Raw genomic sequence first — 57,671 nt, forward strand, 5'->3', positions numbered from 1 at the left:
AGATCCCCGAACAGACGGCTACGATCAACGACGGAACGGGAACGATGTGGTCGTCCAAATACACGTACACCGAGTACGACGCGCTGCACCGCCGGACGGGGACTGTCTACAACACTGCTGGCGCTCCAGGGGTTGCAGCGACGGATAATGTCGCCTTCTTGTACGACTCAGACGGTCAGTCAAGCGCGCCGGGACTAATGCGGGTGACCATGGGAGCGGTTGAAGAGCGATACACCTACGACGACTTCGGTCGAGTCTCGTCGGTTACCGAGTCGATAACGCCATTCTCTGTGCCTAGGCCTTACACAACCAGCTACCAGTACAACGGCGGGAGCCAGCTCTCGAAGATGATCTACCCATCGGGGAAAGATGTCGACGTAAGCTACGACGATAAGGGCCGGTTTCGGGAGATGTACGGCATCGTAAGCGGCGTGACCTACAATCTGGCGGGACAAGTGTCCGGGTTGCAGATGACGCCGGGCGGCGCAGTGTCGCAGAGCTATGGTTACGATGCGCATCGATTGCAGTTGACCACGCAGACGGCGACGAAGGGAGCAACTTCGTTGATGAATCTGACTTACGGATATCAGGCATCTGCCGGCCAGATGGGAGCAGGCTCAACAGCGGGCAACGCGAGTCAATTGATGTCCATCAGCGGAACGATCAACTCAACCACCGAGAGCGCGGCTTACACCTATGACAATCTTGGAAGACTGGTGACGTCAAATCAGACCAGCAACGGAGCGAGCGCGCAGCGGAGATTCGCATACGACCGCTGGGGCAATCGCACGGGAGTGTGGGACGCGATTTCGGGAGGCAATCAGATTCAATCAATCACGCTTCAGCAAAGTGGCGGCGCTCCGACGAACCGCCTCGCAAGCATAACGAGCGGCTCGACTGTGAACTACACTTACGACGCTGCAGGGAATGTCACAAACGACGGCGTACACGGGTAGCCCCGCCATCCACGCTTACCTGTCGGTTCTCGCTGTCATACCCGCGAGCTATGCCTACGATCAGGATAATCGGAGATACAAGAAGACAGTTGGCTCGGCGGTGACGCATTACGTGTGGGAAGGCTCGCAGGTTGTAGCCGAGCACAACGGCAGCACTGGCGCGGTGTTGACGGATTACGTCTACTCGGGCAGCCGGATGATTGCGAAAGTAAGTAGCGGCAGCACCCAGTATTTCCTGAGCGATCGTTTGAGCACGCGGCTTGTGCTTGATTCGAATGGGAATGTGATCGGGCGTCAGGGGCACTTGCCGTTCGGCGAGGACTTCGGAGAGAACGGCACGCAAGAGAAGCATCATTTCGCGACGCACGAACGAGATGGCGAGACGGACAAGGACTATGCGTTGAACAGGCAGTATTCTCAGAGCGTCGGCAGGTTCGTACAACCCGATCCGCATGGGCCCAGTATGAAGAACCCCCTGGTGCTGGGAAGCTATGGGGATCCGCAGAGCCTCAACAAGTACAACTACGTAAGAAATGATCCGATCAATTCAATCGACCCGAAGGGTCTCGACATGTGTTTCGGGTATCACGTTTTTCTAATAACCAAGAGCGGCGCTGAAATACTTGACGTCACGTACCTGGGATTCATCCCGGTGTATTGCTGGAGCAGCGGCGGTGGCGGCGGATACAATAGCGGTGGGGGGAACCCGGCGCACGGGCCGCCACCGCAGGCGCCGAAATTAAAGAAGAGCAAGACTCCGGAGGAACTGGTTCTTCAATGGAAGCAAATAAGGGATGCGATCCTGTCAAACGGGGACTGTGCGCAGAAACTCGCGCCATATTTGCAAGACCTGAACCGAACAGTCGCACAGAAGAAAGGGGCTACCACTTGGTACATCAATGCTTACGATCCGACGGTCACTATGCCCAATGGGCAAACCGAGCAACAGTACTTTCAGAGCCACGATCCGGCGGGCGCAGTTACATTCACCCGTACTGACAACAGTTTAGCCAGAACATTTTTAGGGCCCGACTTCTTCTCTTCCAACGATGCACTGGGCCAGGCAGAGCTGTTCATGCACGAGTTGCTACACGTTGTCGTCGACTCCACAGAGGGATTAGAGGGAACAATGGGGACCAATGGAAAGAACGTAACTCAGTGGTTACATGATGGATGCAAGTAGTGCTTTGAAGAAGTGTCGCGGCAAGCAGATGAGGCTTTGTATGAGAGAGCGTCAAGTCTGGCTGGAGGTTCGTATGATGGTGCAGCGAGCGGCTTTTAATTGCGCGCCCACGCGGCCTTTTCCGATGGCCTGGGGAGAAAACCACATCCGGCGCGCGTCCGTGATCGGTCTTCTTTTGCTGATAGCGCTGCTTTCGGGAATGTCGAGCGCGATGTCAAGAAAGGACAGCGGCGATCAATCGCAACAAACGCTGGCGCTAACTCAACTGCCTTTCTGCGCGCTGGTGTTGCGGTCCTATAAGGTCAGTGATTCTTCCGATCATGTCTACGTACTGATGGCGCCAGCCCAAGTGACCGAAGAGAATCTCAGAGAGTTATTCCAGAGTCTCTCTGATGCATACTCGAAATCAACTCTACTGCAAGTGTCGGTTTACACGGACGTGCGACAACTCGACTTCCTTGCCACCGGTCTGGCTCAATCCGGGCCAGATGACCCTGTTCGCGCCAAGCCGAAATCGCCCTCGAGGGCGGCGGACTCGACCGATAAAGAACGAAACAAACCAGACGAATACCAATGGGCGTACTACGTGAGATGGAAGGACGGCGAGTTCTTCCGATTCAATCCCGACTTTCCGAAGAAGGGCACAAAGACAGTAACGCTGAGAGGAAAGCAATAAGCACCAGCGCGGCCCGCGTAAGCGGCGTTTGCGGACGCAATAGCGCCCTGGCAGAGGCGTATCTAAACAGAGGGGTATGAAAGATGGGGTCGTGCATTCGATCAATAGCATTGATCTGCGGAGAGGATCCTTTCTTAGTCGTTCTGAGTCAAAATCGGCCTGTGTTTGCTCAGGTGCGGAACCGCCTTACCTAGTCACAGATCAAGGTGTTTCCTTCCTGTCGCCACGAAGTTTGGTTTGCAGTGTCCTTTCTACTAGAACCAGCTTAGGCAAAGGAGGATCAGCTTTATGCATAAAGGGTTTCTGCTAGTTCTGATACTCTTGTTCGTGTCCTCTTGGGCGCCGATTGAATCGGCTTCCGGAACGCAGGTACATGGACTTTCAGCAGTACGAGGCTTGCCATTTTGCGCTTTCGTTTCTTTTTGACGTTGAGAATCCGACAAGCTTCTTTGTTGGAATACTCATGGATAAGGAAGATATGTCTGAGAGTAATCTCAAGTTACTCTTTCAGTCTATATCAAAAAAATACCCTCCTCAGTTGCTCTTCGAGAAACACGGTCGTCCTCTACCTCTTGAGGCGCGAGTATACACAGATCTCAGGATCCCGGGTGCACTCGCTAATAACGAAATGATTTCCGTCTCCGGCACACGGTCCACTTCATCGAGTGAAGAATCAAGAAATCCGACTCGTAGCAGAGCGTTTTATACGAGAACAGAAGCCGTGGAGCTATTCCGCTACAATCCAAACTATCCTGAACATGGAACAAAGACAGTCATTCTTAGAGGAAAGGAGTGAGGAAACCCTTCTGATCTGACTAGCGTGACTTACAGTGTTATGACAATCTTGGAAGACTGGTGACGTCAAATCAGACGAGTAGCGGAGCAAGTGCCGCGCGGCGTTTTGCTTACGACCGTTAGGGAAATCGCACGGGGATGTGGGACGCCGTATCAGGAGGCAATCAGTTACAGAACATCGTGATCGAAGGAGCCAACCACATCTGGAGTGTGAACAGCAGCACATCGGACCCGAACTACTACTATGATCCGGCAGGGAATCTGGTATGGGCCGAGGGACATAGCTACGCATACGACGCTGAGAATCGGCTTGTAAATGTGGATGGAGGAGCGACCGGGCAATACGCATATGACCCGTCGAATCGGCGCTACAAGAGGGTGACGGGCGGAGCTACGACGCATTACATCTGGCAAGGCTCGCAAGTGATCGCCGAACACAACGGCGCCACTGGAGCGGTGCTGGTCGACTACGTCTATTCCGGCGGCCGGATGATCGCGAAGGTAGCGAGCGGCACGACTCAATACTTCTTGAGCGACCGGTTGAGCACGAGGCTTGTGCTGGACGCTAGCGGCAACGTGATAGGGCGGCAGGCTCACTTGCCGTTTGGGGAGGACTTCGCAGAGAGCGGCACGCAGGAGAAGCATCACTTCACGAGCTATGAGCGCGATAGTGAGACCGTCTCGGACTATGCAGTGAATCGTCAATACTCGCAAACCACGGGGAGATTCAACCGAACAGATACGATACCGGCGAATGTCATGGATCCGCAGAGCTTCAACCGGTATGTCTATGCGCGTAACAATCCTATAAATATGATTGACCCGCTGGGGCTCCAGATTTGCGACATTACAAGGTCGAAATACTATTACGAAGACGATGAAGGGCTCTTGGTTATGGGAGTGATCGAGACATTGCACTGCGACGTTCTAGGCGATTCAGGTGGAAGCGATGCGGGCTCTCCACCTGTTGAAAATGGGCCGGGCGGTGGCGATGACCCAACTACGGCAGAATGGCATGCCCGGAGGATCAAAGAAGCTCTCGATTCGGCACTTACCAAACTTATCGATAGCATACCGTGTCAGGCTCTCCCTGGCACAGCCAAATGGGCGGCCATGCCCACGTTAACCCGACTCCAAAATGAAGGACGAATCACCGAGGGTGATGCGCATGGAGACATAGCCGAATACTTTTGTGGTCTCAAATGTATCCTCGGTCGTAACCCTGGGACAATTACGCTAGACACCGTACACTTCTTCGGAACCGCGATCGAAAACGAAGCGGCGCTTCACAATGTAACTATAGCGGAGGCTCAGGTAGAAACAATTCTTCACGAACTCGCTCGCGCAACGGGCGCCATGTCCGGCAACGAAGACGACTTCGATGAAAGGATATACAACACCTGCATTAAGCCATCTAGTCAATAAACGGAGGCAAACGTGTTGAAGGTCGGGCTAACTATATCCGCATTGTTTTGCGTGCTAAGTTGTCACGCCATAAGCGTGCATGAGAAGCGCGTGCCCTGGGAGGGTATGCCTCTCGTGCAAAGTTCAAATTTCATCGGTGCGGACACGGCCTGGTTGGTAATCGCGAACGGAGATCTCTTACAAACCACCGATGCCGGAAGAACTTGGAACACGAGACGCGATAGATCTATGGGAAGACTCAAGCGAGTGTCTTTCGTAGATCAGAATAGAGGATGGGCAGTCAATGAACCGGGCGAAGTCTGGACCAGTAGAGACCGCGGGCTTAGTTGGGAGCGAGTTTCTAGACTTGAATACGGAGAACGATGCGATGCCCTGACGTTCATCGATGAAACTCACGGCTGGGCTGTTGAACCTTTCTCCTTATGGAGCACTGAAGACGGCGGTGCGAGCTGGAGACGTTTCTTCCCTCTCGCAAATCCCAATAGTATTACAGAGCCGTTTCATAGACTCCAGTTCCTAAACCCTAAGATGGGATGGCTAGGCGGAGAAGGCGGCGCAATTTACCATACCAGCGACGGTGGGAGGACCTGGAATGCGCGAAGGGCGACCTCAAAGAGTGCAGATATTAGCGCGCTTTTCTTCCTCGATGAGCGAAGAGGGTGGCTTTCCCTCAGGCCCAATTGTACCTTACTTCGGACGGATGATGGGGGCGAAACCTGGTCAGAGCTTCCAGCTCCTTCTCAAGATTTGGAAATGCGCTCCATTCACTTTAAGAACAGGAATGATGGCTGGGGGGCAGGTTTCAGCAGAGAGGTAGATGCAACCAGGCTCGACAAGTCACTTGGCGTGTTGCTTCGAACTAATGACGGTGGACAAACTTGGTATGTCATCAATCCTGACCAGAAGGAGTTGTTTTACGACAAAGTGTACTTCACGGATGAACAACACGGGTGGTTGGTTGGGCAAAAAAGCGTTTGCTACACTAACGACGGTGGGGATATCTGGAACGTCGTTCTGAAGCTCTGAAGGATTTTGAAACCGAGCAAGGGTCCCTCATCGGTCGAGGGTCAGGCTTGGAAGTTGCGATTCGTCAACAGCTCGCTAGCGCACCGAGACACCGCCCTCTGTGCCAATGATAGTGAGACACGAACCGCTCTTTAGTTTTAGTGTATGGGGGCGGAGAAAGAATGTCTCATGTCAAAGCCCGGTTTTCAGCACATCAATGCCGCAGCCGGGAGCGGTTGAAAGAGCGAAGACGAGCGAAGCGAGCTGAGCTTCCCCGCTATCTGCTGGAAAGCCACACGGCGTCAGTTTGTGAAGCGAGATTCTGCTTGATTCTTTCGTAGCATCGCGCGAACTCACGACGCTCGTTTGAATCAAGCGCTCGCGTGCCTTCCGCTACCAGGTCCGACGTGATCACCCCATCAAGCTTCAACGCGTGCTTCAAACAAGCGATGCTCTTCTTGACCTCATTTCCTCCCTGCGAGAACCGGCACGCCGCGCTGAACTGCTCGAATGCCGATTTGTAAATAGACATCAATTGCTCATCGCCCGCGTAGCAGGCGCGCCAGGCTCGTTGCCACTCGCGCGGCATCGCATTGGCAGGACCTGACACGACTCCTATCGGCAGCTCGTTGTGAAGCAGGTACCGGTTCCAATACTCGCGCGCCCGGCCCAGCAATCCGTCTTCGACGTTGAATAGCTGAAACATCAGCATTGCGTTGCCGACATAAATCCCAAACTCGCCTTTGTCCTTGAAGTGCCCGGCGCCTTTGGTGTAGTTGCCAAGCACGCGCCGCGGCGCTGACACTTTCAAACCGAAGATGAACGGCAGCCGGCTGAGCCGCTTTACGTCGCGCGTGCGAATGTGCGGGATGCGCGGGTCGGCTGCGATGTCCGCATTGTCGTAGAGAAAGACCGGCAACCAGCGGCCCCGGTGGTCGAACAGATCACTCACGTCCTGCTGAAAGAACGAGACGACGTCGCCGAGATCTTTGATCGAGAGCGGCGCAATCACCGCGGCATCGGCTCCCGCCTCGAGCGCGCATTCGAGATTCGAAAGCGTCTCGCTTCGAGTCGCGGCCGTCACCCCGACCCACGCTTCCAGAGGTTGAAGCCCGCGCTTTGATATATCGCAATTGATGCGAGCGGCCTCGTCGGTCTCGATCCAAATGAGGCGTTGGCGTTCGATGTTTGAGATTCGATTCCACTCGCCGGTGGTGCCTACGCCGAACAGAATGTCAGAGCCGTGACCTTGCTGGGCGAGATAGCGAAACACGTTGCGTTGTTCTTCTTCAATCACGCAGCCGCCCGCGTCGAGAACGGTTATTGCCGGAATGCTGAGCCCGCAGCGGGGTTTGTAACTAAAACGATACGACCGGGAGGATATCCCCTCTTCGGCCGCCAGAGGTTCGGAGTATAGAGGACCAGATTCAATCATCCCTAAACTTGGAAGGCTGTCAGATTCGATCCAGCTCCGCCACTGTTCTTTCGTTCACCACATCGCCGGTGTTCAACGTGGACTTCGGCTCGAGCAACAACACGTGAACTTCTTCTTCCGCGATTGGAAGATGTTCGACGCCGCGCGGGACGATGACAAACTCGCCTTCTTCGACTCGAATCTCGCGGTCTCGAAACTTCATCAACAAGCTGCCTTTCACGACAAGAAACAGCTCGTCTTCGGCTTCGTGATGATGCCACACGAACTCGCCTTTGAGTTTGACTAGTTTCACAAAAGAATCGTTCAACTCGCCAACAATCTTCGGGCTCCAGTATTCCTGAAACGAGCCGAGCTTTTCGGTCAGGCTCACCTTCTCGATGGCTCTTCTATTTTGCATAGCGAATCAGAGCGTAGGCAGGCGCGATAGAAGTGTCAAGCAGAGAGACCTCACGTTGAAGCGAGGATGACTGTTGTGTATATTGAAACTTAATTCGCCTTTCTCGTGTCGGACGATTGAAGTCAATTGGGCAATCTCGTTTCTCCTGCTTGCGGGACCCGGCGCTTCGGTAGCACAGCCAGATCCGCAACAAGCTTCGCTGATCTTTGTCGCTGGATCTTCACCACACTCTTTATCGAGGAGCAACCGATGGAACAACCTGCCAGAATTAACAAGGATTTGATTCAAGCTCTGGAAACGATGGGCGACAAGCTGCGGATTCACTCCATCGTGGCGACTTCTGAAGCCGGTTCGGGACATCCGACAAGTTGTATGTCGGCGGCTGATCTTACGGCGGCGGTGTTCTTTTACGCGATGCGATACGAAGTCGCTAATCCGAAGAACCCGGTCAACGATCGCTTCGTGTTATCCAAAGGTCACGCGGCGCCGTTGCTGTACGCTGCGTGGGCCGAAGCGGGCGCGTTTCCGGTGGCGCGATTGAAAACGCTTCGGGAATTTACCAGCGAGCTTGAAGGTCATCCGACTCCTCGGCTGCCATGGGTTGAAGTTGCGACGGGTTCGCTTGGACAGGGCCTGTCGTGCGGAGTCGGGATGGCGTTGAACGGCAAGTATCTCGACAAAACCGGCAACAACATTTTTGTGTTGATGGGCGATGGCGAAGCCGCGGAAGGATCGGTCTGGGAAGCGGCCGAGATCGCGTCGTACTACAAGCTCGATAACTTGATCGGCATTGTGGACGTCAACGGATTGGGACAGAGCCAGCGCACGATGTACGGCCACGATACTGAAGTCTACCGGCGGCGCTTCGAAGCGTTTGGCTGGCATGCCGTTGCCGTCGACGGCCACAACGTTGCCGAGATAATCGCGGCGCTGGATGAAGCGATAGCCGTCACCGACAAGCCCTCGGTGATCGTCGCGGCAACCAAAAAAGGGAAGGGCGTTTCGTTCGCAGAAGACAAAGACGGATGGCACGGCAAGGCTTTTAAGAAGGGCGAGGAACTCGATCGCGCGCTGGCGGAGTTGCAGCCGAAAGTCGCGAACGCCGGTGAGCTGAAGATGAAGCCACCGGAGGGACGCAGCGCGCGAGACGGCGAGCAAGTAAGGGGCGAGCTTTCCGCGAGTGGGTACATCATCGGGCAACAAGTCGCGACGCGCGAAGCTTACGGCGAGGCGCTGGCGAGGCTTGGCGATCTGAATCCGCTGATCGTCGCGCTGGATGGCGACACCAAGAACTCGACTTATTCCGAAAAGTTTATGAAGGCGCACCCGGATCGCTTCTTCGAATCGTTCATCGCCGAGCAGAACATGGTGGGCGCAGCGGTGGGGCTCAGCTCGATGGGAAAGATACCATTTGCTTCGACGTTCGCGTGCTTTTTGACTCGAGTTTACGATCACATTCGAATGGCTGCGGTGTCGCAGGCGAACTTGAAATTGTGCGGCTCACACGCCGGCGTGGCGATTGGTGAAGACGGGCCCTCGCAGATGGCGCTCGAGGACCTGGCGATGATGCGAGCGATTGAGGGCTCGACGGTTTTGTATCCGTCGGACGCGATCTCGACTGAACATGCCGTGCGTCTCGCCGCTGAACATCGAGGGATAGTTTACATTCGAACGAGCAGACCGAAGACCCCGGTGATTTATTCAACGGATGAGCAGTTCGAGATCGGGCGAGCAAAAGTGATAAAGCAGAGCCCCGATGACCAGGTGACTATCGTCTCCAGCGGCGTGACTTTGTTTGAAGCACTGGCGGCGTACGATACGCTCAAAGCGGAAGGCATATCGGTTCGGGTAATCGATCTCTTCTCAGTGAAGCCAGTGGACGAAGAAACTCTCCGGGCCTCGGGCAAGGCTACGAACAATCTGATTATCACCGTCGAGGATCATTCAGCGTGGGGCGGGATGGGCGACGCTGTAGCGAGCGCGGTCTCGCCGTCGGGAATTCGAGTTTATCAACTCGCGGTGCGCGAAGTTCCACGCTCGGGCAAGCCTGAGGAACTACTCGCGGCTTATGGGATCGATCGCAGCGCTCTGCAGGCGATAGTCAAGTCGCTGGTTGGCGGCGCGAAAGATTCATAACCGAGAGATTTAGGTCCTGCAATCCCACCAACGCAGTTGGTGGTGCGTTCATACTCAGCCTACAAGCGACACTGCGTGGTGGAGTCCCAAATCCCACCAACGGAGTTGGTGGATTGTTCATATCCAACCTGGCCCGATCAGCCGGAAGTGAATCCGAGAGGAGAGTAGGCTGGGTATGAACGATCCACCAACTGCGTTGGTGGGATTCAAAAGGATGCGTGCCGTCTTGCTTGTAGGCTGAGTATGAACGATCCACCAACTGCGTTGGTGGGATTATCGGCACTGCCTTGGGAGAGGTTCTTCTTGGCTTTTTCGGCACTCTGCCAGGAATTGTATTTGCCTGCGTTTTGGAACTGAGATGCTTGCACCCGGCACAACTTTGCGCGACAGCTACACCATCGTGCGCTTGATAGCGCAGGGCGGTATGGGCGCGGTCTACCTCGCCAAACATCAACGGCTCGGCAGCACGGTTGCCGTGAAGGAAACATTCTTTAACGACCCTTCAATGCTCAAAGCCTTCGAGCGAGAAGCGCGATTGCTCGCTGGTCTACGACATGGTGCGTTGCCCAAAGTCATAGATCACTTCTCTGAAGGCGATGGGTGGTTCCTGGTGATGGAGTTCATCGGAGGCGACGACTTTGCCGAGATCCTGAAACAAAGAGGCGGCGCGTTTCCGATCAATCAAGTGATGGATTGGGGAGACCAGTTGCTCAGTGCCCTTGAGTACCTGCATAAACAAACGCCACCGGTAATTCATAGAGACATCAAGCCGCACAACTTGAAGCTCACGCAAGAAGGCCAGATCGTGCTGCTCGACTTCGGGCTGGCAAAGGGGCAGGTCGAAGGAATGTCGCGCATGACCGCAGGCCACAGCATCCAGGGCTACACACCCGCCTACGCGCCTCTCGAACAGATTCAAGGCGCGGGAACCGACGCTCGCAGTGATCTGTATTCGCTCGCGGCAACGCTCTATCACCTGATGACCGGCTTCACTCCGGCAGATGCGCTTAGCCGCGCGGCGGTCGTCGTGATCGGACAGCCTGATCCCTTGCGATCGGCACACGCCTTGAACCCGGAAGTGCCGCAGCGTGTCGCGGATGTCTTGATGCATGCCATGTCACAAAACCGTGACCAGCGCCAGGCCGGCGCGTCAGAGATGCGCCGGATGCTGCGAGACGCTGCGGGCAATGATCAGCCTACGGTGGTTACCCCGGTCGCGCCGCGGACTGGCGAAACCATAGCGATGGTTTCCGAACGCCAAAAAGACAGCGACTCACCGATCATCAACAGACCATCACCGGCTGCCGTCAATCTTTCAATACACAAAGAGCAACCGGACAATCTTGCCGCGCGAACGGAATGGGACACCGATCAACCGGAGCGAGCGACCTCCCCGCGCCCGGTTCCCACGACAGATCCGACGCCGCTCTTACAAGGTGCGCGAAAGTGGAATCGCCCGTGGTGGATGACGCTCGGCATCGTCGCGATGTTGATTATCGGCATAGTTTTTTTTCCTTTGTAAGCAACAGAAAATCAAACACGACCAGTGTCACTTCAAAGGTAGCCGACGCGGCGATGAAGTCTTTTGATTTCGACACGGTAACGGTGGATGCGAAAGGAACCATCACAGACCGGCGCAAAGGACAAGCGCGATACGTTGCCGAAGACCTCGGCGGCGGCGTGACACTTGATATGGTCGAGATACTTAGCGGCACGTTCACCACGAATGTCTGGTGCGGAAGGCTCAGGCGCTCGGTGAAACAGTCCGGCGTGGATTGCGAGAGCCGTTGACATCGTGAGTCGCAAGCGATCCAGACCATGCTTTGTTCAGATTCGGGTACTGTTCTAATGCGTGTTGCTCGCCTCTGCCCAAGGGATTATGATTAGCCGCGAATAAATCTAAAGCAACGAATATGTCTTGTTGATGAGTGCGATCCTGTTTGTTGCTGCTCAGCGTCATTGACGGAAGCGGAATGGGTGAAGATGCCAGAACCTGCGGACCCATTGGACGAGTTTAGGGAGCAATGCCGCCGCAACCTAAGACGGTCGCTAGATCAGCACATCAAATACGGCTTTTGTTACGTCTACAAACCTGTGTTGGATGACGCTGACTATCGAGTCTTCGACACAATGGAGGAGTATCGGCGGTGGTGTCACGAACACCTCCCGACTTACCTCGGCTATAAGCTCAATGAAGATGACAAGACCTTTGGAGTGAAGGATGCCTGAACGTCCTCCCTTTTATCCGGCGCAGGCACGAGAGCTTGCCGAAGCCTTCAACGCACACGAAGTAGACTACATGTTTATTGGAAAGAGTGGAGCCATTCTGCTCGGCTTTCCAGGTACGACTCAGGACGTGGATGTGTATCCAGCTCGATCGCAGGAGAATGGCCGGCGCATCATAGACGCTTTGACTCAACTTGGCTTCACTCTCGGCGATACTTTGAAGGCAGAGATCGTCAGCGGCAAGGACTTTGTTCAAATCAAAAGCGGCCCTTTTGACGTTGACCTCGTTTTTGCTCCCGATGGCATCGAGGATTACGCGACGGCAAAAGCTCGCATGCATCGAGAAGGCATTTTCCCGATTCTTAACCTTCGAGACATAATCGCTAGCAAGCGGGCTGCAAACCGAGCCAGGGACCTCGTTGATTTGCCTTTGCTCGAAGCGTTCCGCGAGGAATATGTGAAACTTCACCCGACTTCGACGAAAGACGATTAGCTTGTTTAGAGTTTGCGACGTTGGCGTCAGCGGAAAAGCGAGCAAAGCTGTATTGCTTGACAGTGTAAACGGCATTGGATAGTTTCGAGATTCCTTTTTAAGCGACGTGTTGTGCACGCCGCGATTTAATAGATCAGACGGGAGGCAGGCAGAATGGCAATCAAAGTAGGCATCAACGGTTTCGGGCGCATCGGGCGCAACGTGCTTCGGGCGTCGCTCAAGCACGGGGACATCGACTTCGTTGCGGTCAACGACATTACCGACACGAAAACTCTGGCGCATCTGCTCAAGTACGACTCGGTGCTGGGCAATCTGGACGCCGATATCAAAGCCACCGACAAGACCATCTCGGTCAACGGCGATGAGTTTCAGGTTTTCTCCGAACGTGATCCGGGAAAGATCGACTGGGCGTCGGTTGGCGCGGAGATCGTCATCGAGTCCACCGGCCTGTTCACCAAGCGCGACGACGCCGCCAAACACCTGCACGACACGGTCAAAAAAGTCATCATAACGGCTCCGGCCAAGAGTGAAGACGTGACCATCGTTTTGGGCGTCAACGAGAAGGCTTACAACCCGAAGGAGCATCACGTAATCTCGAACGCGTCATGCACGACCAACTGCCTTGGACCGATTGCCAAGGTGCTTCACGAGAACTTCACGATCGTCAAAGGCTTGATGAACACGATCCACTCCTATACGAACGATCAGCGGTTGCTCGATCTGCCTCACAGCGATCTGCGGCGCGCTCGCGCGGCCGCGCTTTCGATCATCCCGACTACCACGGGCGCGGCAAAAGCGATCGGCCTGGTGCTGCCGGAGCTGAAGGGCAAGCTAGATGGCATATCTTTGCGGGTTCCGACTCCAAATGTTTCGATCGTCGACTTCGTCGCCGAAGTCGCCAAAAACACAAGCAAGGAAGAAGTGAACGCGGCGATGAAGAAGGCAGCCGACGGACCGCTTCGAGGCATACTTCAGTACTCCGAGGAACCTCTGGTATCGGTCGACTTTCGCGGGAACTCTCACTCGTCGATCCTTGACGCGCCCTACACCAGCGTCATCGGAGGCACCATGGTCAAGCTGCTCTCGTGGTACGACAACGAATGGGGATATTCCTGCCGCGTGGTTGATCTGATCAAGTACGTCGCCGAACAGGGACTGTAAGAATTATGCGTGACTCGTGATGCGTGATGCGTGATTCGTGACCGGAGAGGATAGCTCAAGTTTCAAGATCACGAATCACGAATCACGAATCACTCTCCGATGCCTAAGCTTTCAATTACCGATCTTGATCTGAACGGGAAGCGCGTGTTCATGCGCGTCGACTTCAACGTGCCGCTCGACGAGAACGGCAACGTGACCGACGACACTCGGATACGCGCCGCGCTTCCGACGATTCGGTACGCGCTCGAGCACGGCGCTCGTTTGGTATTGGCGTCTCACCTCGGAAGGCCCAAAGGCAACCCCGAATCAAAGTACTCGCTGGCTCCGGCTGTGCGAGTTCTCTCGGAGTTGCTTGGTAGAGAAGTGAAGCTCGCGCCCGATTCGGTTGGCGAGCAGGTGCGCGCGATGGTCGGTGCATTGAAGCCAGGTGAAGCGTTGATGCTCGAGAACCTGCGCTTCCATGCCGGCGAGGAGAAGAACGATCCCGAATTCGCGCGACAACTCGCGGAGCTCGCGGATGTCTACGTGAACGATGCATTCGGCACTGCCCATCGAGCTCACGCATCGACCGAAGGCATAACGCATTTCGTGAAACAATCTGCTGCCGGGTTCTTGATGGAGAAAGAGCTGCAGTACCTGGGCAAGGTGCTCGAGCATCCGGAGCGGCCGTTCGTTGTGATCCTGGGCGGCGCAAAGGTTTCGGATAAGATCGCGGTCATCGAGAATCTGTTGAAGGCGGCGGACGCGATCTTGATCGGCGGCGCGATGGCTTACACGTTTCTGAAGTCTCAAGGGCTGGAGACTGGCCGCTCGCTGGTTGAAGACGATAAGCTCGACCTGGCGCGCGACCTGCTAGCGCGCGCGCTCGAGCGCGGCGTCAGTTTCTTGCTGCCAACCGACAACGTCGTGGTTGATAAAGCCGCGTGGGACGCAGATCCAGAATCGACGGCGCCGCGCACCTGTTCGGTTAAGGAAATCAAGCCGAATGAAGCGGGGCTGGACATCGGGCCCGACTCGGTTGAGAGCTTTTCACGGAAACTCACCGGCGCGAAAACAATCGTATGGAATGGACCGATGGGAGTGTTTGAACACCCGCCTTTCGATCTGGGGACTCGAGCCATAGCTCAGGCCGTCGCGGCGGCTGACGCTACGAGCATAGTCGGAGGCGGCGATTCAGTGGCTGCCATTATCGAGGCGGGAGTTGCCGACCGGATCACTCATGTTTCAACCGGCGGCGGCGCCTCGCTCGAGTTTCTGGCTGGCGAGGAGTTACCAGGTGTTGCCGCTTTGACTGACAAATAAACATGGGGCGTTAACCGAAGAGGATCCAAATGAACAAGGAAGTGCGATTAGTGGCGTTATTGGTGGCGGTGGCCGTAATCTCCGCAGCGTGCCGGCACAAGCCCGCTTATAGCGACATCGACGCGAACAAGGCGCCGAGGAATCAGAACCAGAACAGTGAGACTCAAGCAGGCACAGAACCATCAACTGCCGGTCAACCGCCGGCAGCGGGAGACGCTCAGCCAGCACCTGCTCCGCCGCCACCTCCGAGGTTCGTCAGCCCGTCCTTCATAGATCAAACCAAAGGCGGAATAAAGGACTTGCCCGACTATCCGCGCGCCTCGAGGTACAACGTACAGATCGGTCCCAATCAGGGAGTGAATTTTATGTCGCAGGTGCTCCAGACGACTGATTCACTGGAAATGATAGTGGCCTTCTACGAAGGAGTGATTAAAAACAACGGCTGGACCGTGACAAACAAAATGATTGACCCCGATTTGACTGAGTGGAGCCTAAAAAAGGGCGAAGAGAACAGTGCAAAGATCCAAGTGAAGAAAGAACCTCAAACGGGCAGAAGGAACATCATCATTGTTCGCGGCGAGAAACTGGTACAGCCGGGCAAGTAATCGCCAAGCGGCTTTGAGAAACATGCGACGACCAATCATAGTTGGAAACTGGAAGATGTATAAGACGATTCCGGAAGCATTGGAATTCGTCCGCGATTTCAAGCCGCTGGTTGTGGCTTCGACTCACTGCGAGGTTGTGATCGCCCCGGCATTCACGGCTATCAAATCGGTCGCGGACCGGTGCGACGGGTCGAACGTGGATGTTGCAGCCCAGGACGTCGCGGCGGAACCCGGTCCCGGCGCGTTAACCGGCGAGGTGTCCGCCTCGATGATCAGAGACGCTGGCGCCCGCTGGACGATCATCGGTCATTCAGAGCGGCGGCAGTTCTACGGTGAGACGGACGATTCGGTGAGCTCCAAGATTCGCGCGTCCATCGGCGCCGGTCTATCACCTATTGTCTGTGTGGGCGAGCGGCTGGAGGACCGAGATGCGGGGCGCGCGGAGCAGGTCGTCGAAGCGCAACTGACCGGCGGAACGCGTAACTTGACGGGGTCTGAGGCCTCTCGTATCATCATTGCTTACGAACCAGTATGGGCAATCGGAACAGGGCGGACGGCGACGCCTGAGACCGCCCAACAGATGCACGCGTTCATCCGATCCCGCATCGGAGCCATGTTTGGAGATAGGGTTGCGGTGGAAACCAGGATTCTCTACGGCGGCAGCGTGAAGCCTGACAATGTTGTAACGCTGATGAACCAGGTAGACATTGACGGCGGACTCGTCGGCGGTGCGAGTCTGGAAGCCGATTCGTTCGCGCGGATCGTTAACTACAAAGAGCGCGGCTAGGAGTAACGAAGTGCTTGGATTAATTTTGACGGTTCTCTACATTGTCTCGTGTTTCGTTCTGATCATGTTTGTGCTGTTGCAGCCGGGAAAATCGGACGCATCACAGGTGTTCGGGGGCGGAGTGAATTCGGCAGCGTTTGGCCCGCGCGGAACTCAGACGGTCTTGGCTAAGATCACTATTACCGCTGCTGTTTGTTTCTTTTTGATCGCGTTCCTATTCTCGATTCCGGGATTGTTCGAAAAGAGGTCGCTCGGTGAAGGCGTCGGCCCGGCGGAGGCCGCCCCGGTGAGCCCGGCGGCGCCCGCGGAACAGGCTCCAACGGTTCCGCCCAACGCGGCCGCGCCGTCCACACAACCGGCTGCAGCTCCGTCGAAGCCGGCAGGGGAGAACGCTAATAAACAGGCCAAGCCCGGGGGGTCTAAGGACGCAGCGAAGCCCGGCACCGATAAAGAGAATTAACGCCGCTGTCGAGCGCGAGCAGGCGGCCCAGGTTTTGACACGAGAGTCTCGCCCAAGAAGCCGAAGTGGTGGAACTGGTAGACACGTACGTTTGAGGGGCGTATGGGGCAACCCGTGGGGGTTCGAGTCCCCCCTTCGGCACCACTCTACTCCTTCTAGATTCGCTGGTTTTGACGCAACGGTAATTTATCAAGGACGCTAATGAGCAGTGAACCTAACGTTGAAACCAAGGTTGCGCGACTTCGCTACGCCGGGGGCGAAGCCTTTGTAGCGGAATCGCAAAGCGGTCATGCAATGGTCACCAGTTTCGGGCACGACAAGCTTACTGCGGCCTCGCCGATGGAGCTGCTGCTGGTCGCGCTCGGAGGATGCACTGGCGCTGACGTCGTTGCGATTCTCGAAAAGAAAAGGCAGCGAGTTACCGGGTACGAAATCGAAGTGCGCGCCGAGCGGCGAGCCGAGCATCCCCGCATCTACACCCGAATCGAAGTCGTCCACCGCCTGCGTGGCCACGCTATCGATCAGAAAGCCGTTCAGCACGCGATCGAATTGTCCGAGACGAAGTACTGCAGCGTCTCGGCTATGCTTGGTGTGTCCGCTCAGCTAAGCATGAGGTACGAAATCACGAACGAAGATTGACTTATTCGTTTCTCTCGAACAGCAACGCTCGGCCTATTTAGCGGGAGCGTTACAAGGCCAACCGACGGGCCGCGGTTCAGGTTGCCTACCTCCTCCGCCTGATTGCGGAGGATCACATCGTGTTACAAGGCCAACCGACGGGCCGCGGTTCAGGTTGCACCCGGACCTCGGTCGCAAAGTAGTTCCCAATCTCCCATTTGATCAGGTCGCGCGCGTGCCGCAGCCAGCCGGCGTTCAGCCCGCTCCATATGTAGTAGATGTTCAGGACTTTTATCTGATGTGTTGAGGGATAGTAAACCCCGGCCACATCGACCCTGTAGTAGGGTTCGAAGAACGCCGACGGCATTATCATCACGTAGAGTAAGCCGGGCGAGACACTGCTGGCGCGCCTCGCCAGCGAACCACATTTCAGGAATTGAGTCTGCACCTCGGCGAACGCCTCATCAATCCATTCACCAATTGCATCCGGCCCGCCGGGGAAGAGCATCATCTCGTTGATCGCGTACTCGGGCACTCCCTTTCTTGCTAACTTTGCCGCCCTCTTCTTCCAGTTCAACCCCGGGTCCTCGAAGCCCTGTGTGTTGTAGCGTATGCCATACCGCGGTGAAAACTTGTCTGGCACCGCACGAGGCGAACCTAAGAACTCATAATAGCCTTGGGCCTTCACAGAACCGCCCAAAAGCATCAGCGATATGAATGCAAGTATGAACACACTTCGCCTGACCATTTGTACTACCTCTCCTATCGGGGATTCCTAAATAAGGTCTCTCAGAAGGGGCCTGCTTCGTTGACTGTCAATCGGCAAGGTGCGTGCCAGCTATTCTGTAAACTTGTGGTCGTAACCCGACGGGAAATTCATGGGTTCCTGCCTAGTCAACGTTTTTCGAATTATTGCTTGAGGCATTACCTATTCTCGTCACGTGAAATCAAATGCGTGTTGTAGCCTCGTGACCCTCCCGGCCGCTAAGCCCACGCAACTTCGGTTTGGATCGATTCCCGTCTTTTAGGGCGTGAGGTGTTTTGGTGTCGCAAATGGTCACAGTCTGTGGATTCCCATCGCTCCAAGGCCGAACTCTTCTTAAGCTTCCGCTAGGGGGACATCCGACGGAGGCGCTCTGGAGTTTTTGCCGAATTCCGCCTTTCAATCTGGAAGAGAGGGAGTCAGAACAAGAGGAGAAGAGTCCGCTGTGAAAGCAGCCTGATAAGGCGGAACAGACGATCGGGGAAAATACCTATCCAGGGTATTGACAATAACTTGCAGATGAAATATCCTCTCGGCCAGCGTTAGTGTAGGATAGCGTTGCGGTTGTCTCGATAATCGAGGCGGCAAGTGAGGAAACAATGATGTCGAGGTTCTAGCGCAGGACGAAAATACCTATCCGAGGGACTTCCCCTTTTCCCGCTCTTATCGCCCGACTCCATTACACGGAGCATACTGAAGAATGCAGAAGGGATGATTTCTCGGAGGAACCAGACCGTTTTGCCTTCGCCTCGATTCTAGAGATCGAATTACCCATGAGAGACGTTGGACTTCAGTTCAGTTTGCCCGCACACCGAGAGGCCACCTGGAAGCATAGATCGGCCCGCCTGAGCCTGATACTGAGCAGCATATCCACGTTGGCCAAGCGGTTCCCAGCCGGCATCTGTTCGATGTTTTTTTTTGAACTGAGGGGCGGCGTCAGGACTAACACAGCATTCTTGGTTTGAGCGCGGCCTTTCCGCGCGTTGATTCTGACTCTGGCAGTTTGTGCCAGTGTCCGATATTAGCCGCTGTCTCGATCAGCGGCACGCAGGGACCAAAAACCTAGTGCGGCGCGGATTGCGTCTTCCCTCCGGGGTTCAAGGTGAGTAGTCACAGGACTGTCCAAATTCGGCGCTTCGATTCAGTGTTGTAACGTCATTCGTCTTCTCGTTCGCAAAATCAGTGATAATAGAAGTCAAGGTAAACAATCTTGCAGCAAGAGCGGTTGCGATGCTTTCGGCTCTGGCTGTATGCGCTCTGTTGATTTTCTCGGCGCTGGTCAACTGCGTCGTAGGGATGCTAACTGACCCGCGGGTGAGTGCGAGCAGAGAGCTCCTGACCGCTGGAATTGCCTATGTCCCGAACTCTGCGCCTCTGAACGCGAGGCTGGCCGAGGCGGAGATGGGAGGCGAGGACCGGGACATCTCGAGCATTCAGAACCGCGCAACACGAGCAGTCAATCTGTCTCCGTGGGATTATCGGAACCGCCTTCTTTTGGCGACGGTGAAAGAGGCCGCGGGAGACCGCGCAGCGGCCGAACAGGCTTTGCAGGAAGCCCTTGCGCTAGCGCCGAACTACACCGAGGTTCGCTGGCGACTTGCGAATCTGCTACTCAGAGAAGGAAAACTTGCGAAGGCAGTTGTCGAATTTCGCGCGGCGAACGCTTCGAATTCCGGGCTACTGCCCGGGACGCTCGATCTTTTGTGGCGCGTTTCGGCCGGCAACTTGGTCGCGGTTCAGGCCGTCACTCCAGATGACCCGAAGTCGCGGCTCTTGTTGGCTCAGTTCCTATTGAAGCAGTCGCGCGCGTCCGACGCGATCACGGTTTTTGCCGGTATCGATCGACACTCGCTGGTTGCTTTATCGGAGAGCTCCGCCTTCATAAGCTCGCTCATGTCAGAAGGGCGCATCGAGGAGGCTCGAGGACTGTGGGTGGGATTGGTTAGCGGAACCTACGCGCAGCCCGGACGGCCTTTGCCGGGCATCTGGAACGGGAGTTTTGAATCGGATATCTCGAAGAGCCTCGCACAGTTCGATTGGGCGATCAGTCGCAATGAGTATGCGGCGCCAGGCATAGACTCCAGCGTTTTCCGCACTGGGAGCCGGTCACTCAGGATCGACTTTGCGGGGCGTGACACTGCGCGGCTCGATGGGCAGATCAAACAGACAATCCTATTGCGCCCGGGTGCGCGATATCGCCTTGAGTGTTACGCCAAGACCGACCGCCTCGAGACGCCCGAAGGACCGCGCGTCGTGGTTACAGACAATACTTCATCCACCGAGCTTGCGGCGTCAGATCCACTTCCCGGCGGATCGAATGATTGGCGCCGGATCGCCATCGATTTCACTGCGCCCGCAAACGCCCGCGCCGCCACCATGGCTATCAAGCGCATCCCGAAATTCAGCTACGATAACCCAACACGAGGCACTGCCTGGTTCGACGACTTCGTGTTGACTGAACTGGTTAAATGAACGCAGCCCACGAAACCACCAACGACCGCCTGAGCAAGGCAATCGGAGCAGGCCTTTTGATCGCGGTCGTCTTTGCGGCGCTTGCTCACGGTGCGGTCGAGCCCTGGTCGGTACTGGTCTTCGAAGGCATGATCGTTGCGCTTTTGGTGATCTGGTTAATCAAGGTCCTGGTCGATAGGCGTCTAAAGCTTAATATCCCGCACACGGCCGTGCCGATCGCAGCGCTCGTAGCAGTGGGGCTCTTGCAGAGCGTGGCATTCACTGATGGCGGCGGCCGCTGGCTTAGCTTGTCAAAGAACGTAGGATACACTCGCGCGGCGGTGACGGTGCTGATCTTCCTGTTGATTTCCTTCCTCATCGCTTCGAATTTCTTTTCAACCCGCGAGCGGTTGTCGGCGCTGAAACACTTTCTCGTCATATACGGATTGGGGATGGCACTTTTCGCGCTCGTGCAGCACTTCACTTGGAACGGTCGTTTCTACTGGCTGCGGCCGACCGAGGCCACTTCGGCGTTTGGACCTTTTGCGAACCACAATCACTTTGCCGGTTATATGGAGTTGTTGATCCCGCTTCCAATCGCACTGATAATCACCCGCGCGGTTCGCACAGAGCTGCGAGTCCTTTACGGGTTCGCTGCGATGATGATGGGGGTGGCTGCCGTCTTGTCACTGTCGCGCGGCGGGATCATCAGCATTGTTGCGTCGATGATGTTCCTTGTACTAATGAGCGTCCGATCGATCCGGAGACGAGAGAACACCACCGGTACGAGACGAGTCCCGCAAGTAGCCTCTCAGATAGCGGTTGTAGTTGCGATATTAGTAGTGATCTCCGCTGGCGTCTTCTGGATCGGCGCCGATCCAGTCATCAATCGGGTGACGCAAAGTCAGCCCCTCAGCGGCGCCTCGCAGAGGGAGACTTTCTTCTCGAGCCGGGGTTGGGTATGGCGGGACACGGCGACGATGATTCGCTCCAATCCTCTGCTGGGGGTTGGTCTCGGTGCGTACGAGACGGCGTTTTCGATTTACACCAAGAGCGACGGCTCGCTAAGAGTTCCGCAGGCGCATAACGACTATCTGCAAATCGTGGCCGACTGCGGCATCGTTGGCGGGCTGATCGCTCTCTGGTTTATGGTGTCTGTGTTTCGCGCAGTCGCCAGGGGAATCAGCTCTCAAGACCCGCTCTATGCGGGCTTGGCGCTAGGCAGCGGAGCTGGCCTCTTCGGCTTGCTCGTTCACAGTCTGTTTGACTTCAATTTACAACTGCCTTCAAACGCTTTACTATTTTTACTGCTCTCGGCTGTCGCGACCCACATAGGGACCGCAGTCGGTGACAAAAAGAGAGCGAGGCCACTGGCTCCGGTTCGAAACCGGGTGCCGCTCGAGACCGAGAATGTCTCGTCTGCCAGTCTTGTGAGGGGTGCATAATGAACTCAACTACATCAGCGGAACAGGTGTCGAAGACGATGAGGGCTATTGCTCTAATGATCATCGCTTCTTGTACTGCGGTTGCCGGGGGACTACAAACAAACCGCAATCAGTCTACCGGGGTCTCCCCCAGTGGCTCAGTGGCGCAACCCGCAGGACGCGGATCAACTGCCGTGCTGGTCTCGCCGGAAGAAGACTACCGCATCGGTCCAAATGATGTGATCGACATCAGGGTTGAGAATGCTCCAGAACTAACCCAAACGTTTCGAGTGACCGCTGCTGGCACCTTCCTGATGCCGTACGTCGGCCGGGTCAGCGCTGCGAAGAAAACGACTGAGGAACTCGCGCTGCTGATCGCTGACGGCCTGCGCGGCGATTATCTCAAAGACCCGCGGGTTAGCGTGTCAGTAAAGGAATTCAACAGCCGCTCTTTCTTCATCCAGGGCTCGGTGAGAAGCCCGGGTGTTTTTCAGATCGAAGGAAGGCCGTCTATGCTCGAGCTGCTCACACTAGCCGGCGGTTTGACCGAAACTCACGGCGCGAACGCATACATCATTCGAAGGCTAAAAACGCCTGCGCAGAATGAGCCTGACCCTAACGTCTCAAAGACAGTCTCTGGAAACGAGGCCAACGGCGAGCCGGAGGCGGCGCTCGAGGAGAGACCCAAGTACGAGCTCAAAAGCGCGAACATCAATGGGCTGCTTAAGGGCCGCTTTGATCAAGACGTATTGCTGGAGCCGGGGGACATCATCAACATACCCCCTTCCGATGTCTTCTTCGTTGCGGGCGAAGTAAACGCCCCGGGCTCGTTCGCGCTCAAAGAAGGTACGACGTTGCAACAAGCCATATCGCTCGCGCAGGGTACGAACTACAAGGCCGCCTTAAACCGCGGCATCATATTTCGAGAGAATTCGAGCGGCAAGCGTGAGGAGTTGCGCGTTGATATCGGCGCAATCATGAGCGGCAAGAAAGAAGACGTTGAAATTTCCGCCAATGACATCATCATGGTGCCAAATAGCCGGACCAAATCGATCGGTGGAGCGCTGCTTAGAGCCTTCGGCATGAACTCAATCACCCGGCTGCCGATCCCGTGACATGTATCAACCTGCTTGGTCTTTTAAGGAGCACCACCCCCGGTGACTCTATTGGAGAACAGTCTATGACGGACGAACGTTTGGAACTTGAGAAAATCCCCACGCCGGACGATGCTCCCTTACTCCGGCCGGGATACCCTCATCTCGGGGCCTATCCTGATGCCACGCCGTATGGTTACGGGTATGGATACGGGGAAGCTGATGAGCGAGCATACATAGGGCGGATGTGGCGCGCCATCAAAAAGCGCAAACTTGTGATCATCGTCATTGCCATAATCGTCACAGCCGTTGTTACGGTCGAGGTGTATCGCACGAAGTCCACCTACCAGGCTTCGACGACGATCGAAATCGCAAAGGACAGCCGCACACTGTTCAGAAGCGGTGACATGATTTTGCAAACCGACGACGGAGACGATATCTACTACGCACAGTCGGCATTGAAAACTCGGATCCGCCAACTCCAAAGCCGGCCGCTGCTCGAGGACGTAGTCGTAAACCTGAAGCTCGATCAGAACCCCAACCTAATGGACGTAACAACTCGCAAGTCGATCCTTGAGTCGATTAAGACCATTGGAGGACGGCTCGGTTCGCAGGAGAGCTGGACTCCGCCCACTGTGCAGGAAACCCCGGCCGTGACTTCTCCAACTGATCGTACCCGCGAGGAGAGCGCGCACCTCGCTCCCTACGTCAACGTGCTAGCGGCCAACCTCACCGCCGAACCACTGCCCGACACGCGGATGCTCGTCGTCTCGTTCAGCCATACCGATCCGGTGCTGGCAGCCGATATCGTCGACAACATCGCACAGGTCTTCATTAAACGGAGCTATGAGAGCAAAACCGAAAAATACACCAACGCTTCAGAATGGCTTGATAAGTCCACGCGTGAACTCAAAGCCAGCGTCGAGCGGGCCGAAAGAGAACTGGCCGACTACAGCAGCGGTCATAATATCTATTCGGCGGACGCCAGGGAGAACCTGGCGGTCGAAAAGCTGACCAAGCTCCACGGCGAAGCCACCAGGACCCAAACGGAGCGAATGCTGAAACAGTCGCTATATGAGGAGGTCAAAGCCGGGCGCGTGTCGCAGCTTCCGGAATCATTCTCAGATCCGAGGACAACCGAGCTCCAGAAGAGGCTGGGCGAACTGAAGGTCCAGCTTTCGCAGCTCGAGATTACCTACGGACCCAAACATCCCAAGGTGGTTGCGGCAAAAGAGGAAATGGCCGCGATTCAAACGCAGATCGATGACAGCAGATCGTCGCTTCAGGAAAGGCTAAAGGCCGATTACGAGCGGGCGGTGCGAGACGAAGGGTCGCTCGGGACCGCGCTGGCTGTTGCGAAGGCCGAAGCAGCCCAGCAAAACCAGGCCGCGATTCAGTTCAATATCCTCAAAAAGAATGTCGAGATCGCCAACTCCTTATATACCGAATTCCTGCAGAAGATGAATCAAGCCAAGATTCAGGAGCACGAGCAACACAGCGGTGTGAAGATGATCGACCCGCCGCAAGTACCTACGTCTCCGGTGGCTCCCAATCGCCCGCGCACGATACTAATTGGGTTTATGGTGAGTCTGCTCGCGGGTGTGGGATTAGTCTTTTTCCTCGAATACCTGGACAATACCGTCAAGACCGTCGAGGACGTTAGCCGTTACACCCAACTTCCGGCGCTCAGCGTCATACCGGCGATTTCCGGACGCAAGCCGCGTCTACTGACCAGCGGCAGCAACGGAAAGAAGAAGAGTACAGCGGGTCTTGGAAATGGGGGACACATCAGGACGGATCAAATGAGCGTACTCGACAGCCGGTCGTCGGTGGCTGAGGCGTATCGCGTGCTCCGGACCTCGGTGCTGCTGTCTTCGGTGGACCGGCCGCCAAAGACGATATTGATTACAAGCGGACAGCCGGGCGAGGGCAAAACGACCACGGTTGTCAACACGGCGATCTCGCTTGCGCAACTGGGAGCATCGGTGTTGATCATTGATTGCGATCTTCGAAAGCCATCTACCCATAAGGTGCTGGGCGTCGATCAGTCGCGCGGGTTGTCGACGTACCTGTCCCGCGATGTGGACATCAACGACGTAATCCAGAAGCTGCCTATCGCGAACCTGTCGTTGCTACCGTGCGGCCCGATACCTCCGAACCCGTCAGAGATGATCAGCTCGGCGAAGATGAAACAGATGCTGCAGACGCTATCCGAGACCTACGATCACATCATCATCGACTCGCCGCCGCTGCTGAAGGTCACCGACCCGGTTATCTTGTCAACTATGGTAGACGGGGTGATCCTTGTCGTGCACGGAGGCAAGAGCACGCGGGACGTTGTGCGCCGAACGCGGCAAGAATTGTCGATTGCCGGCGCGAGGATCTTCGGCGTAGTTCTGAACAACATCGATGCTGGTGAGGAAGGTTATGACAACTATTATTACGGGGCTTATTCCGATTATGAGGAGAGCGCCGGAACGAGCACTTGATTTGAGCAGTCGGACGAGAGTAGTCACAAGCGAGTTTGCCTGGCAGCCCTTGGGAAGTGGCGGGATCTGGCAAAGCACAGAAGTACGTCGGCGAGGATGAGGATAACTTCAACTCGAGCTTCGACCCTTCACAGTCTTCCATAATCTGGAGAAAGTAATCCGATGCCTAATTTCCGGCTCGACGCGATGTAGGCAGCGGTGCTGCGAGTAAAGCTCCGACACCTTGATCAATGGACCGAAGCAAGGCAGCGAAACGCGGCGGTGTATCGGGACCTGTTCGGCGAAGCCGGCTTGGCCGTGACTCTCGACGAATTCTCGGGCGGCTCACCTGGGGTGGTGTTGCCGTTCGAGTCGCCGAATGTACGTCACATCTATAATCAGTTTGTGATCAGGAGCCAGCGCCGAGACGAGTTGATAAAGCATTTGAAGGAGCGTCAGATCGGTACTGAGATTTATTATCCCGTGCCGATGCACTTACAGGAATGCTTCGCGGACCTGGGCTATGGAGAGGGCGATTTCCTCGCCAGCGAGTCGGCCGCCGATCAAACGCTGGCGCTTCCTATCTATCCGGAGTTGACCTACGGGATGTTGTCAGCAGTTGCCGACGCGATAACCGAGTTTTACGCGTAGGTGTGAACGGTTAGCCAGCAAGCATGCTTTCAACTCTCGACAACCAACATTCGACCGCTGATTGCCGATCGCTAGTTTAAGAATCACGGGCCGCTGAGCAAACTGGCTGCTAATGGAAAAATCACTTCCCGCTCCTGGTGCACCCACACAAGCACAACCAACCCAGCCGCTCCGTTATGTTGCTGCGAGCGCAGCAATGGCGTCCGGAACTGCTGAGGTCGTCACGCGCGTCCTCACAGTAGTGCTGGCGATCGTGACCGCGCGCGTGCTGGAACCTGTCGAGGTGGGATTGCTCGGCCTGGCGGTCATAGTTATTGGCGTCGTCTCGATGCTGGGCTTTTATCCCGAGACGGCGGCGGTTGCGGCGCGCGGCGAAGAAAGCGAAGGCAAGTACGCGCTTGCGGCTACTGCAATTCGGGCGGCTCTGTTGGCGTCGTTGTTTGCGATTACGTGGCTCGCCTTCTCAGCGATCTCCCGTTATCTCACAGGGAAAGACGACGCGGCTGGTCCTCTCCGCGATTTGTTGCTCGTACTTGCCTGGATGCCCGTGTTTGAGTTGTTGAGCGGCTATGCCCAGGTGGTGATGCAGAGGCGGCTCGAATTGAACCTCCTCGCGCGGCTTCAGATCCTGCAACCGGTTCTCTTTGTCGGATCAGCCCTGGCGCTGTTGATAACCGGGTACGGCTATATCGGCGTGGCGTGGGCTAACATTGCCAGCAGCGCAGCAATAACTCTGCTGCTGTGGTGGCGATTGCTCTCAACCGGATCGGCCGCATGGCCTGGCTGGCCTTCGAAGAGGATATGGACCGAAACCATACGGGGCACCATGAAGGTGCTCATTGGCGGGTTCGGCGGTTATCTTGGCGGACGAGTCGATAACCTGTTGGTGGCCGGCTCAATCGGGCCGGCGGCGATGAGCTTTTACTCGATGGCGTGGAATGCCTCACGCACGCCTGCCAACGTCTTCGCGAGGGCGATCAACTTTGTTTTGGTACCGGCCCTGGCCCGAATTCAGGATGACCCGTCGCGGGTGCAACGTGCGCTGCGGGAATGTCTGCGCACTTCATACCTACTCCTGGCGCCCGCTTGCGCGATTCTATTCGTGACGGCCCCCGTGCTCGTTACGTATCTGATTGGTCCCAAGTGGCTCCCGCTGGTTCCGGCGCTGCGGGTCATGTGCTTCACGGTGCTGGCGGTGCCGATTCTGTTTGCGTGCGGAGCACTGTTGGTAGGGACCGGAAGAGCGCATCTTGTTGGGATCGCGACAGGCGTACAGCTAGCGACGCTTTTCATAGCTATCCCGCCGCTGTCGGGCCGCTGGGGTGTTGTTGGTGCGGCTTACGCGGACAGCGTCGCGGTATTTCTCCTGACTCTAACGCTGGTCATAACCGCGCGGTTCGCTACCCGGCAAGTCGGTTTCCGGGTTCTTAAGTCGGCCGCTGTGCCGCTAGTGGCGGCAGTGAGTTCGGGTGGCCTCGCATTCCTCCTAACGAGTTCGATCCAGTCGGGTGCGGTGCGGCTTTCAGCAGGAGTCTGTGTCACTTCGCTCGGATACGTGCTGATCGTGGCGCTTCTGGGCGGTCGAGCTGGACTGCTCGACCTGGCAGATATGGTGCGTACAGTGGTTCGACGGTCCCCGATCCCCGCTGCGTCGCAAATGTGAAAGGAGTCAATCGGATGTCTGCCGTTATTGCCGGCAATGTCTCTGAATACAATCTGGCGTTAGCTGAGCGCATAGTACCGCTCGTCGCTGAGTTCTTCCATTTGACCGAGCGCGAGGTCTGGGAACGAATTGACCACGAGTTGCAAAGCCCGGGCTCAACTGTTGCGGATGCTTGGAGGTTGGCAAAACCCAAGAGTCCAGATGAGGTTATGCGCTTCTATGGCGAGACCGACAGTTATGTGTATGATCTTGTCGTCGACCATTGCCACGCTCGACGTCGTGGAGCCTGGAGTGCGTTAATGGCGCGCATTGAGCGACTCGGCTCGCCCCGGAGCGTTCTGTTATACGGGGATGGCATCGGCAGTGACTCAATTGCGCTTGCACGATGTGGTCATCGAGTAACCTATTTCGACGTCCCTGGCATTACCTCCGCTTTTGCCCGATTCCGGTTTGAACGGGAGAACCCGGCGAATCTCATTGCAGTGATTGAAGCAGAAGCTGACATCCCCGCCTGGACCTTCGACGTCGCCGTGTGCATCGAAGTGCTTGAGCACGTTCCGGATCCGCCGGCTGTAATGAGAGCCCTCCATCGTGCCCTGAGACCCGGGGGCATAGCCTTGATCACTGAAAGCTTCGAGAGCGTAGGTGACGAGTTCCCGTCACACTTGCCCGAAAACTTTCGATATGCGGGGCGGACACACCAGCTAATGGAGGGGATTGGTTTTGCAAACACCTACTACAACACTGATCCTGTGAATCGGCCGATGGAATTTACAAAGGTCGGCGGCGACGTCTCTGGAGCTCTGCTCAAGATAAAGGGAAAACTACGCCGCGCCGTTGAATCGCGATGGCGGCGCGTTAGTCGAGTTACGGGCTAGTGGTGGCACTGATCAGTAGCAGTTTGAAGTTGCGCATCTGGCAAGTCGCCGAAACGTACCCTCCCGGCTACGGTGGAGGCGCGGCCATCTACATCCAGGACGTTTCCCGAGCGCTGGCCCAGCGCGGTCACGATGTCCGAGTTCTTTGCACCGAGAACTCAGACAATAAGCCTTACAGCGTTCGCACAGATTATGATGGAGCGGTTCGCGTCGATCGAGTTAACCTGCCGTATTTTAAGACGCGCGACCCGGATGGATGGCAACTGGGACTCGCGGGTTGGCGCGGCCACGAGCGCCGGATCAGCGGGGTTGTTAGCAGTTTGTTGGCCGACTGGAGACCGGACATCGTGCATTACAGCACAGCGCGTCCGCTCGGCGAAGAGTGCCTGATTACGATCCACCGAGAAGGCGTGCCAATTGTGGGCTTCGTGCACGAAGCGTGGTTGATTTGTACGCGACTCATGCTTTTGAGATCGCCGACGTCGGAGCCTTGCCCCGGCCCGCGGCCGCTTCGATGCGCTGAATGCATGTATAGTCACTACGACGGCAGCCACGCTCGCGCTATGGTGAAGCTGCCCTGGCGCCTGCTCAAACTCGGGGTCTATCCGGCCTACCGGATCTGGCGCCGGTCACGTGCGAGGAAGTGTCTGAGCGGGGCTCTCGGCTACTCCCATTTCATGATAGGCATGCACCAGCCGCGTATCAGTGGTCAGGTGGAGTACGTACCTCTGGGGATCAACCTGTCTGGTCGCTGCCCTGGTTCGCCCTCTCGGCCGAGGACTCCTCTCCGATTCGGATTCCTGGCAGGTTTCCAACAGACCAAGGGGATCTTACACGTGCTCGAAGCGGCTGCTTCACTCAAGAGAGCAGGTCTCAGCTTCGAACTGCACGTTTGGGGTCCGAACCTCGACAACGGACTCGAGCAAGTCGCTAAGCACGGGCTTGAGGACCGAGTCTTCCTTCGAGGGATGTACGCGCCTGACGAGCTTTGGAATGTCTACTCGGAGATCGACGTTGCGTTGATGGCAACGACTGTGTGCGAACCACTCGGTCGCATTCCGCTCGAGGCCGCTGCGGCGGGGGCTACAACCATCGCGCCCGCAATCGGCGGGATCACCGAAACGATCCGGGACGGAGTGGACGGACTGTTGTACGAGTTCCGCGACCCGAGCGAACTCGAGCGCCAGATGCGCCGCGTGCTGGAAGAGCCCGGACTGGTGCGCCGACTTATGGATAACTTGCGTCCCGTGCTGGATACGCGAGACAGAGTCGGAGCTGTCGAGCAGTTCTATTTTCAGGTACTGGGGATCAGGAGTGAGTCCCTTGCCGCTGTTACGATTTGACAGGTCAGCAATCAGCCTCCGGGTATTCCACGGTCCCGAAGGGCAACACCGGGATCAGCCGCAGTAACGCCCCGGGAAGGAACCAGGAATGAAAGTAGTGATCCTCTGCGGAGGTCAGGGTACTCGTCTCCGTGAAGAAACTGAAGTCCGGCCAAAACCGATGGTCGAAATCGGTAGCCGCCCGATCCTTTGGCACATAATGAAGCTCTACGCTCATCACGGACTCAACGAGTTCGTGCTATGTCTGGGATACAAGGGTTACATCATCAAAGACTTCTTCCTGAACTACGAAGCGCGGATGAAAGACGTCACCGTGCGGCTGGGCAATCTTCCGGCCGTCAAGTTTCACAACGGCCACGACGAGGACGGATGGACGGTGACGCTTGCGGAGACGGGAGACGCGGCGATGACCGGCGCCCGCCTTCACCGGGTGCGCCGGTATGTGGATCGCGGGCCCTTCTGCCTGACCTACGGTGACGGGCTGGGTGATGTGAACATCACTGAGTTGCTTCGGTTCCATCGCTCGCACGGCAAGCTTGGCACAGTGACCGGCGTGCGTCCGCCGGGCCGGTTCGGCGAACTGGAGCTTAAGGACGGCAAGGTGGAGGCCTTCGCCGAAAAACCACAGGCGACCGAAGGATGCATCAACGGCGGCTTCTTTGTTTTCGAGCCCGAGTTCGTCGATCGTTATCTCGAGGACCGAGATGACCTAACGCTCGAAAGCGAGCCGCTTCAACGGCTGGCAGCCGATGGTGAGTTGATGGTCTATCGGCATGACGGCTTCTGGCAGCCGATGGATACCTATCGAGAATGGAAGCTGCTGCAAGATATGTGGGACACAGGCCGAGCGCCCTGGAAGGTATGGGAGTGAGCAACGAAACGAAAACATTCTGGCGAGAGCGACCGGTCCTGGTTACTGGATCTACTGGCCTGCTTGGGAGCTGGCTGACAAAAGCCCTGATTGAGCGCGGGGCTTTTGTCGTCGCGCTCATACGCGATTGGGTGCCCGAGAACGAGTTGTTTCGCTCCGGTATGCTCGAACGAGTCTGCGTGGTGCGCGGAGATATTTGCGATCGTGACACAGTCGAGCGCGCGCTGGGCGAGTACGAGATCGACACAGTGTTTCACCTCGCGGCGCAAACAATAGTCGGCATCGCCAACCGGAACCCCATCAGCACGTTCGAGTCGAATATAGGCGGAACGTGGTCCGTGCTCGAAGCCTGCCGGCGCGCGCCCACCGTTCAACAGATCATTGTAGCTTCTTCCGACAAGGCGTACGGCAGTCACGAGCGATTACCTTACTCCGAAGACGCTGCGCTCCAGGGAAGGCATCCCTACGACGTTAGCAAGTCGTGCGCGGACCTGATCGCCCAAAGCTACGCGACGACCTTCGGCTTGCCGGTCTGCGTCACGCGGTGTGGAAACCTTTACGGCGGCGGCGATTTGAACTGGAATCGAATAGTGCCGGGCACGATAAGATCGGCATTGCACGGCGAGCGCCCGGTGATTCGCAGTGATGGTAGCTTCATTCGCGATTACTTTTATGTAGAAGACGGGGCGCTTGCTTACTTGATGCTGGCGGAACAACTGGCAGCGCGCCGCGAGCTTGGAGGCGAGGCGTTCAACTTCAGCAATGAGATTCAGGTGACGGTGCTCGAGCTGGCTCAAATGGTTCTGCGTTTGATCGGGCGTGAAGACCTCGAGCTGGACGTCCGAGGTGAAGCAAGCAACGAGATCACGCATCAATACCTCGACGCTACAAAAGCCCGCGCCTCGCTCGGGTGGCAGCCTCGCTACACCCTCGAAGAAGGCGTCACTCGAACTATCCTGTGGTATCGCGATTTTCTGAGAACGCAGGCGTCTCGCCCGCAGACGTTCCGATGACGTGACCGATGTCAGATTTATCCTGTCTTGAAAACGTAGCCGTAACGGGAGCAACCGGCTTCATCGGGGGCCACCTGGTGTGGGCGCTTGTCGCCGCGGGCTGCCGCCCGACGCTCGTGACTCGCTCCCGGAACCACGATGGTTATCTAGAGGAGTTCGGTGAAGAGATCCGATGGGCTGAGGTGAATCTCAGTGAAGCCAACAGCGTCCGAGAGTTTCTCCGGCTCCAGAAGCCCAGAGTTTTAGTTCACCTCGCGGGGACGCGAGGGCGCACCGATGCACGTGGTTCGGCGGCCGCCTGTGAGGAGTTGAACTTTCGCGTGACAGTAGACCTGCTGCGAGCGGCGATGACGGCCGAAGTCCATAGGATTGTGATTCTTGGCACCGCCGAGGAGTATGGAAATCAACCCGGGCCCCAGCATGAAGCGCTTCCTTCGCTAGCCACATCGCCTTATGGGGTTTCCAAGGCCAGGGCAACCGAGCAGGCGATGAAAATTCACGCGGAGGCCGGCTGTCCGGTCGTGGTCGTCAGGCCTTTCAGCGTATACGGGCCCGGCCAGCCGAGCGATATGTTCATCGCTGAAGCCGTGGATGCCGCCGTTCGCAACGTCGAATTCCGAATGTCGCACGGAGAGCAAAAGCGTGATCTGATCTTCGTCGAGGACGTAGTGCGAGGTCTTCTCGCCGCCGCCAGCGCGCCCGGAATCGAAGGAAGCGTTATTAATCTAGGCACAGGTGAGGCTCATAGCTTGCGCGACGTGGCGGAGCTTATCTGGAGGATGGCGGGCGCTAATGCGCCGCTTCTCATCGGCGCTCGTCACGCACCCGAAGAGGAGCTTTACGACACCTGGGCAGAAATAACTTTGGCGCGACGGCTGCTCGGATGGGAGCCCAGTGTTGGTTTGAATAAGGGGCTTGAACGAACTATCGATTTCGCGCGCACTCGCCTGGGAGTCAGGGCACAAAGATGTCAAGTGATGTGATTGTTCTGGGAGCGGGGCTTGCTGGCCTCAGCGCAGCCTATCATCTCGGCGGAGAGTGCGAGGTCTTCGAAAGGGAGGACTATCTTGGTGGCCACTGCCGCACCAAGAGCGTGGACGGATTCAATTTTGATGAAGGGGCTCACGTCTTTTTTGGCAAAGACGACTGCTCGCGTGAGTTCGTTTGGGAGCCGCTCGGTGATGAGATGATCGCCCATCGCGCGGAGATTTGGAACAACTACGACACGACGCGTTATGGCCGCTACCCTGTTCAAGCGAATGCCAACGCTTTGCCGCCTGAGCTGGCCACCAGGTGCGTGATGGATTTCGTCGAGGCCAGCCGGCAGCTTGAGCCGGAAGTTCGCACCTACGAGGAGTGGTGCTACGCATCTTTCGGGAAAACCTTCGCGGACGAGTTCATGCTGCGCTACGCACGCAAAGTCTGGACTGTCGAACCGCGTGAGATGAACACCGAATGGTTGGGCTCCAAGGTAGGAGGGCGAATCTCGAGGCCGTCGATGGAGCAAGTCATTCGAGGAGTGATCGATCCCAATCCACAAGAGTTGAATTACCTTACCGATTTTTCATATCCCGCGAGCGGCGGCTTCGGACGGATTATCGATCCTGTCGCATCCGGCGCCACACGGGTTCGACTCGGGTGCGGTGTGACGCGGATCGAGACGGATGCGCGACGGATTACCTTTGCGGATGGGACCGAGCGAAACTACACGGCGGCGATCTCGACAATCCCGCTGCCAACGCTTGTGCGTCTAGCCGCTGACGCTCCCGCGGAGGTGCGTGCTGCTGCCGAACGCTTGATGTGGACCTCAGTTCGTTGCGTGAATCTCGGCATAGCGCGGCCGGATGTTGGGCCTGGGCACTGGGTTTATTTCTACGATCACGACGTTCCGTTCTTTCGCGTGAGCTTTCCCTCTAAGTTCGCGCCTGACAACGCGCCGCCGGGACATAGCTCGATCTCCTGCGAAATCGCTTATTCTCGCCGGAAGCCGCTTAACGAAGACCGGCTGGTGGAACGCGTTGTTGAATCGCTCAGGCGCACCGGTATTCTCGAGGACTCGGACCGCATTGTAGTCGCCGATCAGATAAACATTCCCTACGCGTACGTCGTGTTCGATTTCAATCGCGAGCCCAGCCTACGCACAATCCACACGTGGATGGAGAGCGTTGGACTCTACGCGTGCGGACGTTTTGGAGAGTGGGGATACCACTGGAGCTTCGAGGCCATCGAGAGTGGAAGACGAGTGGCAGGCCGTGTGGCCGAGCAACTGGACATCGTCGTGTCGGTTTGAGAAAGCAATGACACCAACCGTCAGCGTTTGCATTCCCACTTACAACACCGCGCGATATTTGCCGGAGGCGATTGAGAGTGTATTGCAACAGGAGTTCACGGATTACGAATTGGTGATCTGCGATAACGCCTCGACCGACGAGACGCCGGAACTCTGCCGGAAATACGGTGATTCACGCATCCGCTACTTGCGCTTCACCGACCTAACGAACCAGGCGGGTAACTTCAATCGTTGCCTTGATGAGGTCAGAGGAGAATTCTTTACCCTGCTGCACGCAGATGATTTGCTTCTCCCCGGCTTTTTGAGCGACCGGGTTACACGGTTGAACGAGCACCCCGAAACTGGCTTCGTCTTCGGCGCAGTGAAAGTTGTTGACTCGGACGGGGCAGTGATTGATACCAAGAGGCAATGGAACACTGACCGATTCTTTCCTGCTTGCCAACTGCTTGAATCGCTTTTGCTTGGTTGCATCGTGTCTCCGCCTTCGCTGATGGTTCGGAAGTCATGCGCGAGCAAGGCCGGACGGTTTCGAACCGACCTGACGTGGGGTCATGACTGGGAGTGGGCGTTGAGGCTTTCACGATGCGGCGCAGCAGGCTACGCCAGCGAGCCCTTGGCCGCGTATCGGGTACATGATGCCAGTGGCACGGCTGAGATCCTCGGAGCGGCGAAGAATGGGCATCAGGAGCGGCGAATCCTGAAGGAAACATTTACAAGGTTATCAGTTGAAGACAGACGATGGAGTGCGCTCAGCCGGTCCGCGTTTCAAGCGCTCAGTCGGCGCCATATGTATTTTGCTGAGCTTGGTCTTCTCGGTGGGCAAAAAGCGGTGGCCAGAAACAACCTATATTACGCAGCGAGGGCAGACTTGATCATGCTGACACGTCCGACCTTTTGGGCACTGTTATTAAGTTCTATCGGGTCAACCAAGCTGTATGCGCGATATCGCGCGCTACGCAACGAAGCGCCAGCGTCAGGCAGTCAGTTGTGAACGACATTAAGCTAAGCGTCATAATTCCCACACACAATCGAGCCAAAGAGTTGGCAGATACGCTTGCCTGCCTAAAGCGCCAGAGTCTTGCTGCCGCCGAGTACGAGATTATCGTGGTGGATGACGGTTCATCCCCTCCTGTCAGCCTCCGCGAAAGCAGTGAAAATCCAAGGTGCTTGCTCGTGCGGCTTGAAGGCCTCGAGCGATCGGCGGCACGCAATGCCGGCGCGGCAGCGGCGAAAGGACACGTTTTAGTCTTTGTGGACGACGATATGACGGTCGGAAGCACGTTCCTTGACAATCATCTGCGCGCGCACCGTGAGTGGCCGGATGCGCTTGTGGTTGGCTCGGTGCGCCTTCCAGATGGCTTGGTGGCAACGCCGTTTGGCTGCTTTCGACAGACGCTTGAGCAACGCGGATTGCCACAGACTCGCGGGCTTAAGACGATGCGCAACTTGTGCACCGCCGCAAATATGTCCATACCTAGAGGTCTGTTTCATAAGCTCGGCGGGTTTGATGGCTCGCTGGCGAGCAGCGAGGACCAGGACTTCGCTTTTCGCCACTCCAGGCGCGGGGGAAAAATCGCGTTTATCCCTGAAGCGGACGCCATCCATAACGACAGCGCATTGCACATCAGCAGTTACTGCCGGCGCGCAGAGTGGGGCGCCGAGCACATGGTCCCCTTCTGCAAGCGTTATCCCGATTGGCCGGACAATGTCGAGCGCGAGCGGGTGAACGGGCCGGTGCAGTGGGGAAGAGAACCGCTCGCGATTAGCGCGCGCAAATTATTTAAGCTGGTAGTTGCTCTCAACGCGATTTTGGCGATTCTGTTCTTAATTACTTCGATAATTGAACGCGTAGCGCCAAACAGTTTCGCGCTTGATCGATGCTATCGTCTGCTTCTCGGCGCTCACATATTCCACGGCTATCGAAAAGGAAGAACACGCGCGTCAATTGGCGATCAGCAGGCAGCGATAGCGACGGACAACTGGGTGAAAGCCGATGACTGCTGACGGTTTGATTATCTAATGCAAAACATCTTGCACTTCGCACAGGACAGCGACACCAGCGGCTTCTTCCCGCAGCTTGCCAAGTGGCACGACCGGAGTCGCTACCGAATGTTCTTCGCCACGCTCAATCCGATTGCGCCCTGGCTGCGCGACTATATGCAAGCTCAAGGGGTCGAGTGTTTCAGTTGCGATTGCAGAAATCGCGGCCAGTATACGCTTGGAATGCTCCGCCTGGCGCGGTTCTTGCAGCACAGACAGATCGATATTTTGCATACCCACCTGTTCGAGCCGTCGGTCATAGGATTGGTGGCAGGGTTATTGGCGCGCACACGGACTCGTGTCGTGACACGTCATTACTCAGACTATCACACGCGCATAAACAAGAGGTGGCATGTGCGTCTGGATCAGCTTTGCACTCGACTGAGCCACGCCGTCATCGCAGTCTCCGAGCATACCGCCGAGCACTTGATTCAGGTCGAAAACGCTCCACGCGAGAAGGTCCACGCCATCATGAATGGTATTGATTTTGATCGTGCCAAGCCTTCCGCTCCGGACGCCCGCGAGCGGGTTCGCCGCGAGTTTTTCGCCGAGGATTCATATCTCTTGTTGATCGTCGCACGGCTTCATCCAGAGAAGGGACACCACTACCTGTTTGAAGCTCTTCGGGAACTGCGCGGACTGTGCGACCGGTCGGTTCGGCTACTCGTGGCGGGCAAGGGAACCTTTGAATCCGCCTATAGGGAGGAGGTTCGAGCGCTGGGTTGCGAAGACATCGTTTCCTTTCTTGGGTTCCGCAACGACGCAGCTGACCTTATTGCAGCAGCCGACCTCCTTATTCTTCCCAGTCTTGCCGAAGCGTTTGGGTTGACGCTTACCGAAGCCCTGTATCTGGGCACGCCGGTCGTCGCGACGCGAGTGGGAGGGATCCCAGAAATCGTGGATGATGGCATTGATGGGGTCCTCGTTCCTCCGGCGGACAGCAAAGCTCTCGCAGCCGCGATTGTTGATTTGCTAAATGATCGCGATAAGCGACACAAAATGGCCGGGGCTGGACGAGAGAAGGTTGTCAGCCGGTTTCGGTTTGAAGATATGGTGCGAGCGTACGAAGCGATTTACCTACAACATTCGAACGACTCGCTTGAGGGAGCGGATGCCAGAAGTCTCGATAGTCATTCCCACGTATAACTCAGCGCGGTACCTGGTCGAGGCGGTTAAGAGCGTGCTGGCCCAGACCTTCAGGGACTTCGAAGTCCTCGTCGTTGATGATGGGTCAACAGATGAGACCGAGACGCTGATGCGCCGGTACGGAACTCCTGTTCGCTACATTCGACAGAACAATGGCGGAGTTGCGGCAGCACGCAATCGAGGCATCAAAGAGAGCTGCGGCCGGTATATAGCGTTCCTAGATGCGGATGATACGTGGTATCCGGATAAGCTTGAGCAGCAATTGACGGCACTGGAGAAGGAGAAGGACCGCCGCTTTTGTTACTCAGCCTTCACAGTGGTTGACTCCGACCTTGTACCACTGGGCGTCAATCACAGCAATCGGGACGGATCCGCGCTCGAAGACCTTTTGACGCGAGGCAACGTCGTTGGGAGTATCTGCACGGTCTTGTGTGAGCGTTCGCTGTTTGCGACGGCAGGAGGGTTCGATCCTGCGCTGAGCCAGTGCGCCGATTGGGACATGTGGGTTCGCATTGCCGCGCTTACCGATTTTCTCTACTTGGATGACACGCTGGTTACCTACAGACAACACGGGACTAATATGAGCCGAAACGCGCCGTTGCTTGAGCGTGACAGTTTGCTTGTATTGAAGAAGGGATTCGCACTACCAGGACTTCCGCCTTCCTTGCTAAAGCGCCGTAGAAGCGCTTTGGCGCGAAACTACATGGTGCTTGCAGGCACTTACGTTCACGCTCGGCGGTACATTGATTTTGCGCGCTGCGCAGCGCGCGCGGTCACTATGGATGTTCGTCAGGTACGCTACTTGATTGCTTTCCCGTATCGAGCCGCGGCACGGCTCCGCCCGAACCGCACGACCCAGACTGCATAGCTTCCAAATGCAAAGAAAGTCAAAGCCCCGTGTGCTCTACATCGTTTACTGGGGCGCCGCCGAGCCATTGGGACAGTCGCTCGTTTTACCCGCAGTTAAGAGGTTAGCTGCGCTGGGCGCTGATCTAACGCTCGTTACCTTTGAAAAGTCAGCAGACCTGGCGCGGACCAGCGAGATCGGTTCGATTCGCGCAAATTTGAACGAGCACGACGTTGACTGGATACCGCTTCGATATCACAAGCGGCCCAAGATACCTGCGACCGCATTTGACTTTTTTCACGGTTGCGCTCGAGGCATCGCGGCAAAGTTGCGGTGTCGGCCTGATATCGTTCACGCCCGGACATTCGTGGGTGGATTAATGGGACTTGCGACTGCGTCACTGTTGAGAGCAAGGCTGATCTATCACAACGAGGGCTTCTATCCTGATGAGCAGGTTGATGCCGGCGTCTGGCAGGTGAATTCAGCGCCGCACCGCGTTGCGAAGTTCTTGGAGCAGCAGCTGTATTTGCGGGCAGATGCAGTCATTGCCCTCTCGTCTAAAGCGAAGGTCGCGATTGAGGGCCTCGCTACCATGCGTACCAGGAGGACACCGGTTATAGTCGTTCCTAGCTGCGTAGATCTGAATCACTTTCGATGGAACCGTTCAAAGACACTCGCCCAGGGCGAGGAACTGCGATTTGTTTATATCGGGGGGGTGGGAGGCCGCTATGATCTCGAGCGAGTCGGCCGCTTTGTGGCTATCGTATCGAGTATGGTAAAACGCGCGCATTTTCGAATCCTCACTCGGTCTGACCCTAACCTGGTTGCTTCCATGCTAAGCACTTTATCCGACGACGCTTGGTCGATGGGAACCGTTCCGTACAGTGCTATGCCAGACGAGTTGGCGCGAGAACACGTTGGCCTGCACTTTCTGAGGCAGGGGCAGGCGGATCACGCAGGATCGCCGACCAAGATCGGTGAGTACTGGGCCGCCGGGCTTCCAGTTGTTGTGACGCCGAACGCTGGGGACACTGATGAGATCATTCGCCGCGAGCGAGTCGGCGTAATCGTAAATGAGCACAGCGACGAAGCGTACGCGCGGGCGTTGGCAGAACTCCGTTCGTTGCTCAAGGACGATCAGTTGCCCGCGCGATGCCGCCGCGCCGCAGAGATTCATTACGCGCTTGAGCCTGCTTGCGAACGGCAGATCAATCTCTATCATGGCTTGCTTTCTCGCGCGACAGAGCCGGCCGCTGGCGCTTATTCAATCGAAGACGACGCGAGATAATTGTTCGCTGAAGGCGCTTGTTGATGAGAGCTGAATCGCGATTGCATGCTGACCCCGTAGAGGAGACCCGAACACTCACGAGAAGCGATGGCGCGATTAACGGGCGCGTCAAAAGAGGATTAAAGAGACTGCGCGCCTTGCGGCCGTTCAATCAGGTTGCCACTTCGACGGTTCATGCTCTTTTCAGCGCCATGGGCCGGCGGTCCGAGTTCATAATCAAGCACCTTCACAGGGTTGGGGATGTTAGGCTTGCGCTTCCGAACAATCGAACTTTGCGGCTATGGTCGCGCGGCGATGACTGGGTGTCCAATCAAGTCTACTGGCGCGGTTGGGACGGCTATAGCCTGAAACGGTGCCTCTCTCTTTTATCGCCTCGCAGCATGCGCACAGGTAACCTTCGATGTTTCGCGTACGTCGGGCTCTTCACGCTGCTTACGGCCCACGCCAATCCAGACGGGCGAGTATACGCGTTTGAGCCGCTGCCCGGGGTTTATGAGCGGTTGCGGAAAAACGTCGCCCTCAACAGGCTCGACCGGGTACAGTGCATCAAGAGCGCGGTAGGCGAGATTGACGGCGCGGCAGAATTCTTCCACGTGCCAGTCGAGTTGCCCACAAGTTCGAGCCCCTCCTACGAGTTCATGTGCTCGGCAAATAATTTGACGGTTTCGACTGTTCCGATAATCACACTTGATCGCTTCGTTGAGCAAAACAAGATTGATCGCGTTGACCTGGTGAAGATAGACACCGAAAGCACCGAGCCGCAGGTGTTGCGCGGAATGATTAAGGCGCTGCGAAGGGACAGACCGTTCATAGTTTGTGAAGTGCTGGGACGCGGCAGCGAGCGTGAGCTTGAAGAAGCCCTGCGACCGATTGGCTACCGATACTATCATCTGACGCCAGACGGTCCCGTATTCCGCGAACGAATTGAAGGTCATCCAGAATGGCTGAATTATCTGTTTACGATATTATCGCCCGATGAGGTCGCGGGTCTTTGATTACGACATGAGAACTCACCACGAAACGACATCGGTTTGCGCGCTGGTGCCATATCCGCGCGGTACCGCGCCAAGCCAGCGCTTTAGGATAGAGCAGTGGCTGCCCTACCTCGAGGCTCAAGGGATCTCCGTTGACTTGGTTCCGTTTGCCGATGAGCAGCTCATGGAGCTGCTGTATAAGCCCGGACGCCGCGCTGCTAAAGCCTTTGCTAACGCAATTCGGTTCCTTCTCCGATGCGCGGACGCGACAAAGACACGCCGCTACGACGCGGTGCTGATACACAGGGCTGCTTGTATAGCGGGGCCTGCTGTGCTCGAAAGACTCGTTGCTTTGTTCGGGCGACCTGTGATCTACGATTTTGACGACGCGATCTTCAAGCTGCATACGACGGAGGCTAATCGGGGATTCGGATGGCTGAAGTTCCCGGGCAAAACCGCCACCATCTGCCGCATCAGCAAGCACGTGGTTGTTGGCAACGCCTGGCTCGCAGACTACGCTCGCCAATTCAATCAACACGTGACGATCATTCCCACCAGCATTGACACTGACCATTACCGGCCTGAGAAGAAGAACGGATCGAACGGCCGTGTGGTAGTGGGTTGGACGGGAAGCTCAACATCGCAAACTCATCTGGAGATGTTTGCTCCGGTGTTGCGCGAGCTGACAACACGCCGCGATGTGGAGTTTCGTGTAATTTCCGATCGAGAACCGTTACTACCGGGGGTTAGCTACGTGTGGCGGCCCTGGTCGGCGCGTACCGAGGTTGATGAACTGTCTCTCATTGACATCGGCATTATGCCGATGCCCGCTGACGAGTGGTCCCGTGGCAAGTGCGCGGCGAAGGCGTTGCAATACATGGGTATGGGGATCCCGACCATATGTTCCGCAGTCGGCGCGAACTGCGATGTGATACAGCACGGAGAAAACGGACTGCTGGCGCTGACATCCTCCGAGTGGATCACGAACCTAGAGTCGCTGGTTGACAATGCGGCGCTTCGTGAAAGAGTCGGGATGATGGGCCGCCGTACTGTCGAAGAACGCTACTCGATGCGCCACTGCGCCGATCTTTTCGCGCGAGTGGTTCGCGAAGCACTGGGACAACAGATGCGCGCCGTGAGCAACGCTTGCAAGGCCAAAGTTGACAAGACCATTGTCGGTGTTCAACCCGACATAGAAGTGTGACGAAGTGCGACCGGCAATCAAGATAATCTGTTGAAATAAAAGCGACTAGCCAATAGATCAGTGCTCGGAGCAGGGCTCAGTTCGCCGAGCGCTATCGGGATGGATGCTTCGCTGTCTGAGTACTTCGCGTTTGTTTTGCTGGAAACTTAAGGCCACGAGCAATTTAGCTAATCCAAAGGATTTCTATGATTCTAGTGACCGGCGGTGCTGGGTTTATCGGATCGCACCTAGTCGATGGATTGCTCGAGAGAGGCTATCGGGTCCGAGTGCTCGATGCCTTCATCGAGCAAGTTCACGGCGCGAGTCCATATCAACTGCCCTCGGTCGTCGAAGTTATCCGCGGCGACGTTCGCGATCGTTCCTTAGTCGATAGGGCACTTGAAGACATTGAGGTCGTGTTCCATGAAGCCGCTGAAGTCGGCGTCGGCCAGTCTATGTACGAGATCGAGCGATACGTCGACTCCAACAGCTTGGGCACGGCGACTTTGCTCGAAGCACTGGTGGCCCGACGCGGACATGTGCGAAAACTGATAGTCGCATCCTCGATGTCGATCTATGGAGAGGGCGCGTATTCATGTGGGAATTGCGGGCCAGTGGCGCCGCGGCTGCGGACAGTGGCACAACTTGAATCGCGCGATTGGCAAATGCGATGTCCTCAATGCGCGGCTGACCTCGAGCCGGCGGCGACGCCGGAAACGAAGCCGCTCGATCCAGCCTCGGTCTATGCCGTGACAAAGCAGGATCAGGAGCAGATGTGCATCATGGTTGGTCGAGCTTACGGCATTCCCACAGTAGCTTTACGATACTTTAACGTCTATGGCGCGCGACAGGCGCTTTCAAATCCATACACTGGGGTTGCCGCGATCTTTTCGTCGCGGCTGCTGAATGGTCAGCCGCCACTGATATTCGAAGACGGTTTTCAAAGTCGCGATTTCACTCACGTTCAGGACATTGTTCAGGCGAACCTCCGCGTGATCGATTCAGAAGCCGCGGATTTCCAGGTTATCAATGTCGGCACCGGAGCGGCTTCCAGTATTGCGCGCGTCGCTCAACTGCTCGCCGAAGGTCTGGGTGTTTCGACCGAACCAAGAATAATAGGCCGCTTTCGAGAAGGCGATGTTCGACATTGCTTCGCCGACATCTCACGCGCGCGGGAACTGCTTGGGTATGAGCCGACTGTCTCGCTCGAACAAGGGATTCCACAGCTTCTCGAGTGGGCTCGAGGACAGAAGGCTGTTGACACCGTCGAACAAGCGGCGGAGGAGCTACAATCTTTCGGATTAATGCGATGATGGGAATGTTTTCTAAGATCAGTCGGGAGTCGATGCGTAACAGAGTTATTGCTTTAGCCTTTGCACTATTCGTGGTCTACGGTTCGCTGTGGTTAGGCAACGATGTCGTCATAGCGCCACAATTTTACCTGGCCATCGTTGTTGGCATCATCCCGGCGGCGGTCTGTATCTGGATCATCCTGCGCAGCCGGACCCCCGATCAGCGTTTCCTGGTGAAGGTCTTTATCGGGGGGCTCGCGGTGCGATACATCCTGGCTTATGCGATCTACAGTCGGAATTTGCAGCAGTTTCTCGGGGCGGATGCTGACACCTACGATGCGTTTGGAAACGCGCTGCTTCAGTCCTGGAAGGGGCTCGTGGATCCCAACGCCTTCTGGCTCGTCAAGTATACTACCGCGCGAACATCGGGCTTTGGAATGTATTACTTTGTGGCTGGGATATATTACGTCATTGGCCAGAACCCGCTAGCAATACAACTCATCAACTCCGCTATTGGCGCGGGGGTCTGCATCGCCGGATACAAGATAGCGATGATGGTGTATCCGAACCAGCGAGTAGCTCGAACCGTGGCCATTATGACCGCGTTTGCGCCCTCGCTAGTTCTGTGGACCTCGCAGGGGCTAAAGGACGGCCCGATCATGTTGTGTTTGTGCTTGTGCGTGCTCTATGCGCTCAAGGTGCGCACTAAGGTTGAGATCAAGAGCTTCGTACTTCTTCTGGGGTCGTTGCTTTGCCTGTACACGCTCCGTCACTATGCGGCGTACATTATGTTCACGGCGGTAACCGGGGGACTATTGTTCACCGCGCAAAAAAAACTCGATCCCGTTCGAATGTTGCAAGGAGCGGTGCTGGTCATCATCATCGGTCTCGCCTTTAGCTACTTTGGAGCGGGAGAGGTTGCTAAGAGCACGATCGACCTCAACCGCATACAGAACGCGCGCGCGTGGAGCGCTAGGGTCTCAAACAGCGGCTTTGGCGGCGATGTCGACATTACCGATCCCGAGGCCGCCATAGAATACTTGCCTCTGGGAGTCCTCTACGTGTTGCTTTCGCCGTTTCCATGGATGATCAATAATTTTCGGCAGCTCATAACACTACCGGAATTGATTGCCTGGTGGTGCCTGATGCCGATGATGGCGAAAGGATATTGGTTCGCGCTCAGAACCCGACTCCGGCAGTCGTTCGTGATCTGTACTTTCGTATTAGGACTCACGCTCGCGTTTGCGCTCTACCAGTCAAACGCCGGGACCGCGTACAGGCACCGCTCTCAGTTGTACGTTTTCTTTTTCATTTTCATTTGCATTGGATTGGAGTTGAGGCGAAGCGCTAAACGTGAAAAATGGTCTCGAATGTATCAACCGGTTCCTTTTGGCACGCTCTCGGGCGCTGCGGTTCCTCAGCGGGTAACCGCAAGCCCGATGGAGATTCAGGCTGAGTAGTCCTGACCAAGGAATCAAGTCAAATGTGTGGAATTGTCGGCATAGTGGACTCCAACGGACGAGCGATAGATGAGGCGCCGCTACGCGACATGTGTGCCGCCCTTGTCCATCGCGGACCGGATGATGAAGGATACTATGTTTCCTGTGACCCTGAAAGAGGTTCGAGCAATTCTCAGAGGGTCGCCTGTGTGGGCCTGGGCATGCGCCGCCTTTCGATTATCGATCTCTCTACGGGCGAGCAGCCGATTCATAATGAAGACAAGACTGTTTGGGTAGTGCTAAACGGCGAAATCTACAACTATCCCGAGTTGCGAGCTGGGCTTGAGAAACAGGGACACACCTTTTACACCCACAGTGACACTGAAACGATCGTGCACGCGTATGAAGAGTACGGCGATGATGTGCCCAAACATCTGCGAGGGATGTTTGCTTTTGCTCTGTGGGATGCGAATCAACAAAAGCTGCTCCTCGCGCGTGACCGCGTGGGCAAGAAGCCGTTGCTCTATTCGATCATCGGACGCGAGCTTGTATTCGCTTCCGAGTTTCAAGCGATACTTCGCCACCCCGATGTATCGCGGGATGTCAGCGAGGCCGCGATATCGCACTACCTCTCGTTTATGTGTGTGCCCGCGCCGCTCACTGCTTTTCGCAATGTGCACAAGCTAGAGCCTGGGCACGTTCTGATCTGGCAAGACGGCGAGGCTGAGATCAGCCGCTATTGGTCGCTTGATTTCAGAAACAAGATCGACATCTCGGAGCAAGAAGCGGGCGAGCGGGTCGTCGAGCTCCTGCGCGATGCGGTGCGAGTGCGTCTGATGTCGGACGTCCCCCTGGGAGCTTTTCTTTCTGGAGGGATCGACTCGAGCGCGGTCGTGGCTTTGATGAGCGAGCTTTCATCCGAGCGTGTGAAGACCTTTTCAATAGGCTTCGACGAGCAGGAGTTCAACGAGATCGGACACGCGCGCCGGGTAGCCGAGCGATTCGGAACCGAACATCACGAGTTCGTCGTCCGCCCGAACGCAGTCGAGGTCCTTCCGACCCTCGTGAGACATTACGGTGAGCCATACGCCGACTCGTCGGCCATCCCGACTTACTACCTGGCGAAGATGACGCGGCAGCACGTGACGGTTGCCCTGAATGGCGATGGTGGTGATGAATGCTTCGCAGGATATGAACGCTATACGGCGATGCGAATCGCCGAACGTTATAATCATTTGCCGCGTCTGTTGCGAGAGCAAGTCGTGGAACCGGCCATAGCAGCCATTCCTGAGGCGGGCTCGACAAGGTCGCGGCTTGGCAAGGCGCGCCGGTTCCTCGATGTCATGGGCCGCCCCGCCGGGGAACGCTATTTGAGATGGACGAGCGCAATAAGCGAAGAGCTAAAAGCGGAGTTGTGCACGACGGCGTTTCTCGCGCGGACCTCGGCCGCCAAGGCGATTGGCTACGTGCAACCGTGGTTCGAAGGGAACGGGAACACTGACATAGTTGATCGCGCGCTTATGGCCGACACGTCACACTATCTGCCGAACGACCTGCTGGTGAAGGTGGACATCGCAACCATGGCGGTGTCGCTCGAAGCGCGCTCGCCGTTTCTCGATCATCACCTTGTGGAGTTCGCGGCAAGCCTGCCGGCGCGGTACAAGCTTCGCGGGCTTACGACAAAGTACCTTTTGAAGAACGCCCTCAAGGGGCTGCTCCCGGCAGAGAACCTCACCCGAAGAAAGATGGGATTCGGCGTTCCGATTGGCCGGTGGTTCCGCGGCGAGCTGAAGGGTTTTCTCCCGGAAACCATTTTGTCGGAACGCGCGCTTGGCCGCGGATATTTCAATCGCGAAGTCGTCAGCCACCTTGTCGAAGCGCACGTGGACGGACGCCGGGACTACGCTCATCAACTCTGGACGTTGCTAATGCTCGAATTGTGGCATCGGGAATTTATTGATTGATCAGTCATCTCGCTATCTGGTGCTGAATGAAAACTGATGTAAAAGAAACCCGCCTGGACTCATTTAGGGTGGGGCTCATCACTGATCTTTCCGATAGTTCCTGCCCTGCGATTGAACATTTGGCGCTCGGCGAGGACGCGTGAAGGAGATGAAGGCGATCGGCTCACTTGTTTCCCAACCGACTGTGATCGAGACATTCCCAGTTAGTTCCTTCCGATTGAGCGTGCTGGTTCCGGCGTACAACGAACGGTACGTTGTGGAGGCGAGTCTTCGCCGCGTCCTGAAGCTTCGGCACAAGCTGATTCGCAGCCTGGAGCTGGTTGTGGTTGACGATCATAGCACCGACGGCACCTGGGAAGTTCTCCAACGGGTCGCAGCGGAAGATGAACGCGTTATTCTGCTGAGACACGAGCGCAATCTGGGAAAGGGAGCGGCGATCCGCACTGCCATCACTCATGCCTGGGGCGGCATCAGTCTGATCGCCGTTGCCGTTAAGGACCAGCCGTTGCCGTGAGATCCTGGCAGCTCTATGGCTTTTGACTCTACATCGTACCGTTCAATGACTGAAAAGAGAGTTCGCAAGGACACCTCGCCTGCGTTTCTGGCGCCGCTCAGAGTTGTGCGCATAATTGATCGGTTGAATATCGGTGGTCCTGCAAAACACGTCGTGTGGCTGACCGCCGGTCTAAGCGAAGCCGAGTTTGAAACAACGCTGATTACCGGCGTGGTCCCGCCCGGCGAGGGCGATATGAGCTATTTCGCTCGCGAGAACGAGGTCGAGCCGATCGTGATCAGGGAGATGAGCCGCGAACTTAGTCTTCGCGACATTTTGGTGATCGCGAAGCTGCTGCGGCAATTCTTCAAGCTGAAGCCGCAGATCATTCACACGCACAAGGCAAAGGCGGGCGCGGCCGGACGGATCGCCGCGACGATCTACAAATGGATGACGCCATCGGCGCTGTGGTTGCGGCCGCGCAATTGCCGCGTCGTTCATACCTATCACGGGCATGTGTTTCACAGCTACTACGGTCCTTTTAAGACGCGGCTGTTCATTGCGATCGAACGCATGCTTGCGAGAGTCTGCACCGATCGAATAGTCGTCATCAGCGAACAGCAAAGGCGCGAGATTTGTGAGTCATTCCAGGTTGGCCGGGGCGAACAATTCCGTGTGGTACCGCTGGGCCTGGATCTTGATGAACTGGTCGAGGATCGTGGACGGCTCCGAAAAGAATTCGGGATCTCGGATGACGAAGTCGCGATTGGTATCGTGGGGCGGCTCTGCGAAGTAAAGAACCATTCGATGTTCCTCGAATCGGCGACCCGCATAGCGCAACCATCCAACAAAAACGGGCCGCTGACCCGCCTCGTAATCGTCGGAGACGGTCACTTGCGGGCGGACATCGAGAGGCAGGCGCGCGATCTCGGCGCTGCCGACAAGACTGTCTTCACCGGTTTTCGTGAAGATGCGACCTCGCTGTATGCAGGCCTCGACATAGTTGCGCTGACGTCGCTCAATGAAGGAACGCCTCTGACGCTGATCGAAGCTATGTGCTGCGGGCGTGCGGTCGCCGCCACTGAAGTTGGAGGCGTGGTTGATGTTATGGGCGCGCGCAGGGCATCATTGGAAGGCTTCACCGTTTGGGATCATGGGGTCACTGCGCCGAGCCGGGATGCGGACGCGTTCGCTCGCGCGCTGCGGTTCCTGATCGAACGTCCCGACCTTCGCCGCGAGATGGGCGAGCGAGGGCGTGCATTCGTGAGAGCAAACCTCTCGAGGGATCGACTGGTGGGTGACATAGAAATGCTCTATCACGAGTTGATGGGCGACGAAGCGCGAGTGGCCGCAGGAGCGACTCGAGGCTTAGTTAGTTTTAGCGGGAAGGGAAACACCTTATGAAAGTATTAATCACCGGCGGGGCGGGGTTCATTGGATCGCATCTGGCCGAGTGCCTCCTGGCGCGCGGCGACGAGGTGCACCTGCTTGATGATCTCTCGACCGGCTCAATTGAGAATATAGTGTTGATCAAGAATCACCCGAACCTCACTTATCACATCGACACGATTCGCAACTATCGGCTCACAGCCGAGCTCGTAGACAACTGCGATATCGTCTACCACCTGGCCGCCGCCGTTGGGGTGAAGCTGATAGTCGAGAGCCCGGTCAGCACAATCGAGACGAACATACGGGGCACTGACATCGTGCTGAGCCTCGCGGCAAAGAAACGAAAGCGGGTGGTGATAACGTCAACGTCCGAGGTGTACGGCAAACGCAACAAAGTGCCTTTCAACGAAGATGACGATCTGGTAATGGGGCCGACGAATAAGGGCCGCTGGAGCTACGCCTGCTCGAAGGCCATAGACGAGTTTCTGGCGATTGCCTATTGGAAAGAGAAGCGGGTGCCGACCGTAATCGTCCGGTTGTTCAACACGGTTGGTCCGCGCCAGACCGGACGCTACGGCATGGTGATTCCCAACTTCGTCCAGCAGTCGCTGACGGGACAGGACATCACGGTGTATGGCGACGGCAAGCAGACTCGATGCTTCACCCACGTGTCAGACGTCATTGGAGCGCTGATCGCGATTGCTGAGCATCCGCAAGCGGTGGGCGAGGTCTACAACATAGGGAGCGATCACGAGATCTCGATGCTCGAGCTTGCCGAAAAAATCAAGCACCTCACCGAGTCGGCGTCTAACATTGTGTTCGTGCCCTACGACAAGGCTTACGAGGAGGGGTTCGAGGATATGATGAGGCGAGTCCCCGATATTTCGAAGATTCGCGCGCTGATCGGGTACGAGCCGAAGGTCGATTTGGAAGCAATGCTCACAAGCATCATCGATTACCACCGCGTGAAGATGGTGGGCGAGATGGGAATACCGGCGAGTTCTCTTGTGTTTCAGTCAAGGGAGTCGCTGCCCAGCTAAGACACAATGCGGAATCCTAAGAGAATGATTATCGATTGGAGTGGATATGCGAATCATCTTAGCTAGTTTTTCCACTCTGCTGCTCGGGCTTGTCCTCACAATGATCGCCCGTGCTGCATCACACCGCGTCGGAATGGTTGCTGCGCCAAGGCAGGACCGATGGCATCAGAAGCCAACCCCGATGCTGGGCGGCGTCGCGATATATATTGCGTTTGTGGCTGGCTTTTTGGTCTTTGCGCCGAGGCTTTCGAGCACATATGCGATCCTCGTGGCCGGTACACTGCTGTTTCTGACCGGGCTGGTGGATGACGCAATACACATAAAGCCGTACACCAAGCTCGTCCTTCAGCTTATCGCGGCCGCAACGGCAGTCTTTTTTGGCCTGCATCTGCCGTGGGTAGAGTACCAGTGGATCAACGACGTGTTGACCATCTTCTGGCTGGTAGGAATAACCAACGCGATCAACTTGCTCGACAACATGGATGGGCTCGCCGGCGGAATAACCGTGATCTCCTGTTTGTTTCTTGCGCTCACGTTCTTGCTCAACGGGCAAACGTCGGCGGCGGTACTGCCTGCGCTATTGGGAGGAGCGGTGCTTGGCTTTCTGGCATTCAACTTTAACCCGGCGTCGATATTCATGGGCGACAGCGGTTCGATGTTCCTCGGGTTCGTGCTCGCGGGTACGGCACTATTGGCGGACACAGGACGCTTTCGCAGTCTGACATCGGTGTTGCTTACACCGGTTCTAATCCTGATGATTCCGATCTTCGATACCTGCTTTGTCACGGTCTCGCGTAAGTTGTCGGGGAGGCCGATCTCACGAGGGGGGCGCGATCATGCCTCTCATCGGCTGGTCGCTCTGGGTGTCTCGGAGCGGCGCGCGGTGATCTTGCTATACCTGTTCGCCGCTACATGCGGCGTGCTCGCTTTGGCGGTGAGATGGCTCGAGACGGCCGTGGTATTGGCGCTCGTGCCGCTGTTCGCTTTGTTGGTGCTATTTCTGGGGCTCTATCTGGGTAAGGTTCGTGTCTATGACGAAGGCAAGGAGCCGGAGGGAATTCGGCTTATAAACACTATCGCGGATTTCTCCTATAAGCGGCGCGTGTTCGAGGTGCTGCTGGATGTTGCGCTGATCGCGCTGGCCTACTACGGGGCATTCGTGTTGAGGTGGGACGGAGTGCTTCCGGACGAGCAACTCCAAATCTTTTTGAAGACGCTGCCGCTGGTGATCATCATCCAGATGGCGTTCTTCTTGGTGGGTGGCGTGTACCGCGGGCTGTGGCGCTATGTCGGAATCACCGACTTGCTGATGATCGCGCGCGCCGTAGCCGCGGGCGCGACCGTAAGCACGATCGTAGTGTTTCTGATGTATTGGTTTCGTGGACCCTCGAGAGCCGTGGCTCTGCTAGACATGCTGTTGTTGCTCGTTTTCGTGAGCGTTAGCCGAGTCTCGTTTCTCATGCTGAAGGCGCTGATCGTTGGCCGCGCGAACCCCGACCCCAATGCAAAGCCGGTTCTGATATACGGCGCTGGAGACGGAGGCGAGCTGCTGATCCGCGAAATACTAAACAACCCGGATCATCGCTACGCGCCGGTTGGCTTCATCGACGACGACGGCCGGAAGGCGGGCAAGAAAATTCACGGCTATCGAATCTTCGATAGCACTGACCTCCCGAATCTCATTCGAGCTTACGGCATAAGCGAGGTGCTTATATCCAGCTTCAAGGTGCCCGAAGCCAGACTCGATAGCCTTCGAAGCATGGGTGTTTGTCTTAAGAAAATGTCGATACGTATCGAGTAAATGCGACATGATGTGGAAACGATTTAGAGCAGGCAAGCAGGAGGACCAAATGAAGCTCAAGGCAGGAACAATCTTAGTGGGACTTGTCCTGGCGGCGGCAGCGCCCGTAGTAATGGCGCAGTCGATGATCGTAACGATCGCGTTGGGGCCGAATCAGATAGGACAGGTGAAGACGACTCAGGGAATCACGACCAGAGTAACTTTTCCTGAGACAGTCAGGGATATTATATGCGGGGATCTTTATGATCCGTCGACCGGGAAGGGAAGCTTCGTTGTGCAGCGAATCGACAATGACGTGTTTCTCAAACCGGTTGTCGCCAAGGGACTGAGCAACCTGTTTGTGAAGACGGGAGAGAAGGGCGAGCATACCTACAGCTTTGACCTGCAGATCGTCTCACTTGACCAGGCTCATCGCGTGGTTAATGTAGCCGATGCTTCAACTAACAGCCCGCCAACGGCCCAGCCAACAGCCGATTCTTCTGAACATGCTCGAAAGATTCCGACAAACGCGCAGCAGCAGGCCGACGAGATTATTCGCGGCGCGCGCCAGCAGGCTGACCGCATAATGGCGCAGGCCAATCAAAAGGCTTCGGAGACGTACAGCAAGGCCCTCCAACGCGCTGAAGACCTCGATCGCAAGTCGGCCGAGCGCGCCCAGGAAGAAATCGAACAAAGATTCCAGCGCGCGATGATACAGGGCGTGCGCGAGATCAAGAGCGCTGACTCCCGCGTCGTTGCGAAAAAGATCAGCATCACGTTGGACCCTCGAGTGCTGACGTTTGACGAAAAATCATATTTGCGCTACACGATCAAGAATGACGGCGACAAGGAATTTGGTTTCGCCGGCCTCACCCTCGAACAGCGGTCCGGCAAGGAGACTTTCGTCATTCCGGCCAAGGTGATTCAGGGCAGGGTTGAGAACAGGCTCAACCCGGGCGAGACGATAATGGGCATCATTGTGTTCGACCAAAGAGAAATTAGGGCGGGAGCCAAGCTGACCCTGTACGTTCGGGGTGAGGATAACAGCGAAGTCGCCCGCTTGAACATTTACTAGCTTTGTGAGGAATCATCCGAGGATCAACGGCGATAAGATGAATTGGCAGCCTACCTAAATGGGTAATTCTATTGGCGTTCGAAACGCAGATTGTTGTTGACTTTCGAAGGAGCATTTCGTAACCTTGAGGCCTGAAGGATGGGAATGACAGATCGCACGCTGTTACCGACTGAATTCCTTTCCGGGGCTTCTTTGCAAAAAGAACTGGAGGCACTATGAGGATAGCTAGAAATCACTACAGAGCCGGCCTCAGCGGTTTGTTGTCGCTTATGCTTGCGGCTACTTTTTCGCTGAGTTCATTCGCGGCTGCCGGAGTAACCAACCCAACTGACGAGGCCATCACAGATAGTCTGCTCGTTTCTCAAGCGCCGACCGGGACTCTCACGGCACACGGCCCCGTCCTTGTTAATGGCAATGAAGCCAAGACCGGCGCAACCATTACCGATGGTAGCGTGATACAAACCCGAACGGGCGGTCACGCAATCATCGAGCTTGGAGCGCCAGGCCGAGTCGAACTTGATCCTATCACGGCGATCACCTTGACCATGACGAGCAACTCGATACATGCGACGCTCGACAAGTGCGGTCAGGGCGTGACTCTGGTTTTACCCGCCGGTGTAACGGGATTGGTGAAGATTCTTGACATGACCGATATAGGAGTCTTGAAGAAAGATAGAGAAGTCGACGTCAAGGTCTTTAAGGGCGAAGCGCTGGTTAAATACGGTCAAGGTAAAGAGAAGATCGTAAAAGCCGGGGACCACAAGGAGTTCGACAACGCGATCGAGGTGACCGCGACCGGGGATGCGATAGTCAAGGTTTACTGCATCGAAGATCATTATCCGTTGCTACTTTGGGCGGCACTGGCGGCAATCGCCATTCCAATTCGCGAGGCTATCGGAGAGACTCCCCCGGTGCTCAGTCAGCTTACGCCTTAGAAACTACTGGCGGGTTCTCGGTAGCAAACGCTTATCAATCAGCACCCCGGCTCAAAGAGTAGCGCCGGGGTGCTGTGCTATGGGGCGAGAACACGGGTAGAGAGAAGCACCCCTCTGCTTTCTGAGCACGGACAATTCTCTCAACTCTGATTGGGAATCCGTCTCCGCGATCTAAGAAATCACAAGGAGCTGTCGGGGTGTCCGAGACGATGTTGACAAAAGGTGAGCGACTGACAAATTCGAATGCGTCCCGCGGGTTGCTGATCGCGCGGCTGCTTGCCGGCGCTTGGCGAGCTTCGCCGCCTCAGCCGACTACGTCATCGCTGGAATTGGAACAGCTTGCTCCCTTGCTCTTGAATTCCGGAGCCGGTGCGCTCGCTTGGTGTAAACTGCGCCACTCTGAACTGAGCTGCTCCGCTGTGGCGGACCAGTTACATCAAGCCTATCGACTCCAGTCCCTTCAAGCTGCGCTTCACGAACGCAGTCTGAAGCAGGTGATTTCTCTGCTACGGGGCATTGGTGTAGAGCCGATGCTGGTGAAAGGTTGGTCCATTGCCCGGATCTACCCGGAAGCGGCCATGCGCCCATACTGTGACCTTGACCTGTGCGTGTTGCCGGATCACTACAAGAAGGCCAGTGATGCGCTGAAGAGTATCGAAGGCCTTGTAACCAATGTGGACTTACATGCGGGTTTTGGTAAGTTTTATGACCGCCGGACGGACGACATCTTCGCACGTTCGCAACTCGTGAAGCTGGATGATATCGGCGTGCGCATTCTCTGCGACGAGGACAACATCCGCTACCTATGCATGCACGTGTTGCGTCATGGCGCAGTACGCCCGCTTTGGCTATGCGACATCGCGGTGGCGTTGGAGTCGCGCACGTGCGAGTTTGACTGGGATCGTTGTCTGGCTGGTTCGCGACGTGAGGCCGATTGGGTTTCTTGCGCCATCAGACTTGCTTCATTTCTTCTCGGGGTCGACATAGAAGGTACGCCCGTTGCGCATCGGGGGCGGAAGCTCCCGAGTTGGTTGGTCAAGGCTGTAACGCGCGACTGGGGAATTTCTTTTCGATCCCCGCGTCAAGTCCATGCGATGTTACGTCAGCCCTTGAGATTGTTGGATGAGTTGCCCAAAGAATTGCTCAGACACTGGCCGAACCCAATCGAGGCGACGATGACGTTGCGTGGTCCGTTCAACCGGCTTCCCAGACTTCCGTTCCAAGTTGGCCACGTGGTTTCGCGGACTTTCGCTTTGATATCGGAAATGATCGGCATGTCGAGGGTCATTCAGCATCGGAGTTGAAATGGAGATTCTTCTACTCGCTGCCCGAGTACTGCTTGCTTTGGTCTTCGGGATCGCTGGAGTCGCAAAGGCTACGGACCCCAGGGGTTCTCGGCGAGCGATTATAGGCTTTAGCGTGCCGGAAAAGCTTGCGACCCCGCTGGCCTGGTGCTTACCGTTTGCCGAGATCCTGATTGCGCTAGCGTTGATTTCTGTGCCTGCTGCTTGGGTAGGATCGATAGCCGCTTTTGCGCTGTTGCTTCTGTTTGCCGCGGGGATTGCGGTTAATCTGGCTCGCGGACAGGCGCCTGACTGTCATTGCTTTGGCCAACTTCATTCAGAACCAGTCAGCTGGCTCACGTTCGCACGCAATCTTGTGTTGATTGCAGTTGCTGGGCTGATCATGGTCCTGGGGAAAGACAACCCCGGGCCCAGCGCAGTGAGCTGGCTTGCGGAACTGAGGACAACCGAGCTAGTTAATCTGATCCTGGGCAGCGTCGCGGTCGCGCTGCTTGCGGCTGCTGTTGTATATCTCCGTCGAGTCCTGACGCAGCAGTCGAACCTTGTCGCAACAATTGATGCGATGAAAAAGGTGATCGATGAGGATTATGCAGAACCGCCGGTGGAGCGCAAAGATGCAGGCGCACCACTCGAGGGGCTAACCATTGGTGCGCCAGCTCCGAGTTTTTCACTTGAATCCATAGCAGGAGCGCCTGTGACTCTGGACGACCTGCTTGCCTACGGCAAACCGGTCCTGCTCTTGTTCGTCAGTCCCCACTGTTTGCCGTGCGAGACGCTTTTGCCGATCGTAAAGGTTTGGGAGCGTGAGTACGGTAATCAACTCACCCTTGCACTCATAAGCAAGGGTACGTTGAAGGATAACCAGGAACGAGTCGAGAAGTATGGAGCCAGGTATTTGCTGTTGCAGGGCGAACACTCAACTGGAGAGGATTATCAAGCTAAGTGGACTCCGGCTGCTGTCTTTGTCAGTCGCTATGGAAGGATTGCTAGCCGCATGAGCTTCGGGGATGAGGCAATCCGGGCATTGGTCGCCGAGACGGTTGGCAAAGACGCGCGGCTTAGCGCGGGCAACGGAGCGAGGTCACAGGGACACGGGCCTCAAATTGCCGAGGGAAAATCTTCGCTTAGAGTTGGTGACCCGTCTCCGAACTTTTCGATTGTTGACCTTCAAGGTGAAGCCGTCGGCTCTAAGGATTTCCTGGGTCGAGACACGCTTCTGTTGTTCTGGGATCCAGGATGTCCGTTCTGTCGAGCAATGTCCGAGGACATCACGAGATGGGAAGACAAACCGCCAAAGGGGGCTCCGCGACTTGTGTTCGTCGCCTCAGGTGATGGGGAGCAAATCGAAGAATCGAGCAGGAGTTTCAAGTCTCGGTTTCTACTCGATCAGGAATTTGAGGTGGGCGATCTTTTTGGCACGAAATTAACCCCGTCGGCGGTGTTGATCGATCGCGATGGCAGAATCGCGTCAATCGTGGGGATCGGACTAACGAATGTTCTAGCGCTCGCCGGAATTCGAAAACTGGAACTGCCGATAGCAGCAAACTTGTGAGTAGACTGTGGATCAAATGTGATGAATGTACACTTAACTATGACGTTCGCCCTGATTTCAGGGCAGTCGATCGGTTGAACAACAAGGTTTGACCGAAAAGGAGATAGGCATGAAGAACAAAATCGAGAATCCTGCGGCTCTCGCTCGCAATGATGAGCTTGTAGTTCAGGACTTGCCCGACGAAGTGCTGGTATACGACCTCAAAAGCCATAAGGCTCACTGCCTTAACAAAACGGCTGCCTTTATTTGGAACCATTGTGACGGGCAGAGAACGGCTGATGAGATCGCCAGGCTTATGGAGAAGGAATGGCACACGCCGGTCACTGAAGACGCAGTCTGGTTTGCCTTGAACAAGCTCAGCAAAGCTGAGTTGTTACAGGAGCGGATCGTGCTGCCGGAAGCAAAAGCCGGCATGTCACGGCGGAGTGCCGTGCGGCGACTGGGATTTGGAGCTTTGCTGGCCGTCCCTGTAGTCATGTCAATTGTGACGCCGACGCCAGCGGCGGCAACTTCGATCCCTCTAGAGTGTCAGGCCTGCGTTAAAAAGCAGAATACCTCAAGCAACTGTCCCGCTGTCTGTAACAACATCTGCGGGTCCTGCTTTGACAATTCTGGCTGTGGCAACGGGCAGTTTGTAGGCTGTAGGACCTGCTTTGCTTGTTTGGACGGGCCCGCATCCGGCGGTGTCGGCACCGTAAGTTGGACGGCACCAGGGAGTCAAGGTTGCGGCGATACCATTCAGTGCGTGTAATGAGAGATTGGTTCAGAGCAAAACAATCTCCTCATCCCTGCTGGAGCCTATGTCAGCCGACTTAAGCTGGCTGGGCTGGCATCGTTGCAGTCATTGCATGTGCTAACTGCTCTCGCGCCGGCGGCAAACTAGCCGCCGGTAAAGGCTGGAGTGGTTGGAGGCGTCGCCTGGCAAGCCGAGACGGATGTCCGGCGGCGCTAGCGCCGTAAGTTATGCAATTGTTCGATGAAATCGGTTCACTGATCGAGCAACGCTGGAAAAAGCACAGCTACGAGGAGAGACTGTTTCCAGAAATTGCCGCCGAAGCGCTGGCCGAAACATCTCTGGACAAACACGTCTCTCCTTGGGAAATCGTTCTCCAGCTTTTCACCACCACTCAGATCCCAAGCCGGCAGGACCTCGCTGCAGAATTCGGTAACCCGCCCATTACCCTGTACACCGGTCCAAGATTTCATATCGATGTCTAGTACTGGCTTGATGGGGCCACGGGCATTCACCAGCACTCGTTTTGTGGCGCGTTTCAGGTGCTGCTCGGTTCGAGCCTTCACTGCCACTGCAGGTTCGTGCCCAGACGCGAAATCAGCGAGTATCGAGAGCAAGCTAGTAAAGC

General features: G+C 56.3%; 52 protein-coding genes and 1 tRNA gene. 50 read left to right on the top strand and 3 right to left on the bottom strand.

The annotated features are described in order from the left end of the window. From AABO57_21080 to AABO57_21105, 6 genes are all read left to right on the top strand, one after another. Nucleotides 1-956 (top strand): hypothetical protein (locus AABO57_21080; GenBank protein ID MEK6288220.1); only part of this gene is annotated, 956 nt, incomplete at its 5' end. Continuing rightward, nucleotides 928-2,139 carry an RHS repeat-associated core domain-containing protein gene (locus tag AABO57_21085; protein ID MEK6288221.1) on the top strand — a complete coding sequence of 404 codons (1,212 nt, stop codon included), beginning with the start codon at nucleotides 928-930 and terminating at the stop codon, nucleotides 2,137-2,139. The genes AABO57_21080 and AABO57_21085, both read left to right, overlap by 29 nt. A 40-nt stretch (nucleotides 2,140-2,179) precedes the next feature. Further along, nucleotides 2,180-2,815: a hypothetical protein gene (locus AABO57_21090; GenBank protein ID MEK6288222.1), complete on the top strand. Its 636-nt coding sequence runs from the start codon at nucleotides 2,180-2,182 to the stop codon at nucleotides 2,813-2,815. A gap of 373 nt (nucleotides 2,816-3,188) precedes the next feature. Continuing rightward, nucleotides 3,189-3,611: a hypothetical protein gene (locus tag AABO57_21095; GenBank protein ID MEK6288223.1), complete on the top strand. Its 423-nt coding sequence runs from the start codon at nucleotides 3,189-3,191 to the stop codon at nucleotides 3,609-3,611. Between the two features lie 137 nt (nucleotides 3,612-3,748). Then, nucleotides 3,749-5,035 (top strand): RHS repeat-associated core domain-containing protein, encoded by a 1,287-nt coding sequence (locus AABO57_21100; protein ID MEK6288224.1) that lies wholly within the window; start codon nucleotides 3,749-3,751, stop codon nucleotides 5,033-5,035. Between the two features lie 753 nt (nucleotides 5,036-5,788). Further along, a complete protein-coding gene (locus tag AABO57_21105; GenBank protein ID MEK6288225.1) occupies nucleotides 5,789-6,061 on the top strand; it encodes a hypothetical protein in 273 nt (90 codons plus the stop codon). Nucleotides 6,062-6,317: 256 nt separating this feature from the next. Here the strand turns inward: AABO57_21105 and AABO57_21110 are convergent, their stop codons facing one another. Then, a complete protein-coding gene (locus AABO57_21110) occupies nucleotides 6,318-7,475 on the bottom strand; it encodes a dihydrodipicolinate synthase family protein (protein MEK6288226.1) in 1,158 nt (385 codons plus the stop codon). Nucleotides 7,476-7,494: 19 nt separating this feature from the next. Beyond that, nucleotides 7,495-7,854, bottom strand: coding sequence for a cupin domain-containing protein (locus tag AABO57_21115; GenBank protein ID MEK6288227.1), 360 nt, complete (start codon nucleotides 7,852-7,854; stop codon nucleotides 7,495-7,497). 267 nt (nucleotides 7,855-8,121) lie between these two features. On the opposite strand from AABO57_21115, the gene AABO57_21120 reads away from it, so the two are divergent. The 12 genes from AABO57_21120 (at nucleotide 8,122) to AABO57_21175 (ending at nucleotide 17,681) form a co-directional block, all read left to right on the top strand. Further along, nucleotides 8,122-10,008 carry a transketolase gene (locus AABO57_21120; protein ID MEK6288228.1) on the top strand — a complete coding sequence of 629 codons (1,887 nt, stop codon included), beginning with the start codon at nucleotides 8,122-8,124 and terminating at the stop codon, nucleotides 10,006-10,008. 358 nt (nucleotides 10,009-10,366) lie between these two features. Further along, nucleotides 10,367-11,530, top strand: a complete 1,164-nt coding sequence (locus AABO57_21125) for a protein kinase (protein MEK6288229.1) — start codon at nucleotides 10,367-10,369, stop codon at nucleotides 11,528-11,530. 53 nt (nucleotides 11,531-11,583) lie between these two features. Beyond that, the gene (locus AABO57_21130; protein ID MEK6288230.1) at nucleotides 11,584-11,799 is read left to right on the top strand and encodes a hypothetical protein; all 216 of its coding nucleotides are present in this window, start codon (nucleotides 11,584-11,586) and stop codon (nucleotides 11,797-11,799) included. Nucleotides 11,800-11,991: 192 nt separating this feature from the next. Next, on the top strand, nucleotides 11,992-12,237 hold the full coding sequence (locus AABO57_21135; protein ID MEK6288231.1) for a hypothetical protein: 246 nt from the start codon (nucleotides 11,992-11,994) through the stop codon (nucleotides 12,235-12,237). After that, the gene (locus AABO57_21140; GenBank protein ID MEK6288232.1) at nucleotides 12,230-12,727 is read left to right on the top strand and encodes a hypothetical protein; all 498 of its coding nucleotides are present in this window, start codon (nucleotides 12,230-12,232) and stop codon (nucleotides 12,725-12,727) included. Before AABO57_21135 ends, AABO57_21140 begins: the two co-directional genes overlap by 8 nt. A gap of 153 nt (nucleotides 12,728-12,880) precedes the next feature. Then, nucleotides 12,881-13,888 (top strand): type I glyceraldehyde-3-phosphate dehydrogenase, encoded by a 1,008-nt coding sequence (gene gap / locus AABO57_21145; GenBank protein ID MEK6288233.1) that lies wholly within the window; start codon nucleotides 12,881-12,883, stop codon nucleotides 13,886-13,888. Nucleotides 13,889-13,987: 99 nt separating this feature from the next. Beyond that, the gene (locus AABO57_21150) at nucleotides 13,988-15,190 is read left to right on the top strand and encodes a phosphoglycerate kinase (GenBank protein MEK6288234.1); all 1,203 of its coding nucleotides are present in this window, start codon (nucleotides 13,988-13,990) and stop codon (nucleotides 15,188-15,190) included. Between the two features lie 29 nt (nucleotides 15,191-15,219). Next, complete coding sequence (locus tag AABO57_21155; protein ID MEK6288235.1) at nucleotides 15,220-15,795, top strand: hypothetical protein; 576 nt, start codon at nucleotides 15,220-15,222, stop codon at nucleotides 15,793-15,795. A 22-nt stretch (nucleotides 15,796-15,817) separates the two neighbouring features. Next, on the top strand, nucleotides 15,818-16,582 hold the full coding sequence (gene tpiA, locus AABO57_21160; protein ID MEK6288236.1) for a triose-phosphate isomerase: 765 nt from the start codon (nucleotides 15,818-15,820) through the stop codon (nucleotides 16,580-16,582). Between the two features lie 10 nt (nucleotides 16,583-16,592). After that, nucleotides 16,593-17,042, top strand: coding sequence for a preprotein translocase subunit SecG (gene secG, locus AABO57_21165; protein MEK6288237.1), 450 nt, complete (start codon nucleotides 16,593-16,595; stop codon nucleotides 17,040-17,042). Nucleotides 17,043-17,101: 59 nt separating this feature from the next. Next, nucleotides 17,102-17,186, top strand: a tRNA-Leu gene (locus AABO57_21170). Between the two features lie 57 nt (nucleotides 17,187-17,243). After that, entirely contained in the window at nucleotides 17,244-17,681 is a 438-nt protein-coding gene (locus tag AABO57_21175) for an OsmC family protein (protein ID MEK6288238.1), read from the top strand. Between the two features lie 112 nt (nucleotides 17,682-17,793). Here the strand turns inward: AABO57_21175 and AABO57_21180 are convergent, their stop codons facing one another. Continuing rightward, nucleotides 17,794-18,408 carry a hypothetical protein gene (locus AABO57_21180; GenBank protein MEK6288239.1) on the bottom strand — a complete coding sequence of 205 codons (615 nt, stop codon included), beginning with the start codon at nucleotides 18,406-18,408 and terminating at the stop codon, nucleotides 17,794-17,796. 1,197 nt (nucleotides 18,409-19,605) lie between these two features. On the opposite strand from AABO57_21180, the gene AABO57_21185 reads away from it, so the two are divergent. The 32 genes from AABO57_21185 (at nucleotide 19,606) to AABO57_21340 (ending at nucleotide 57,528) form a co-directional block, all read left to right on the top strand. Continuing rightward, on the top strand, nucleotides 19,606-20,895 hold the full coding sequence (locus AABO57_21185; GenBank protein ID MEK6288240.1) for a tetratricopeptide repeat protein: 1,290 nt from the start codon (nucleotides 19,606-19,608) through the stop codon (nucleotides 20,893-20,895). Further along, nucleotides 20,892-22,319: an O-antigen ligase family protein gene (locus AABO57_21190; GenBank protein ID MEK6288241.1), complete on the top strand. Its 1,428-nt coding sequence runs from the start codon at nucleotides 20,892-20,894 to the stop codon at nucleotides 22,317-22,319. The genes AABO57_21185 and AABO57_21190 overlap by 4 nt, the downstream gene beginning before the upstream one ends. Further along, complete coding sequence (locus AABO57_21195) at nucleotides 22,319-23,413, top strand: polysaccharide biosynthesis/export family protein (protein ID MEK6288242.1); 1,095 nt, start codon at nucleotides 22,319-22,321, stop codon at nucleotides 23,411-23,413. The genes AABO57_21190 and AABO57_21195 overlap by 1 nt, the downstream gene beginning before the upstream one ends. A gap of 65 nt (nucleotides 23,414-23,478) precedes the next feature. Then, on the top strand, nucleotides 23,479-25,881 hold the full coding sequence (locus AABO57_21200; protein ID MEK6288243.1) for a polysaccharide biosynthesis tyrosine autokinase: 2,403 nt from the start codon (nucleotides 23,479-23,481) through the stop codon (nucleotides 25,879-25,881). 198 nt (nucleotides 25,882-26,079) lie between these two features. Further along, nucleotides 26,080-26,511 carry a DegT/DnrJ/EryC1/StrS family aminotransferase gene (locus AABO57_21205; GenBank protein MEK6288244.1) on the top strand — a complete coding sequence of 144 codons (432 nt, stop codon included), beginning with the start codon at nucleotides 26,080-26,082 and terminating at the stop codon, nucleotides 26,509-26,511. A 196-nt stretch (nucleotides 26,512-26,707) separates the two neighbouring features. Beyond that, nucleotides 26,708-28,174, top strand: coding sequence for an oligosaccharide flippase family protein (locus AABO57_21210; protein MEK6288245.1), 1,467 nt, complete (start codon nucleotides 26,708-26,710; stop codon nucleotides 28,172-28,174). Between the two features lie 14 nt (nucleotides 28,175-28,188). Further along, nucleotides 28,189-29,052 (top strand): class I SAM-dependent methyltransferase, encoded by an 864-nt coding sequence (locus AABO57_21215; protein ID MEK6288246.1) that lies wholly within the window; start codon nucleotides 28,189-28,191, stop codon nucleotides 29,050-29,052. Nucleotides 29,053-29,081: 29 nt separating this feature from the next. Further along, a complete protein-coding gene (locus tag AABO57_21220; protein ID MEK6288247.1) occupies nucleotides 29,082-30,395 on the top strand; it encodes a glycosyltransferase in 1,314 nt (437 codons plus the stop codon). Nucleotides 30,396-30,483: 88 nt separating this feature from the next. Beyond that, nucleotides 30,484-31,266 carry a glucose-1-phosphate cytidylyltransferase gene (gene rfbF, locus AABO57_21225; GenBank protein MEK6288248.1) on the top strand — a complete coding sequence of 261 codons (783 nt, stop codon included), beginning with the start codon at nucleotides 30,484-30,486 and terminating at the stop codon, nucleotides 31,264-31,266. Further along, nucleotides 31,257-32,279 (top strand): GDP-mannose 4,6-dehydratase, encoded by a 1,023-nt coding sequence (locus AABO57_21230; protein ID MEK6288249.1) that lies wholly within the window; start codon nucleotides 31,257-31,259, stop codon nucleotides 32,277-32,279. Before rfbF ends, AABO57_21230 begins: the two co-directional genes overlap by 10 nt. An 8-nt stretch (nucleotides 32,280-32,287) precedes the next feature. Next, nucleotides 32,288-33,262 carry an NAD(P)-dependent oxidoreductase gene (locus AABO57_21235; protein ID MEK6288250.1) on the top strand — a complete coding sequence of 325 codons (975 nt, stop codon included), beginning with the start codon at nucleotides 32,288-32,290 and terminating at the stop codon, nucleotides 33,260-33,262. Next, entirely contained in the window at nucleotides 33,247-34,569 is a 1,323-nt protein-coding gene (locus tag AABO57_21240; protein MEK6288251.1) for an FAD-dependent oxidoreductase, read from the top strand. Before AABO57_21235 ends, AABO57_21240 begins: the two co-directional genes overlap by 16 nt. A 7-nt stretch (nucleotides 34,570-34,576) precedes the next feature. Next, entirely contained in the window at nucleotides 34,577-35,560 is a 984-nt protein-coding gene (locus tag AABO57_21245) for a glycosyltransferase (protein MEK6288252.1), read from the top strand. Next, complete coding sequence (locus AABO57_21250) at nucleotides 35,557-36,573, top strand: glycosyltransferase (GenBank protein ID MEK6288253.1); 1,017 nt, start codon at nucleotides 35,557-35,559, stop codon at nucleotides 36,571-36,573. The genes AABO57_21245 and AABO57_21250 overlap by 4 nt, the downstream gene beginning before the upstream one ends. Before the next feature lie 15 nt (nucleotides 36,574-36,588). Next, nucleotides 36,589-37,755 (top strand): glycosyltransferase, encoded by a 1,167-nt coding sequence (locus AABO57_21255; protein ID MEK6288254.1) that lies wholly within the window; start codon nucleotides 36,589-36,591, stop codon nucleotides 37,753-37,755. After that, a complete protein-coding gene (locus AABO57_21260; protein ID MEK6288255.1) occupies nucleotides 37,721-38,623 on the top strand; it encodes a glycosyltransferase in 903 nt (300 codons plus the stop codon). Before AABO57_21255 ends, AABO57_21260 begins: the two co-directional genes overlap by 35 nt. Before the next feature lie 7 nt (nucleotides 38,624-38,630). Beyond that, on the top strand, nucleotides 38,631-39,890 hold the full coding sequence (locus tag AABO57_21265; GenBank protein ID MEK6288256.1) for a glycosyltransferase: 1,260 nt from the start codon (nucleotides 38,631-38,633) through the stop codon (nucleotides 39,888-39,890). Between the two features lie 23 nt (nucleotides 39,891-39,913). Continuing rightward, nucleotides 39,914-40,885, top strand: a complete 972-nt coding sequence (locus AABO57_21270) for an FkbM family methyltransferase (GenBank protein ID MEK6288257.1) — start codon at nucleotides 39,914-39,916, stop codon at nucleotides 40,883-40,885. Nucleotides 40,886-40,892: 7 nt separating this feature from the next. Continuing rightward, entirely contained in the window at nucleotides 40,893-42,068 is a 1,176-nt protein-coding gene (locus tag AABO57_21275; GenBank protein MEK6288258.1) for a glycosyltransferase family 4 protein, read from the top strand. Nucleotides 42,069-42,253: 185 nt separating this feature from the next. Further along, nucleotides 42,254-43,360 (top strand): NAD-dependent epimerase/dehydratase family protein, encoded by a 1,107-nt coding sequence (locus tag AABO57_21280; GenBank protein ID MEK6288259.1) that lies wholly within the window; start codon nucleotides 42,254-42,256, stop codon nucleotides 43,358-43,360. Between the two features lie 32 nt (nucleotides 43,361-43,392). Continuing rightward, nucleotides 43,393-44,799 carry a glycosyltransferase family 39 protein gene (locus tag AABO57_21285; GenBank protein MEK6288260.1) on the top strand — a complete coding sequence of 469 codons (1,407 nt, stop codon included), beginning with the start codon at nucleotides 43,393-43,395 and terminating at the stop codon, nucleotides 44,797-44,799. 23 nt (nucleotides 44,800-44,822) lie between these two features. After that, nucleotides 44,823-46,742, top strand: coding sequence for an asparagine synthase (glutamine-hydrolyzing) (gene asnB / locus AABO57_21290; GenBank protein MEK6288261.1), 1,920 nt, complete (start codon nucleotides 44,823-44,825; stop codon nucleotides 46,740-46,742). 148 nt (nucleotides 46,743-46,890) lie between these two features. After that, nucleotides 46,891-47,256, top strand: coding sequence for a glycosyltransferase family 2 protein (locus tag AABO57_21295; GenBank protein MEK6288262.1), 366 nt, complete (start codon nucleotides 46,891-46,893; stop codon nucleotides 47,254-47,256). Nucleotides 47,257-47,301: 45 nt separating this feature from the next. Next, complete coding sequence (locus AABO57_21300) at nucleotides 47,302-48,639, top strand: glycosyltransferase (GenBank protein MEK6288263.1); 1,338 nt, start codon at nucleotides 47,302-47,304, stop codon at nucleotides 48,637-48,639. Then, nucleotides 48,636-49,664, top strand: a complete 1,029-nt coding sequence (locus tag AABO57_21305; GenBank protein MEK6288264.1) for a GDP-mannose 4,6-dehydratase — start codon at nucleotides 48,636-48,638, stop codon at nucleotides 49,662-49,664. The genes AABO57_21300 and AABO57_21305 overlap by 4 nt, the downstream gene beginning before the upstream one ends. A 46-nt stretch (nucleotides 49,665-49,710) precedes the next feature. Then, entirely contained in the window at nucleotides 49,711-51,465 is a 1,755-nt protein-coding gene (locus tag AABO57_21310) for a hypothetical protein (GenBank protein ID MEK6288265.1), read from the top strand. A 49-nt stretch (nucleotides 51,466-51,514) separates the two neighbouring features. Then, nucleotides 51,515-52,519, top strand: a complete 1,005-nt coding sequence (locus tag AABO57_21315) for a hypothetical protein (protein ID MEK6288266.1) — start codon at nucleotides 51,515-51,517, stop codon at nucleotides 52,517-52,519. A gap of 215 nt (nucleotides 52,520-52,734) precedes the next feature. Further along, the gene (locus AABO57_21320; protein MEK6288267.1) at nucleotides 52,735-53,454 is read left to right on the top strand and encodes a hypothetical protein; all 720 of its coding nucleotides are present in this window, start codon (nucleotides 52,735-52,737) and stop codon (nucleotides 53,452-53,454) included. Nucleotides 53,455-53,651: 197 nt separating this feature from the next. Then, nucleotides 53,652-54,758, top strand: a complete 1,107-nt coding sequence (locus AABO57_21325; GenBank protein MEK6288268.1) for a nucleotidyltransferase family protein — start codon at nucleotides 53,652-53,654, stop codon at nucleotides 54,756-54,758. 1 nt (nucleotide 54,759) lies between these two features. After that, nucleotides 54,760-56,310, top strand: coding sequence for a MauE/DoxX family redox-associated membrane protein (locus AABO57_21330; GenBank protein MEK6288269.1), 1,551 nt, complete (start codon nucleotides 54,760-54,762; stop codon nucleotides 56,308-56,310). Between the two features lie 109 nt (nucleotides 56,311-56,419). After that, on the top strand, nucleotides 56,420-57,061 hold the full coding sequence (locus AABO57_21335; protein MEK6288270.1) for a PqqD family protein: 642 nt from the start codon (nucleotides 56,420-56,422) through the stop codon (nucleotides 57,059-57,061). Nucleotides 57,062-57,273: 212 nt separating this feature from the next. Beyond that, nucleotides 57,274-57,528, top strand: a complete 255-nt coding sequence (locus tag AABO57_21340; GenBank protein ID MEK6288271.1) for a hypothetical protein — start codon at nucleotides 57,274-57,276, stop codon at nucleotides 57,526-57,528. The last annotated feature ends 143 nt before the right edge of the window (nucleotides 57,529-57,671 follow it).

It is taken from the genome of Acidobacteriota bacterium (genome assembly GCA_038040445.1).
Classification (GTDB): domain Bacteria; phylum Acidobacteriota; class Blastocatellia; order UBA7656; family UBA7656; genus Onstottus_A; species Onstottus_A frigus.

Excerpts from the sequence above, each read along its gene's own strand:
- AABO57_21215 (MEK6288246.1), top strand. The coding sequence starts at position 28,189 with ATGTCTGCCGTTATTGCCGGCAATGTCTCTGAATACAATCTGGCGTTA.
- AABO57_21135 (MEK6288231.1), top strand. The coding sequence starts at position 11,992 with ATGCCAGAACCTGCGGACCCATTGGACGAGTTTAGGGAGCAATGCCGC.
- AABO57_21210 (MEK6288245.1), top strand. The coding sequence starts at position 26,708 with ATGGCGTCCGGAACTGCTGAGGTCGTCACGCGCGTCCTCACAGTAGTG.
- AABO57_21275 (MEK6288258.1), top strand. The coding sequence starts at position 40,893 with ATGAGAACTCACCACGAAACGACATCGGTTTGCGCGCTGGTGCCATAT.
- AABO57_21320 (MEK6288267.1), top strand. The coding sequence starts at position 52,735 with ATGAGGATAGCTAGAAATCACTACAGAGCCGGCCTCAGCGGTTTGTTG.
- AABO57_21095 (MEK6288223.1), top strand. The coding sequence starts at position 3,189 with ATGGACTTTCAGCAGTACGAGGCTTGCCATTTTGCGCTTTCGTTTCTT.
- AABO57_21150 (MEK6288234.1), top strand. The coding sequence starts at position 13,988 with ATGCCTAAGCTTTCAATTACCGATCTTGATCTGAACGGGAAGCGCGTG.
- AABO57_21110 (MEK6288226.1), bottom strand. The coding sequence starts at position 7,475 with ATGATTGAATCTGGTCCTCTATACTCCGAACCTCTGGCGGCCGAAGAG.
- AABO57_21105 (MEK6288225.1), top strand. The coding sequence starts at position 5,789 with ATGCGCTCCATTCACTTTAAGAACAGGAATGATGGCTGGGGGGCAGGT.
- gap (MEK6288233.1), top strand. The coding sequence starts at position 12,881 with ATGGCAATCAAAGTAGGCATCAACGGTTTCGGGCGCATCGGGCGCAAC.
- AABO57_21335 (MEK6288270.1), top strand. The coding sequence starts at position 56,420 with ATGAAGAACAAAATCGAGAATCCTGCGGCTCTCGCTCGCAATGATGAG.
- AABO57_21155 (MEK6288235.1), top strand. The coding sequence starts at position 15,220 with ATGAACAAGGAAGTGCGATTAGTGGCGTTATTGGTGGCGGTGGCCGTA.
- AABO57_21180 (MEK6288239.1), bottom strand. The coding sequence starts at position 18,408 with ATGGTCAGGCGAAGTGTGTTCATACTTGCATTCATATCGCTGATGCTT.
- tpiA (MEK6288236.1), top strand. The coding sequence starts at position 15,818 with ATGCGACGACCAATCATAGTTGGAAACTGGAAGATGTATAAGACGATT.
- AABO57_21340 (MEK6288271.1), top strand. The coding sequence starts at position 57,274 with ATGCAATTGTTCGATGAAATCGGTTCACTGATCGAGCAACGCTGGAAA.
- AABO57_21195 (MEK6288242.1), top strand. The coding sequence starts at position 22,319 with ATGAACTCAACTACATCAGCGGAACAGGTGTCGAAGACGATGAGGGCT.
- AABO57_21285 (MEK6288260.1), top strand. The coding sequence starts at position 43,393 with ATGCGTAACAGAGTTATTGCTTTAGCCTTTGCACTATTCGTGGTCTAC.
- AABO57_21245 (MEK6288252.1), top strand. The coding sequence starts at position 34,577 with ATGACACCAACCGTCAGCGTTTGCATTCCCACTTACAACACCGCGCGA.
- AABO57_21300 (MEK6288263.1), top strand. The coding sequence starts at position 47,302 with ATGACTGAAAAGAGAGTTCGCAAGGACACCTCGCCTGCGTTTCTGGCG.
- AABO57_21200 (MEK6288243.1), top strand. The coding sequence starts at position 23,479 with ATGACGGACGAACGTTTGGAACTTGAGAAAATCCCCACGCCGGACGAT.
- AABO57_21190 (MEK6288241.1), top strand. The coding sequence starts at position 20,892 with ATGAACGCAGCCCACGAAACCACCAACGACCGCCTGAGCAAGGCAATC.
- rfbF (MEK6288248.1), top strand. The coding sequence starts at position 30,484 with ATGAAAGTAGTGATCCTCTGCGGAGGTCAGGGTACTCGTCTCCGTGAA.
- AABO57_21270 (MEK6288257.1), top strand. The coding sequence starts at position 39,914 with ATGAGAGCTGAATCGCGATTGCATGCTGACCCCGTAGAGGAGACCCGA.
- AABO57_21100 (MEK6288224.1), top strand. The coding sequence starts at position 3,749 with ATGTGGGACGCCGTATCAGGAGGCAATCAGTTACAGAACATCGTGATC.
- AABO57_21120 (MEK6288228.1), top strand. The coding sequence starts at position 8,122 with ATGGAACAACCTGCCAGAATTAACAAGGATTTGATTCAAGCTCTGGAA.
- AABO57_21090 (MEK6288222.1), top strand. The coding sequence starts at position 2,180 with ATGAGAGAGCGTCAAGTCTGGCTGGAGGTTCGTATGATGGTGCAGCGA.
- AABO57_21175 (MEK6288238.1), top strand. The coding sequence starts at position 17,244 with ATGAGCAGTGAACCTAACGTTGAAACCAAGGTTGCGCGACTTCGCTAC.
- AABO57_21330 (MEK6288269.1), top strand. The coding sequence starts at position 54,760 with ATGGAGATTCTTCTACTCGCTGCCCGAGTACTGCTTGCTTTGGTCTTC.
- AABO57_21085 (MEK6288221.1), top strand. The coding sequence starts at position 928 with ATGTCACAAACGACGGCGTACACGGGTAGCCCCGCCATCCACGCTTAC.
- AABO57_21260 (MEK6288255.1), top strand. The coding sequence starts at position 37,721 with ATGCCAGAAGTCTCGATAGTCATTCCCACGTATAACTCAGCGCGGTAC.
- AABO57_21265 (MEK6288256.1), top strand. The coding sequence starts at position 38,631 with ATGCAAAGAAAGTCAAAGCCCCGTGTGCTCTACATCGTTTACTGGGGC.
- AABO57_21230 (MEK6288249.1), top strand. The coding sequence starts at position 31,257 with ATGGGAGTGAGCAACGAAACGAAAACATTCTGGCGAGAGCGACCGGTC.
- AABO57_21305 (MEK6288264.1), top strand. The coding sequence starts at position 48,636 with ATGAAAGTATTAATCACCGGCGGGGCGGGGTTCATTGGATCGCATCTG.
- AABO57_21235 (MEK6288250.1), top strand. The coding sequence starts at position 32,288 with ATGTCAGATTTATCCTGTCTTGAAAACGTAGCCGTAACGGGAGCAACC.
- AABO57_21315 (MEK6288266.1), top strand. The coding sequence starts at position 51,515 with ATGAAGCTCAAGGCAGGAACAATCTTAGTGGGACTTGTCCTGGCGGCG.
- AABO57_21240 (MEK6288251.1), top strand. The coding sequence starts at position 33,247 with ATGTCAAGTGATGTGATTGTTCTGGGAGCGGGGCTTGCTGGCCTCAGC.
- AABO57_21280 (MEK6288259.1), top strand. The coding sequence starts at position 42,254 with ATGATTCTAGTGACCGGCGGTGCTGGGTTTATCGGATCGCACCTAGTC.
- AABO57_21295 (MEK6288262.1), top strand. The coding sequence starts at position 46,891 with ATGAAGGCGATCGGCTCACTTGTTTCCCAACCGACTGTGATCGAGACA.
- AABO57_21125 (MEK6288229.1), top strand. The coding sequence starts at position 10,367 with ATGCTTGCACCCGGCACAACTTTGCGCGACAGCTACACCATCGTGCGC.
- AABO57_21140 (MEK6288232.1), top strand. The coding sequence starts at position 12,230 with ATGCCTGAACGTCCTCCCTTTTATCCGGCGCAGGCACGAGAGCTTGCC.
- AABO57_21255 (MEK6288254.1), top strand. The coding sequence starts at position 36,589 with ATGCAAAACATCTTGCACTTCGCACAGGACAGCGACACCAGCGGCTTC.
- AABO57_21130 (MEK6288230.1), top strand. The coding sequence starts at position 11,584 with ATGAAGTCTTTTGATTTCGACACGGTAACGGTGGATGCGAAAGGAACC.
- AABO57_21310 (MEK6288265.1), top strand. The coding sequence starts at position 49,711 with ATGCGAATCATCTTAGCTAGTTTTTCCACTCTGCTGCTCGGGCTTGTC.
- asnB (MEK6288261.1), top strand. The coding sequence starts at position 44,823 with ATGTGTGGAATTGTCGGCATAGTGGACTCCAACGGACGAGCGATAGAT.